The sequence below is a fragment of the Lysobacter sp. Soil_N_51 genome, from assembly GCF_057655755.1.
Map to the genome: position 1 here is coordinate 226,889 of NZ_JBDGLR010000003.1, position 57,671 is coordinate 284,559.

Annotated in this window: 40 protein-coding genes (2 of these 40 running past the window's edge); 22 read left to right on the top strand and 18 right to left on the bottom strand. The window is 67.0% G+C overall.

What is annotated here, in order from left to right; genetic code table 11:
• Nucleotides 1-97: the start of an inositol monophosphatase family protein gene (locus AC3A4T_RS06465; RefSeq protein WP_036102003.1), read on the bottom strand. Its footprint begins 722 nt before the window's first position; the window shows 97 of its 819 coding nt (coding positions 1-97); the start codon lies at nt 95-97; its stop codon lies off the left edge, out of view.
• 96 nt (nt 98-193) lie between these two features.
• Between AC3A4T_RS06465 and AC3A4T_RS06470 the strand changes: the two genes are divergently transcribed.
• The 3 genes from AC3A4T_RS06470 (at nt 194) to AC3A4T_RS06480 (ending at nt 4,288) form a co-directional block, all read left to right on the top strand.
• The gene (locus AC3A4T_RS06470; protein ID WP_487674637.1) at nt 194-1,063 is read left to right on the top strand and encodes an RNA methyltransferase; all 870 of its coding nucleotides are present in this window, start codon (nt 194-196) and stop codon (nt 1,061-1,063) included.
• Nucleotides 1,064-1,280: 217 nt separating this feature from the next.
• Nucleotides 1,281-2,159: a phosphate/phosphite/phosphonate ABC transporter substrate-binding protein gene (locus tag AC3A4T_RS06475; RefSeq protein WP_487674638.1), complete on the top strand. Its 879-nt coding sequence runs from the start codon at nt 1,281-1,283 to the stop codon at nt 2,157-2,159.
• Nucleotides 2,156-4,288: a putative bifunctional diguanylate cyclase/phosphodiesterase gene (locus AC3A4T_RS06480; RefSeq protein ID WP_487674639.1), complete on the top strand. Its 2,133-nt coding sequence runs from the start codon at nt 2,156-2,158 to the stop codon at nt 4,286-4,288. The genes AC3A4T_RS06475 and AC3A4T_RS06480 overlap by 4 nt, the downstream gene beginning before the upstream one ends.
• 136 nt (nt 4,289-4,424) lie before the next feature.
• Here AC3A4T_RS06480 and AC3A4T_RS06485 read toward each other — a convergent pair whose 3' ends face one another.
• Both AC3A4T_RS06485 and AC3A4T_RS06490 read right to left on the bottom strand, forming a co-directional pair.
• Nucleotides 4,425-5,120, bottom strand: coding sequence for an exopolysaccharide biosynthesis protein (locus AC3A4T_RS06485; protein WP_487674640.1), 696 nt, complete (start codon nt 5,118-5,120; stop codon nt 4,425-4,427).
• The gene (locus tag AC3A4T_RS06490) at nt 5,104-6,444 is read right to left on the bottom strand and encodes a hemolysin family protein (RefSeq protein ID WP_487674641.1); all 1,341 of its coding nucleotides are present in this window, start codon (nt 6,442-6,444) and stop codon (nt 5,104-5,106) included. Before AC3A4T_RS06490 ends, AC3A4T_RS06485 begins: the two co-directional genes overlap by 17 nt.
• Nucleotides 6,445-6,842: 398 nt before the next feature.
• On the opposite strand from AC3A4T_RS06490, the gene AC3A4T_RS06495 reads away from it, so the two are divergent.
• Both AC3A4T_RS06495 and AC3A4T_RS06500 read left to right on the top strand, forming a co-directional pair.
• Nucleotides 6,843-7,469 carry a DUF47 domain-containing protein gene (locus AC3A4T_RS06495; RefSeq protein ID WP_036102012.1) on the top strand — a complete coding sequence of 209 codons (627 nt, stop codon included), beginning with the start codon at nt 6,843-6,845 and terminating at the stop codon, nt 7,467-7,469.
• Nucleotides 7,470-7,479: 10 nt separating this feature from the next.
• Nucleotides 7,480-8,607, top strand: a complete 1,128-nt coding sequence (locus AC3A4T_RS06500) for an anion permease (protein WP_487674642.1) — start codon at nt 7,480-7,482, stop codon at nt 8,605-8,607.
• Nucleotides 8,608-9,214: 607 nt separating this feature from the next.
• Here the strand turns inward: AC3A4T_RS06500 and AC3A4T_RS06505 are convergent.
• The gene (locus AC3A4T_RS06505; RefSeq protein WP_046656072.1) at nt 9,215-9,622 is read right to left on the bottom strand and encodes a hypothetical protein; all 408 of its coding nucleotides are present in this window, start codon (nt 9,620-9,622) and stop codon (nt 9,215-9,217) included.
• Between the two features lie 40 nt (nt 9,623-9,662).
• Here AC3A4T_RS06505 and AC3A4T_RS06510 point away from each other — a divergent pair, with 40 nt between their 5' ends.
• Nucleotides 9,663-10,001 carry an MGMT family protein gene (locus AC3A4T_RS06510; RefSeq protein WP_487674643.1) on the top strand — a complete coding sequence of 113 codons (339 nt, stop codon included), beginning with the start codon at nt 9,663-9,665 and terminating at the stop codon, nt 9,999-10,001.
• A 92-nt stretch (nt 10,002-10,093) separates the two neighbouring features.
• Complete coding sequence (locus AC3A4T_RS06515) at nt 10,094-10,822, top strand: rhomboid family intramembrane serine protease (RefSeq protein ID WP_487674644.1); 729 nt, start codon at nt 10,094-10,096, stop codon at nt 10,820-10,822.
• Nucleotides 10,823-10,960: 138 nt separating this feature from the next.
• Here the strand turns inward: AC3A4T_RS06515 and AC3A4T_RS06520 are convergent, their stop codons facing one another.
• Genes AC3A4T_RS06520 through AC3A4T_RS06530 form a run of 3 tightly spaced genes read right to left on the bottom strand, consistent with a single transcriptional unit; the run spans nt 10,961 to nt 13,727 of the window.
• Nucleotides 10,961-11,887, bottom strand: a complete 927-nt coding sequence (locus AC3A4T_RS06520; protein ID WP_487674645.1) for a tetratricopeptide repeat protein — start codon at nt 11,885-11,887, stop codon at nt 10,961-10,963.
• Nucleotides 11,884-12,360 (bottom strand): hypothetical protein, encoded by a 477-nt coding sequence (locus tag AC3A4T_RS06525; protein ID WP_487674646.1) that lies wholly within the window; start codon nt 12,358-12,360, stop codon nt 11,884-11,886. Before AC3A4T_RS06525 ends, AC3A4T_RS06520 begins: the two co-directional genes overlap by 4 nt.
• Nucleotides 12,360-13,727, bottom strand: a complete 1,368-nt coding sequence (locus AC3A4T_RS06530; protein WP_487674647.1) for an ATP-binding protein — start codon at nt 13,725-13,727, stop codon at nt 12,360-12,362. The genes AC3A4T_RS06525 and AC3A4T_RS06530 overlap by 1 nt, the downstream gene beginning before the upstream one ends.
• Before the next feature lie 262 nt (nt 13,728-13,989).
• Between AC3A4T_RS06530 and AC3A4T_RS06535 the strand changes: the two genes are divergently transcribed.
• From AC3A4T_RS06535 to AC3A4T_RS06550, 4 genes are read left to right on the top strand one after another with little or no spacing between them, the layout of a single operon-like run.
• Nucleotides 13,990-15,132, top strand: a complete 1,143-nt coding sequence (locus AC3A4T_RS06535; protein WP_487674648.1) for an AAA family ATPase — start codon at nt 13,990-13,992, stop codon at nt 15,130-15,132.
• Entirely contained in the window at nt 15,129-15,545 is a 417-nt protein-coding gene (locus tag AC3A4T_RS06540) for a bpX5 domain-containing protein (protein WP_487674649.1), read from the top strand. The genes AC3A4T_RS06535 and AC3A4T_RS06540 overlap by 4 nt, the downstream gene beginning before the upstream one ends.
• A gap of 3 nt (nt 15,546-15,548) precedes the next feature.
• The gene (locus tag AC3A4T_RS06545) at nt 15,549-17,402 is read left to right on the top strand and encodes a hypothetical protein (RefSeq protein WP_487674650.1); all 1,854 of its coding nucleotides are present in this window, start codon (nt 15,549-15,551) and stop codon (nt 17,400-17,402) included.
• Nucleotides 17,395-20,163: a bpX6 domain-containing protein gene (locus AC3A4T_RS06550; protein ID WP_487674651.1), complete on the top strand. Its 2,769-nt coding sequence runs from the start codon at nt 17,395-17,397 to the stop codon at nt 20,161-20,163. The genes AC3A4T_RS06545 and AC3A4T_RS06550 overlap by 8 nt, the downstream gene beginning before the upstream one ends.
• A 258-nt stretch (nt 20,164-20,421) precedes the next feature.
• Here AC3A4T_RS06550 and AC3A4T_RS06555 read toward each other — a convergent pair whose 3' ends face one another.
• Nucleotides 20,422-22,434: a M13 family metallopeptidase gene (locus AC3A4T_RS06555; RefSeq protein WP_487674652.1), complete on the bottom strand. Its 2,013-nt coding sequence runs from the start codon at nt 22,432-22,434 to the stop codon at nt 20,422-20,424.
• Between the two features lie 655 nt (nt 22,435-23,089).
• Between AC3A4T_RS06555 and AC3A4T_RS06560 the strand changes: the two genes are divergently transcribed.
• Nucleotides 23,090-23,491: a hypothetical protein gene (locus tag AC3A4T_RS06560; protein ID WP_487674653.1), complete on the top strand. Its 402-nt coding sequence runs from the start codon at nt 23,090-23,092 to the stop codon at nt 23,489-23,491.
• A 267-nt stretch (nt 23,492-23,758) separates the two neighbouring features.
• On the opposite strand, the gene AC3A4T_RS06565 is transcribed toward AC3A4T_RS06560, so the two are convergent.
• The gene (locus AC3A4T_RS06565) at nt 23,759-25,846 is read right to left on the bottom strand and encodes a M13 family metallopeptidase (RefSeq protein WP_487674859.1); all 2,088 of its coding nucleotides are present in this window, start codon (nt 25,844-25,846) and stop codon (nt 23,759-23,761) included.
• A 428-nt stretch (nt 25,847-26,274) separates the two neighbouring features.
• The gene (locus AC3A4T_RS06570; RefSeq protein ID WP_487674654.1) at nt 26,275-28,380 is read right to left on the bottom strand and encodes a M13 family metallopeptidase; all 2,106 of its coding nucleotides are present in this window, start codon (nt 28,378-28,380) and stop codon (nt 26,275-26,277) included.
• A 368-nt stretch (nt 28,381-28,748) separates the two neighbouring features.
• On the opposite strand from AC3A4T_RS06570, the gene AC3A4T_RS06575 reads away from it, so the two are divergent.
• Nucleotides 28,749-30,122, top strand: a complete 1,374-nt coding sequence (locus tag AC3A4T_RS06575; protein ID WP_487674655.1) for an MBL fold metallo-hydrolase RNA specificity domain-containing protein — start codon at nt 28,749-28,751, stop codon at nt 30,120-30,122.
• A gap of 192 nt (nt 30,123-30,314) precedes the next feature.
• Here AC3A4T_RS06575 and AC3A4T_RS06580 read toward each other — a convergent pair whose 3' ends face one another.
• The 4 genes from AC3A4T_RS06580 to AC3A4T_RS06595 form a co-directional block, all read right to left on the bottom strand.
• Nucleotides 30,315-31,859, bottom strand: a complete 1,545-nt coding sequence (locus tag AC3A4T_RS06580) for a BCCT family transporter (protein ID WP_487674656.1) — start codon at nt 31,857-31,859, stop codon at nt 30,315-30,317.
• A 589-nt stretch (nt 31,860-32,448) separates the two neighbouring features.
• Nucleotides 32,449-33,648 (bottom strand): low temperature requirement protein A, encoded by a 1,200-nt coding sequence (locus AC3A4T_RS06585; protein ID WP_487674657.1) that lies wholly within the window; start codon nt 33,646-33,648, stop codon nt 32,449-32,451.
• 14 nt (nt 33,649-33,662) lie between these two features.
• Nucleotides 33,663-33,947 (bottom strand): hypothetical protein, encoded by a 285-nt coding sequence (locus AC3A4T_RS06590; RefSeq protein WP_487674658.1) that lies wholly within the window; start codon nt 33,945-33,947, stop codon nt 33,663-33,665.
• A gap of 162 nt (nt 33,948-34,109) precedes the next feature.
• Nucleotides 34,110-34,883 (bottom strand): SDR family oxidoreductase, encoded by a 774-nt coding sequence (locus AC3A4T_RS06595; protein ID WP_487674659.1) that lies wholly within the window; start codon nt 34,881-34,883, stop codon nt 34,110-34,112.
• 103 nt (nt 34,884-34,986) lie between these two features.
• Here AC3A4T_RS06595 and AC3A4T_RS06600 point away from each other — a divergent pair, with 103 nt between their 5' ends.
• The 8 genes from AC3A4T_RS06600 (at nt 34,987) to AC3A4T_RS06635 (ending at nt 49,953) form a co-directional block, all read left to right on the top strand.
• The gene (locus AC3A4T_RS06600) at nt 34,987-35,901 is read left to right on the top strand and encodes an AraC family transcriptional regulator (protein ID WP_487674660.1); all 915 of its coding nucleotides are present in this window, start codon (nt 34,987-34,989) and stop codon (nt 35,899-35,901) included.
• Between the two features lie 324 nt (nt 35,902-36,225).
• Nucleotides 36,226-37,122, top strand: a complete 897-nt coding sequence (locus AC3A4T_RS06605) for an ABC transporter ATP-binding protein (RefSeq protein ID WP_487674661.1) — start codon at nt 36,226-36,228, stop codon at nt 37,120-37,122.
• Between the two features lie 13 nt (nt 37,123-37,135).
• A complete protein-coding gene (locus tag AC3A4T_RS06610) occupies nt 37,136-40,705 on the top strand; it encodes an ABC transporter permease/M1 family aminopeptidase (protein ID WP_487674662.1) in 3,570 nt (1,189 codons plus the stop codon).
• Between the two features lie 974 nt (nt 40,706-41,679).
• Complete coding sequence (locus tag AC3A4T_RS06615; protein ID WP_487674663.1) at nt 41,680-43,023, top strand: DEAD/DEAH box helicase; 1,344 nt, start codon at nt 41,680-41,682, stop codon at nt 43,021-43,023.
• A 259-nt stretch (nt 43,024-43,282) separates the two neighbouring features.
• Nucleotides 43,283-44,776, top strand: coding sequence for a DUF3375 domain-containing protein (locus AC3A4T_RS06620; protein WP_487674664.1), 1,494 nt, complete (start codon nt 43,283-43,285; stop codon nt 44,774-44,776).
• A gap of 2 nt (nt 44,777-44,778) precedes the next feature.
• On the top strand, nt 44,779-45,489 hold the full coding sequence (locus tag AC3A4T_RS06625; RefSeq protein WP_487674665.1) for a DUF4194 domain-containing protein: 711 nt from the start codon (nt 44,779-44,781) through the stop codon (nt 45,487-45,489).
• Nucleotides 45,486-48,806 (top strand): ATP-binding protein, encoded by a 3,321-nt coding sequence (locus tag AC3A4T_RS06630; RefSeq protein ID WP_487674666.1) that lies wholly within the window; start codon nt 45,486-45,488, stop codon nt 48,804-48,806. The genes AC3A4T_RS06625 and AC3A4T_RS06630 overlap by 4 nt, the downstream gene beginning before the upstream one ends.
• Nucleotides 48,807-48,816: 10 nt before the next feature.
• Nucleotides 48,817-49,953, top strand: coding sequence for a DUF3322 domain-containing protein (locus AC3A4T_RS06635; protein ID WP_487674860.1), 1,137 nt, complete (start codon nt 48,817-48,819; stop codon nt 49,951-49,953).
• A 9-nt stretch (nt 49,954-49,962) separates the two neighbouring features.
• Here the strand turns inward: AC3A4T_RS06635 and AC3A4T_RS06640 are convergent, their stop codons facing one another.
• The 4 genes from AC3A4T_RS06640 to AC3A4T_RS06655 form a co-directional block, all read right to left on the bottom strand.
• The gene (locus AC3A4T_RS06640) at nt 49,963-51,621 is read right to left on the bottom strand and encodes a CHASE2 domain-containing protein (protein WP_487674667.1); all 1,659 of its coding nucleotides are present in this window, start codon (nt 51,619-51,621) and stop codon (nt 49,963-49,965) included.
• Complete coding sequence (locus tag AC3A4T_RS06645; RefSeq protein ID WP_487674668.1) at nt 51,618-53,324, bottom strand: FecR domain-containing protein; 1,707 nt, start codon at nt 53,322-53,324, stop codon at nt 51,618-51,620. Before AC3A4T_RS06645 ends, AC3A4T_RS06640 begins: the two co-directional genes overlap by 4 nt.
• Before the next feature lie 498 nt (nt 53,325-53,822).
• The gene (locus AC3A4T_RS06650; protein ID WP_487674669.1) at nt 53,823-55,688 is read right to left on the bottom strand and encodes a DUF885 domain-containing protein; all 1,866 of its coding nucleotides are present in this window, start codon (nt 55,686-55,688) and stop codon (nt 53,823-53,825) included.
• A gap of 303 nt (nt 55,689-55,991) precedes the next feature.
• The gene (locus AC3A4T_RS06655) at nt 55,992-56,906 is read right to left on the bottom strand and encodes a TolB family protein (RefSeq protein WP_487674670.1); all 915 of its coding nucleotides are present in this window, start codon (nt 56,904-56,906) and stop codon (nt 55,992-55,994) included.
• Nucleotides 56,907-57,048: 142 nt separating this feature from the next.
• Here AC3A4T_RS06655 and AC3A4T_RS06660 point away from each other — a divergent pair, with 142 nt between their 5' ends.
• Nucleotides 57,049-57,671, top strand: the 5' portion of a protein-coding gene (locus tag AC3A4T_RS06660; RefSeq protein WP_487674671.1) for a sensor histidine kinase. The gene runs 451 nt beyond the window's last position; 623 of the gene's 1,074 nt are visible here — the first part of the coding sequence; it begins with the start codon at nt 57,049-57,051; its stop codon lies off the right edge, out of view.

A 57,671-nucleotide genomic window follows, 5' to 3' on the forward strand; every position in this document is an offset into this window, starting at 1 on the left:
CGATGTTCAGCGCATCCAGGCGGTGCATGTGGCGCAGCAGCACGTTGCCGGCGGAGCGAGCGGCCTTGACCATGAGGGTGACGGCGGGTTTCTGCATGGTTTACGGCCTCGAACGGGTGAGGTGGGGCAGGACTGACGGGGATAAAGAGCGGGCCGGCGCGTATGGCCGGGGCGGGGAGTTTACCATTTGCGCATGAACTCCGATCCTCGCGAAACCACGCCGCCGCCCGAGCGGCCCGAAATTGCCAACTCCGCCGCGGCCCAGGGCGACCCCGCCGCCGCGCCCGGCGCGGCCCAACCCACCCCCGCGCCGGACCCCGCCGCCGCCCGCATCCGTATCGTCCTGGTCGGCACCCAGCACCCGGGCAACATCGGCTCGGCGGCCCGGGCGATGAAGACCATGGGCCTGTCGCGGCTGGTCCTGGTCGCGCCCGAGAAGCCGCTCGACCGCGACGCCTATGCAATGGCCGCCGGCGCCGACGATGTGCTGGAGGCCGCGCCGATCCTGCCCGACCTGGCCGCGGCGATCGCCGATTGCCACTGGGTCCTGGGCTGCACCGCGCGCAGCCGCCGGATCGCGCTGGAGGAACTCGCGCCGCGCTTCGCCGCCGAGCGCGTCGACGCCCGCGCCCGCGAGGGTGCCCAGGTCGCGCTGGTGTTCGGGCGCGAGCGCACCGGCCTGAACAACGACGAATTGCAGCTGTGCCATGCCGCGGTCCATATCCCGGCCAATCCCGATTACAGCTCGCTCAACCTCGGGGCGGCCGTGCAGGTGCTCAGTTACGAGCTGCGCATCGCCGCGCTGGCCGCGGCCGCCGCCGATCCGGCCGGCGATCATCGGGACCCGCCGGCCTCGCACGCGCAACTGGAAGGCTTCTTCGGCCAGCTCGGCGAGGCGCTCGACGCGATCGACTTCCACAAGGGCCGCGCGCCCGAATCGGCGATGCGCAAGCTGCGCCGGCTGTTCCTGCGCGCCGACCTGGACGAGCGCGAAGTGCGCCTGCTGCGCGGGGTGCTCGCCGATGTCGAGCGCATGGCGATGCTGGCCGGTCAGCGTCGCTGAGCCGCTGGGCACGGGCGGGTCGTCGCCCGGCGCGCGCGCGTGCCGCCGAGCCGTTGCGGGGGCGCAACGCGGGCGTATCGGCGCGGCGGCGGTTCGATTACGCTGCGCTGGCAATCCGACCGGGTGACTTGAGTTGATCGCTAGCGCGCGGGTTCTGAGAGTGCTGTGGGGGCTCGTCCTGGCCGGGGCGTCGGCCTGCGTCGCGGCGTCGCCCGATATGCACGACGCGCGCGGCGGCCACCCGGAAGACACCGATGCGCATGTGCTGGTGTTCGGCCGGATCAGCGACGATCCCAAGGCCCATTACAAACAGCTCAAGCCGCTGCTGGACTACGTCGTCCCGCGCATGGCCGAGGTCGGCATCCGCGAGGGCCGCATCCTGATGGCCAAGGACGTGCAGCAGATGGCCAGCTATCTGCGTCGCGGCCGGGTCGACTGGGTCAGCGAGACCGCCGGCACCGCGATGCTGCTGCGGCAGCGCGCCGACGCGCGGCCATTGCTGCTGACCGAGCGCGACGGGGTCAGCCACTACCACAGCGTGTTCTTCGCCCGTCGCGACAGCGGGCTGCGCTCGCTCGAAGACCTCAGCGGCCACAACGTCGCGTTTCAACGGCCGACCTCGACCAGCGCCTATTTCGTCCCGGCCGCGACCTTGCTCGAGCGCGGCCTGACTCTGGAAATCCTGCTGTCGCCGACCGACCGCATCAACCGCGGCGGGGTCGGTTATCTGTTCGCGCGCTCCGAGCTCAACATCTCGACCTGGGTGCACAAGCGCCTGGTCGATGCCGGGGTGATGAGCAACCTGGACTGGAACAACCCGCGGCGAATGCCCGAAGCCTTCCGCCGCGACCTGATCGAGATCGGCCGCAGCGAGGACTATCCGCGCGCGCTGGAAGTCGTGCGCGGCGATCTCGACCCGAAGGTCGCCGCGCGCCTGCGCGAGGTGCTGATGGATGCGGCCGGCGATCCCGATGCCGGCGAAGCACTGCTGCGCTTCTTCAAGACCACCCGCTTCATGCCGATCGACGCCGAATCGCAGCGCGCGCTGGACCATATCGGTTCGGGCGTGGCGCAGGTGCGCGCGGAGGTCGAATGAGACTGCGCGCCGGCCTGCAGGCCAAGTTCCTGTCGATCATGGCGGTGGCGTTTCTGGTCGTGGTCACGCTGATCGCGCTGTTGCTGTATCGGCAGGAACGCATTCAGGCCGAAGTGGTCGGGGTCAGCCGCGACGCGATGCGCGACAGCTTCGTCGAAAGCCTGCGCCGCCACGGCGAAGGCGAGGTGGCGCAGCTCGCCGGCTCGCTGACCAATCCGCTGTATTACTTCGACCTGGACGCGATCGGCGAACTCAGCCGCGCGGCGCTGGCCAATCCGGGCGTGCGCTACGTGATCGTCTACGACAGCGACGGCAACATCGTCCACGACGGCAGCGAGGAGATTCCCAGCTACGGCAAGCGCATGGACGATGCAATGGCCAGGCAGGTGGTCGCCGCGGGCGCGCTGCACACCCAATGGGGCGAGAACACCTTCGACGTGTCGATGCCGATCAAGATCGGCCAGCAGCGGCTCGGCGGCGTGCGCGTGGGTTACGACCTCAAGGCGATGCGCACCTATCAGGACAGCGCGCTCGATCAACTGCGGCGACGGCTGGAGGAACTGGGCCGGCGCCAGCTGCTGTGGGTCGGGCTGCTCAGCGTCGGCCTGCTCGCGCTCGGCGTGCTGATGGTGTGGCTGATCCAGCGTTGGCTGGTCAAGCCGATCCGCGAACTCGCCGACGCGGCCCAGGCGATCGAGAACGGACAGTTCGACAGCGCGCCGCCGGCCGGGCATCCCAACGACGAAGTCGGCGACCTGATGCATGCGTTCAGCCGCATGAGCCACAGCCTCGCGCGCCACGACCGCGATATCCGCCGCATGGCCTACACCGACGCGCTGACCGGGCTGGCCAACCGGCTCGCGTTTCGCGAGTGGCTGGACCAGCGCTTGCTGCATCTGCGCGGCGACGGCGGCCAGCTCGGTCTGTTGTTCGCCGACATCGACGATTTCAAGCGCGTCAACGATACCCTCGGCCACGACGCCGGCGACGATGTGCTGCTGCAGTTCGCCCAGCGCATCCAGGACACGGTGCGCCGGATCGGCGGCGAACGCGCGCTGCTGGCGCGCTTCGGCGGCGACGAGTTCGTGATCCTGGTCGAGGGCAGCCGCGAGCGCAACGGCGAGGCGCGCACCGTCGCCACGCATCTGGCCGAAGTGCTGGTGGCCGAACTCGGCCAGCCGATCGTGGTGCACGATCGTCAGGTTTTCCTGGGTACGTCGATTGGCGTGACCCTGTATCCGGAAGACGCGTCCGGCGCGACCGCGCTGATGAAGAACGGCGACATCGCCATGTACCAGGCCAAGGTCGCGGGCAAGAACTGCTATCGCTTCTACAGCCGGGCGATGGATCAGGCGGTGGAGCGCCGGGTTCACCTGGAGCACGAACTGCGCGGTGCCTGGGATCGCGGCGAACTGAGCCTGGTGTATCAACCGGTGTTCCGTCTTGCCGACGGCAAGATGGTCGGCGCCGAAGCGCTGCTGCGCTGGAAGCATCCCGAGCAGGGCCTGATCGCGCCGTCGGTATTCATCGATGTCGCCGAGCAGAGCGGCCTGATCGAAACCCTCGGGCCGCAGGTGTTGCGCGCGGCCTGCGAGGACGCGGTGTCGTGGCGCAATACGCGCATCGGCGCGGAGTCGCTGTTCGTATCGGTCAATGTTTCGCCGCGTCAGTTGCGCAGCGGCGACCTGCCCAACGTGGTCGCGGCCTGTCTGCACGAAACCGGATTGCCCGCGCAGCAGCTGCATCTGGAACTCACCGAGACCGCGGTGATCGGCGACGAGGTCCACGCCAGCAGCCTGCTGTCGCGGCTGCGCGCGAGCGGGGTGAAGGTGTGGCTGGACGACTTCGGCACCGGGTTCTCCGGCCTGAGCCATCTGCGCCGGGTGCCGGTGGACGGGGTCAAGATCGACCGCAGTTTCATCGCCGACGTGCTGCGCGACCCCGACGACCTGGCGCTGACCACCGCGATCATCGCGATGGCGCATTCGCTGGGCATCATCGTCGTCGCCGAGGGCGTGGAGAAGGAAGGCCAGTACGCGGTGTTGCGCGAGCGCGGCTGCGATCTGGCGCAGGGCTACTGGCTGGGGCATCCGGTGAATGCGCAGGAGTTTTTGCTGCTCTTGGGGTGAAGCTGGAAATGAGTGGAGAGGAGTGAGGAGTGAGTAAGGCAGGAGTGAGTGGAGAGAAGTGAGGAGTGAGTTACGGACGTTGCGCTTTTACTCACTCCTCACTCCTCTCCACTCACTCCTGTGCACTCGTCTTTTCTCAGCTTCCAAGCTTCGCCCGAGCCAACGCGATCCACTCCGCCGCCGCCTGCGCCAGGCTGCCCGACAGCACCCCGAACACCGCCACCGCGATCACCCCGGCGACCCAGGCGATGCCCATCAGCTTGCCGTCGCGTTCCAGCAGCGCGAACGCGAACAACAGCAGCAATGCGCCGAACAGGAAATTGGTGAACGGGATCGGCAGCGACAGCAGAATGCCGAGCAACACCAGCAGCAAACCGGTGAAGGCATTGGCGGCGCGATGATCGAGCAGCGCGGTCGCGCGCGGGCTGACGAAACGCTCCAGCCGGGTCAGCCATGGCGCCAGCAGGTTGCGGAACCTGGCCATCGCGCCGCGGTGCGGGCCGCGCCGGGCGATGAAGCCCGGCAGCCACGGCCGGCGCAGGCCGATCAGCAACTGCAGGCCGACCAGCACCACCAGCGGGCCGCTGACTGCGCCGCCCACGCCCGGGATCGGGATGAAGGCGGGCAAGGTGGAGACGAACAGCAGCATGCCGAACGAGCGGTTGCCCAGGCCGTTGAACACGTCGCCGAACTTGACCACCTCGTCCGGATCGCCGGCGACGATGGCGTCGAGCAAGGCGCGGGTGCCGGCCTCGTGGACGCCGCCGCGGCGCGCGCCGCGGTCGCCGCCGCGCTTGCCGTCGTCCGGCCCGCGGTCAGCCGCTGCCGTCATCGTCGGTGGACTCGGCGAGCTTGGGCAGTTGCCGGTGCAGCAGCAGCTTGTCGATGCGCGGGCCGTCCAGGTCGATCACTTCGATCCGCCAGCCGTGCCAAGCGAAATGCTCGCCCACATGCGGAATGCGGCCGAAGTGGGCGATCACCATGCCGGCCACGGTATGGAAGTCGTGCTCGTCCTCGTTCGGCAGGCGCCCGCCGCCGATCACTTCGCGCAGCTCTTCCACCGGCAGCGCGCCGTCGATCAGATACGAGCCGTCCTCGCGCTGCACCACCGGCCCGGCCTGATCGTCGGACTCGGCGGTCTGGACCCGGCCGATCACCGCGCCCATCAGATCGTTGACGGTGATCAAACCGGTCACATCGCCGTATTCGTCGACCACCAGCGCCAGCGACTGCTGTTCCTCGCGGAAGATTTCCAGCAGCTTGAGCGCGTGGGTGGATTCGGACACGAACAAGGCTTCGGTCAACTGGCCGAACAGGTCCGGCAGATTGCCCACGCCGAGGTTGCGCAGCAGCGACTTGGCCTCGAGCACGCCGAGCACGTCCTGATCGCTGCCGCGGTAGACCGGGAAGCGCGAGAACGGCGACTCGCGCATCGCCGCGAGGTTGTCCTCGATCGAAGCGCTGGCGTCGAGCCAGGTGATGCGGGTGCGCGGCGTCATCAGGCTGTCGGTGGTGCGATCGCCCAAACTCAGCACGCGATTCATCATCTTGCGTTCGTCGGCGTCGATCACGCCCTGCTCGTGGCTTTCGCTCACCAGCAGGCGAATCTCTTCTTCGCTGATCTCGCTGCGCGCGTCGTCCTTGATCCCGAGCAGACGCAGCACCAGGCGATTGATCGCGCCCAGGGTGGCGACGACCGGCTTAGCGAAGCGGGCGAGCCCGGCCAGCACGATCGCGACCGAACTTGCGATCTTTTCGGGGTTGGTCAGGGCCAGGCGCTTGGGGATCAGCTCGCCGAAGATCACGCTGGCGGCGGTGATCAGGGTGACCGCGGTGCCGATGCCGATGGTGCGCGCGTACTCGGCCGCGCCCGGGAAGATGCCGCCGATCCAGCCGGCGATCGCCAGGCCGATCGACTCACCGCCGAAGGTGCCGGTCAGCACGCCGATCGCGGTGATGCCGACCTGCACGGTCGACAGCAGGTTGTCGGGGTGTTCGGCCAGCTGCAGGGCCATGCGGGCGCCGCGGCTGGGGTGGGTCGGGTTGTCGGCCATCTGCTTCAGGCGCAGCTTGCGCGAGGTCATCAGCGCCATCTCCGACATCGCGAAGAAGGCGTTGAGGACGATCAGGGCCATGACGATCAGTAGTTCCAGCATCGGCAATGCCTCCTGTGGCCGGTGGGTTCACGGAAGGAGCGCGCATTGCGGGCGGAACGGGCCGGGACGTGCCGGCTGGGTCGCGGTTTTGGGTCGTCGTCCATGGGTTGCGGGGGAAACGGGAGGGAAAGGCGGCATGGCCGGAGCCGGACCGGGGCCGATCTTAGCAGGCATTCGCGACGGTCCTTCGTGAAAGCGACCCGGCGCCGCTGACGCCCGGTCCGATCCGCGACGGCGTTTTTGCGAAGCGCGACGCCCGTCCGGACAGGCCAAGGTGGGCGCGGCGTCTTCAAACGGTCATAATCGCGCCCGCAAACCCGTGCCGGCCCAGCCGGCGCCAGAACACCCACCGGCACGGCCGGCAAATCAGCGGCTTACCGGCCCAGAGGCTTTCCAGCATGTTTTCCCTGCAGACCATTTTCGGCCAAGGCAACCAGTTCTATACCCTGCTCGAGGAGGCCGCCATCGCCGCCCACGACAGCACCAAGGCCCTGCACGGCATGCTCAAGGCCGCCGACCGCCAGCCCGCGCTGGACGCGTTCAAGCTCGCCCGCCAGCGCGAGCGCGAGGCCTCCGACAAGATCAGCCAGGAGCTGGTCGACAGCTTCATCACCCCGATCGAGCGCGAGGACATCGAGTCGCTGAGCACCGCGCTGTACAAGATCCCCAAGCAGGTCGAGAAGTTCGCCGACCGCTATTCGCTGGCCACCCGCCACCTGGAACACATCGACTTCGCGCCGCGCGCGGCGATGCTGGAGCAGGCCGCCGAGGTCGTGGTCAAGATGGTCCACCAGCTGCGCCATCTCAAGCTGGAGCCGATGAAGGCGCTCAACGACCAGTTGCGCGCGCTGGAGAACGAGGCCGACCGCCTCATGCTGGAGCTGTACCGCGACATCTACTCCGGCCAACTCGACAACCTGCAGATGTTCTTGCTGAAGGAGTTCTTCGAGATCCTGGAAAAGGCGATCGACCGCTGCCGCGAGGCCGGCGTGGTCGCCTACCAGATCGTCCTGAAAAACTCCTGAGGCGCGCGCGATGCTTACGCTCGTCATCGTGGTAGTGCTGGCCGCGCTGATCTTCGAATACGTCAACGGTTTCCACGACACCGCCAACTCGATCGCCACCGTGGTCGCGACCAAGGTGCTGTCGCCGATGCAGGCGGTGATCCTGGCCGCCTCGACCAATCTGGTCGGCGCGCTGTGGGGTACCGCGGTGGCCAAGACCATCGCTTCGGGTCTGATCGACGCCGGCGTGGTCGAGGTCGGTTCGCAGCTGCTGCTGTGCGCGCTGCTCGGCGGCATCATCTGGAACCTGATCACCTGGTGGCTGGGCCTGCCGTCCTCGTCCTCGCACGCCCTGATCGGCGGCCTGTGCGGCGCGGCGGTCGCGGCCTCGTCGAACAACTGGCACGCGGTGGTCTGGTCGCATCCGGCCGAGCCGATCTGGAAAAGCGCCGGCGTGCTGTGGAAGGTGATCGTGCCGATGTTCACCTCGCCCGTGCTCGGTTTCGCCGCCGGTTTCCTGGTGATGGGCGTGCTGTTCGCGCTGATCTCGTTCATGGCCCGCAGCGGCGGCGTGCTGCGCCGGCTGGCGCGGCCGCGCTGGGTCAACGGCTTCTTCGGCAAGGCGCAGCTGCTCAGCGCCGCCGGCATGGGCTTCGCCCACGGCATGAACGATGCGCAAAAGACCATGGGCATCATCGCCCTGGCCCTGATCAGCGCGCAGGCCGCCGGCACCCTGGACAACCTGCCGGCGTGGCTGGCGTTCCTGCACCCTTCGCCCGAAGCGATCGCCAACAACGACATCGACACCTGGATCAAGCTGACCTGCGCGGTGGTGATGGCCGCCGGCACCGCCGCGGGCGGCTGGCGCATCATCAAGACCCTGGGTCACAAGCTGGTCAAGCTGCACCCGATCCACGGCTTCGCCGCCGAGACCAGCGCCGCGACGGTGATCATGCTCGCCTCCTCGCTAGGCATCCCGGTCTCGACCACCCACAACATCTCCGCCGCGATCATGGGCGTGGGCACGGCCAAGCGCTTCAACTCGATCAAGTGGACCGTGGTCGAGAAGATGATCTGGGCGTGGATCCTGACGATTCCGGCCGCGGGCGGGATCGCGTATGGGTTGTTTGAGTTGATGCGATTCTTCGGGTGGATTTGATCGTCGCGGGGAAGAGCGCGGTGCCGCGGTAAAGATAACGGCTCGTATAACTACGCAAAAGGCCCGCGCATGCGGGCCTTTTGTTTGTGGCGCGATTGGGGTTTCAACGCGATCTTCCGAGTCGTCATCCTCGCGAAGACGGGGGGCAGAGACTTCAGCCTGATTTTTCAGACCGGCATTCCCGCGAACGCGGTGATCCAGAGCCTTCAACGCGATCCTTCAAGTCGTCATTCCCGCGAACGCGGGCTCCGCTTTACTTCGGCGAAGCCGAACATCCAGTGACTTTGACGTTGGTACGAATGGTGCGTCGCTCCAGAAGGAGACGGCTAAAATCACTGGATGTTCGGCTTCGCCGAAGTAAAGCGGAGCCCGCCTTCGCGGGAATGACGGTCTGGTGGGCGCGCGGGCGTTGTCTGGATGCGCCTAGGACGATATCGCGCGGCGATGAAATACGTCGATGCAATACGCCGACGCCACGGACGATGCGACGGAACCAAGATCGCGCCGCAGCTGGAGCAAGCGCGGTCGCGGCTCGCGCCGCTCCTACAGGTAGCCCATGTAGGAGCGGCGCGAGCCGCGACCGCGAAAATCAAACCACGACGAATGCTTAAAGCAGATCCCCATTAGCCGACAACACCCGCTCCATCCGGTCGCCCACGCCGCCGATCTCCATCACCAGGCGCTGCACCTCGGCCGCGTCCAGGGTTTCCAGCGGACGGTTCTCGCACAGTTGCAGGTACGGCACGCCGTCGAGGTCGCCGATCGCCAGATAACCGACGTGGCTTTCCCAGTTGAACGCCAGCGCGCGGCGCGCGTCCAGGCCGGTGGTCGGGGCGACCGCGGTGCTTACGCGCAGGAACGCGCGGCCGTCGTCGTCCTCGATCTCGGACAGGAACAGGGCCTGATGGCGGGTGCCCTGTTCGAGCGACAGCTCGATGCAGATCACGCTCTCGTCGTGAACGGTGAGATGGAACCCGGCCCGGGTCAGTTGATGGCGGATCTGTTCGAATTGCATGGGGGCGACTCCTGCGCGTTGCAGCGCATATGCTACCGCGATGGACAGCGAAACTGCCGCCAAACGCATCCGCGCCGCGATCCGCGCCATTCCCAAGGGCGAAGTCGCCGGTTACGGCGAGGTCGCGCGCCGCGCCGGGCTGCCCGGCCGCGCGCGTCTGGTCGCGCGCCTGCTCAGCGAAAACGACGACCCCAAACTGCCCTGGCACCGGGTATTGCGCTCGGACGGCCGGATCGCGCTGCCGGAAGGCTCCAAGGGCTATCGCGAGCAGTGCCAACGGCTGCGCGCGGAAGGGGTGACGGTCGAAAGCGGCCGGGTCCGCGGCCAGCGCGCCGCGCCGACCATCGACGCGCAGATCTGGGGACCGCCGGAGGACTGAACGCCTCCTGCGCGGGCGCGCGGCTTGCACGCGGCGCTCACGTCCTCGCGGCGCGCTCGCGGCTACCATAGCGCCCGCCCCGAGGAGTCGCGATGTTTTCCAGTATCCCGTCGATCACCCGCCGACTGTTGATCGCCAATGTCGTCGTATTCGTCCTGCAATCGCTGCTGGGCCTGAGCGAGTCCACCCGCGCCTGGCCATTGTGGTTCGAGCTGTGGCCGTGGGTGCCGTCGCAGTTCGAAGTCGACGGCCCGGGCTTCATGCCGTGGCAGTTGCTGACCTCGGGTTTCATGCACGGCGGCATCGGCCATCTGGTGTTCAACATGCTCGCGCTGGTGATGTTCGGCGCGTCGCTGGAATACCACTGGGGCGCAAGACGCTATGCGATCTATTACTTCGTCTGCCTGATCGGTTCGGCGTTGCTGCAGTTGCTGTTCGCGTCGATCGCGATCTACGAGGGCCAGTTGTATCTGACCCTGGGCGCGTCGGGCGCGATCTATGGCTTGCTGCTTGCGTACGGCATGTTGTTTCCCAATCGCCGCGTCACCTTGCTGCCGTTCCCGATCGTGCTCAAGGCGCGCACCCTGGTGATCATCTACGCGCTGGCGTCGGTGTTCTACGGCGTGTTCACCACCGGCACCGGCGTGGCCCATTTCGCCCATCTGGGCGGGATGATCGTGGGCTGGGTGGTGATCCGCTATTGGCGCAAGTACCCGCCGAAGAACGGCGGCGGCGGTAACAGCGACGCCGCCCGCCGCGATGCGCGGCTGGAGGCGATTCGCCAGCGGCGGCGCGCTTCGAAGTTGCGAGTGGTGAAATAGGCGCGTCTGGTTCGTTGCATCGCGGGTAGGAGCGGCGTGAGCCGCGACCGCGAACCACGATAGCGTCGTAGCCGCGGTTTCGCGGTCGCGGCTCGCGCCGCTCCTACAGTCTGGAACGCGGCGATCTCGTTGTCGTAGTCAGAAGCCCGGCCGCAACTTCACCTGCTCAAGTTCCTTCTTGACCGACCGCCAGAACAGGCTCGGCGCGATCCAGGTATAGGCGCAGAACAGCAGCCACGCGTACGACAGCGGACCGGTCCATTGCGGCAGACCGTTCTGCGGCAGCGCGATCAAGGCGATGCGGTAGATCAGGAACATGCCGATCAGCAGCATCACCGCGCGGGTGCGCGAGCCGGCGCTGATGAAACTCTGGAAACGCCACCACAGGCCCAGCAGCCAGCTGCGCCGCGCCTTGACTGCGGCCATCAGGGTCAGCGCTTCGCCGTCCATCGGATCGATCTGCAAGGCCCACGCGGCGTGATCGCGCGCGCTGTCGGTGCGGCCGGCGGCGAGTTCGCAGTGACCGAGCACGCACAAGGCCTCGACGTGTTCGGGATGGCCGCGCAGCACGTCGCGCGCCAACGCTTCGGCGCGCGCGCGATCGCCGCGGCGCAGTTCCAGCGAGGCGAGCAGGGCCGGGTAATCGGGATCGTCCGGGTCGAGTTCGCAGGCGCGGCGCGCTTCCTCCAGCGCCTGCGCGTCGCGGCCCCAGGCCAGGTACAGGCGGGCGTAGGCGTCGGCGATCGCGGCCGAGTCGGGTTGCAGTTCGCGCGCCGAGTCCAGATGCGCCTGCGCCTGTTTCAGATTGCGCCGCGCGATCGCCGCGACCGCGGCGGCGAGGTGGGCGAACGGCGAGTCGGGTTCGAGTTCGAGCGCGCGCGCGGCTTCCAGCTCGGCCGCGTGCAGGCGCTGGCGCTTGATCAGGCACAGCGACAGAAACGCATGCGCGTCGGACTGGTCCGGGTCTTCGCCGAGCGCCTGCAGCAGCATGGCGATGGCGTCGTCGATCTGGCCGTTGGCGTAATAACGCTCGGCCATGCGGTAAAAATGATCGTGCCGGCTCATTGCAGCACCATCCGCAGCATCAGCGGCCAGCCGCTCATGTCGAGCGCGCCGCGTCCGACCACCGCGAGCAGGATCATCAGCGGCATGCCGTTGCGCGGCTCGCCGCCGTAGTGCTCGAAGATTTCGAAACAGCGTTGCTGCATCAGATACAGCGCATAGGCCACGCCGACCTTGAGCAGCAACAACGACAAGAACGCGTAGGCCTGATGCTCGGGCCGCAGCCAGCCGCTGCCCAGCAGCACGCCGATGGTGAACACCAGCGCGACGGTGCCGAACACGCTCAGCGCGACGCAGGCCCATTCGCGGCCGCGGGTCGGGCTGCCGAGCGCGGCGCTGTTGAACGCGAACCAGGCCAGGCCGAAGCCGCCGCCGGCGAGCATCAAAGTCAGCAACGGCCACAACGGGTCGACCGCGTAACGCGACAGTCCGGACGGACGCGGTTCGTCCGGCAAGCGATAGGGCAGGGTCGCCATCAGCCGCCTCCGTGGCGCTTGAGGAAATCCAGCACCTCGTCGTACTGACCGCCCTGGTTGGCGTAGCGCGCGTGATTGCGCGCGGTGGTCAGCCATTCCAGCGTGGTCGAACGCGTGTCCTTGAGCGCGGCGCGCAGGTGGGTCATGGTCAACGGGCTTTCGCGGCCTTGTTCGATCGAATCCTCGATCGCTTCGTCGATCGCGGTTTCGACCAGGTTGCGCAGGTCGGCGCCGGAGAACCCCGAGGTCAGCCGCGCCAGTTCGCCCGCGTCGATGCCCTCGCCGAGCGGGCGATCGTGCAGCAGCAGATCGACGATCGAGCGCCGCGCGGTTTCGTCGGGCGGCGGCACGAACAACACGCGGTCGAAGCGGCCGGGCCGGCGGAACGCGGCGTCGACCGCCCACGGCACGTTGGTCGCGCCGAGGATCAGCACGCCGTGGTTGTTCTGGGCGAAGCCGTCGAGTTCGGTCAGGAACTGGCTGACCAGCTTGGCCGAGGTCGCCTCGCGCGAATACTGGCGCTTGCCGCCGATCGCCTCGACTTCGTCGAAGAACACCACCGCCGGCGCGGTGCGCCGCGCGGTTTCGAAGATCGCGTGCAGCTTGCGCTCGGACTCGCCGATATACATGTCGAGCACGTCGGTGATCGCCACGTTGTAGAACTTCGCCCCGCACTCGCCGGCCGTGGCGCGCGCGAGCAGGGTCTTGCCGCAGCCGGGCGGGCCGTACAGCAGGATGCCGCCGCCGGAGCGGCGCTTGAAACGCTCGAACAGCGAGGGCTTGAGGAACGGGGTGATGATGCGGCGGCGGATCTGATGCTTGACCTCGTCGAGCCCGCCGACGTCGCCGAACGCGATCCGCGCCTGCGACGGCTGCAACAGCCGGGTCACGTCGTCGGCGTCGGTGTCGTCGTTGGACAGGCTGGTCTGCGCGCCGGGCCGCAGGCCTTCGGACTGTTGGCGCTTGGCGTTGGCGAAGGAAATCACCTTGCCGGCCAATTCGTTAGCGAGCGCGGCGTCTTCCAGCGCGGGATTGAGCGCGACCGCCTGCTGGTACAGCCCGCGCGCGTGTTCGCGATCGCCTTCGGCCAGGCGCAGGCGGGCGAGCGCGAACAGCGCGGCGGCGGAATCGTCCGGGGCGATCCGGGCGACCAGTTCGTCGCGGCCGTGTTGCAGCAGCACGCGCACCGCGGCGTCGCGCTGGGTCGGGTCGTTGAGCAGATCGTCGCCGGCCAGTTCGAGCGCGCGGGTCAGCGCGTCGGCATCGGCCTCGGCCAGGCAGGCGTTGACCACCAGCATCCGCAGGGCCGGGTTCTGCGGACTGGCCGCGAGCGCGGCGAGCAGGTCGTCGAGAGAGGTGTCGGGCATGGCGTGAGCGGGGTCCTGGCCGGTGTCGCGAAACGATAGGGTAATGAAAAATCGGTCGGCGCAGGCCGTTCATGTGTCAGCGCCGCGGCGGTCGCGACGGCGCCGCGCGCGATCCTCGCATGCCGTGGTTGCGGGACGCGCGGGCGCGCGCCTACAGTGCGCGATGTGGCGCCGGTCGCAAGCCGAACGCGCGCCGCGTCCCGTCCGCACGTCGCCGTTGTCCGCCCCGCGCGGGCCGCCAAGGATCCAGGCCGTCCACTCCATGACTCTTCCGATCGAACCCTCCGCCGCGCAGCAGGCCGCGGCCCGCGTCCGCGATGCCGTGCATTCGGCCACCGTCGGCCTGATCGAACGCGAGCAGCTCGCCGAACTGATCGTGCTCGCCGCGGTCGCGCGCGAGCATCTGCTGATCCTCGGCCCGCCCGGCACCGCCAAGAGCGCGGTCGTGCGCCGCGTCGCCAGCGCCTTGGGCGGGCGTTATTTCGAATACCTGCTGGGCCGTTTCACCGAGCCGTCGGAACTGTTCGGCCCGGTCGACCTGCGCCGGCTGCGCGAGGGCGTGGTCGAGACCGATGTCAGCGGCATGCTGCCGGAGGCCGAGGTCGCGTTCCTCGACGAAGTGTTCCTGGGTTCTACCGCGATCCTCAACACTTTGCTCGGCGTGCTCAACGAGCGCCGTTTCCGCCGCGGTCACACCCAGATCGAATGCCCGCTGCGGGTGTGCGTCGGCGCGGCCAATGCCTTGCCCGACGACGAATCGCTGGCCGCGTTCGCCGATCGTTTCCTGCTGCATCTGTTCGTCGAGCCGGTGCCGGATCATCAGCTCGAAGCCTTGCTCGAAGGCGGCTGGCAGTCCGAGCGCGCGCCGCTGGCGCATCGCACCGAATTGTCGGACATCGACGGACTCAGCCGGCGCGTGCCGCTGGTCGATCTGACCCACGCGCGCGGCTTGCTCGCCGATGCGATCCGTAAATTGCGCGGCGCCGGCCTGAGCCTGTCGGACCGCCGCATCGTCAAGGTCCAGCGCCTGATCGCCGCGGCCACCGTGCTGGCCGGCCGCGACACCGCGACCGATGCCGACCTGTGGCCGCTGTTCTACGTCATGCCGACGCGCGAGGCGCAGGCCAGCGCCCAGGACGTGTTGCGCGATTCGATGTCGGCCGCGGCCAATCCGACCCTGCGCGCCGCGGTCGAACACGCGGTGCTGCAGCCGGTGTCGCGCGCCGCGCGTCTGGTCGAAGCCGCGCGCAGCTGTCTGCAGGTCGGCGCCGACGCACCTGGCGCGGCGACCATCGCCGAAGCGTTGCTGCGCGAGATCGATGCGAATTTCGACGCGAAATCGCTGCCTTCCGAACTCGCCGCCGAACGCGCGCGGCTGATCGAACGGGTCGCGACGCCGACATGAAGTGGGGTTGGCGGAGCGAAGCCGATCCGCCGCCGCCGCAGGGCGCGGTCGGGGTCGGCGCGGCGGCGCAGGGGCTGCTGGACGCGATCGAGCGTCTGGACGAGGCCGTGCGCGAGCGCCTGATGCTGACCGCCAACGACGATGCGGTGATCGTGACCGGCGCGGCGCAATCGCTGCCGTGGAGCGAGGGCGTGGCCTATGTCGCGCCGCGCGCCGATGCGCCGGCGCTGTGGCTGTCGACGGTGGAACGTCCCGACCTGCCGTTGGACCTGTTGCATCGCGCGATCGCGCGCCGGCATCCGCAGTCGCCGTTGTTGTTGCTGCGCGAACCGGCGCAGATCGTGCCGCTGCATCGCGCCTTGCCGGCGACGGCGGCGCTGATCGCGCAGATCCGCGCCCATTGGCGGAGCTGAGCGATGCGCCTGCCCGATACGCTCAAACCGTGGCATGCCTGGCTGGGGTGGTTCGACCCGGAACTGGCCGGCGTGCTCGGCGAATTGATGCTGCGCCTGCATCCGATGCTCGGCGCGTTCCGCATGCGCGCGTTGCGCGGCGCGGTCGAGCCCGAGGGCATCGACGATCTGCGCCGGCGTGGCAGCTACGAACGCCTGTTGTTGAGCGAATGGGCGATGGCCGATGTGGTGCCGGAAGAATTCGATCGCCGCGCCGCGGCCGGCGAGCATCTGTTCCTGTCGCCGAAACTGGTCGCGCGCGAAGTCGATGCGCTGACCGTGGCGGTGTTCGACACTGGCCCCTCGCAACTGGGCGCGCCGCGTCTGGTGCATGTGGCGATGTGGATCCTGCTGGCGCAGCGCGCGCAGGCGGCCAAGGCGCGCTTCGCCTGGGGCGTGCTCGGCAAGCCGGGCGAGTTGTTCGACGCCGACAACGCCGATGCGCTCAAGCGGCTGTTGAGCGAACGCAGCTTCACCCCGGGCGGCGAAGCCGCGTGGCAGCGCGCGGCGCAGGCCGGACTGCCGCCGCCGCGCGAGGATCACGAACGCGAATGGCAGCAATGGCTGGACGCGGCGCAACCCAGCCCGGGCGAGCGCTGGTCGATCGGCTCGCATGCGCACGGCTACGGCCTGGGCCATCGCGTCGATGTGCAGCGCGCGAGCGAAAGCGAGTTGGCGATCGTGATCGCCGCGCGGCAGGCGCGGCGCGAGGGACGGCTGAATCTGCCGGATCCGAAATTGTCGTCACGCCTGTTGCGTGGGCAGTTCGCGTCGGTCTTACGCGAGGAGTCGGTGCTGTCCGGCGCCGGCAGGTTGTCGCTGAAGCAACCGCCGTTGATTTCGTTCGACGGTCACAGCGTCGCCGTGCCGCTGCTCGGGGAAAACGCCGCCAACGTCTACCGGCTGCCGCGCGCGACGATGCGAGCGCAATCGCCGCCGAAGATCACTCGCTGGGCCAAAGGCAAAACGCTGCTGGCGGCGACCTTGGTCGGCCGGCATTTCGGCGGGGTGGTGGCGCATTCGGAGCGACTCGAATTCTGGCAACTCGCGCCGCTGCGCGGCTTCGATTTGCCGCCGGTGGAGGAATTCGATCCAGCGGCCAGCCGGGCGCGGTGGTTGCCCTGCGTCGTGCTCAGGGGAACGTCGATTGCCCGCCCGCACGCACGCTTGCTGTTGCTGTCCGGCCAGGGGCGGCTGTTGTCGTGGACCCAGACTAACTTCGGCGCGCCGCGCGCGGAGTACGATATCTTCGCCGGCCGCGCTCTGGCGATCGCCCATGCCGGCAACGAACATGCCTTGCATTTGCGCCAGTTGGGCAACGAGCTGCATTGCGAGCTGCTGGGTGCACAAACCGGTCGACTCCTGGAAAAGATCACGCTGACGGGCGAAGCCCGCGCCGGCTTCCTGTGGGGGCGTTGGTTCGGCACCGGCTGGCATGGCGGCTGTTGCGTGGAACAGCCGGTGGGCGGTCATGGCGGCGAGCGCTCCAGCATCTGGCGCGTGTTCCTGCGCAGTAAGCATCGGGCCAAGTCGGCCGATCACGAGATCGTGCTGCCGGCGGACTGGAAGGTCGTGGGCTTGAGCATGAACGACGCCGACGAACTCGACCTGATCGCGTTGCGACCCGATCGCAGAGCGGTGGTCAGCATCGGTGCGCAAGGCCGCGCGACGTTGTACGAATCGCCCTATCAGATTTCGGCCATCAGCGTCGCCACCGATTGCGACGCGATCGCACTGATCGATCTGCAAGGCCGGCTGGTGGTGTTGCGCGATCGCGCCAAGAGCGTGCTGGTGTATGCCGGAGGCGGCGATGACTGAGCCGACCACCCGCGCGAACGTGCGCTACCCGATCTGGCGCGGCCGGCAGACGGTCGACGGGCTGTGGCTGGCCGCCGATTGGCTGTCGCCGGAGCAGCGCAGCGAACGCGTGCTGCGCGAATGGATGCCGGGTTGCCGCGCATGGCGGTTCGACCATGGCGACGTGCTGTGCTTCGAAGCGCCGCGCATGCTGCAGTGCGAATTCGCCGGCGGCACGCCTTTGCGCCGGGTCGGCGCGCATGGCCTGTATGCCGGTCCGCTGACCGACGAGGAACGCGCCTCGCTCGACGCGGGCGATGTGCATCTGGTGATCGGCGGACAGTTGCAGGCGCTGCAGTTCGCCAAGGCGCAGGCGCTCGATCCGTCGCTGGTGATCGACATCGACGACTACGCGTTGCACGACACCTACGACGGCCGCCGCAGCCTGGCCTTGCCCAAGGCCGGACGCTTGACCGGCAAACCCTTGCGCGAAGTATTGGGGGACAAGATTCCACCGCCGAGCCAGGAGCGCGAAGCGTTCCTGCGTGATGCGGCGGCGCGCGGCGCGGGCAGGGACGCCAGCGGAAAATCCATTGGCGAGGGATTCTCCAGCGAAAAACCGAGCCTGCGCGAACGCGCGGTCGGCACGCGCGACCGCATGGCCGACTGGTTGTTGCATCGTTTTCCCGGTTTGTCGGGCGGCGGTGCGCCAGCCGGTGGCGGTGGCGGCGCGGCGAACAACGGCCGGGGCGTGGGCACCGGCGGCGGCAGCGTTCGGCCGCGCAATCCGTCGATCGTGCCGCAACGCTGGCGCGACATGCTGGTGCGTTTCGCCATCGCCAGCCGCGCGTCGCGGCTGATCGGCATGCGTCACGGCGCGTACCTGCGCCGGCTGATGGAGCAGTTCGATCGCGGCGATCTCATCGAGGCCTTGCGCAATGCCTTGCCGATCGACGGCAGCGGCGAGTCGCTGGGGCAGGCGTTCAGTGCGCCGGGCCGGCGCGACAGCCTGAGCCTGAGCCAGGGCAACGGCGCGGCGACCTCGATCGATTTCGGCGACAGCGCGCGCGATCGCCTGCGCAAGCTGTACCGCAACGCGTTCGAACAACTCGATCGCCAGGGCAAGATCGACGAAGCGGTGTTCGTGCTCGCCGAATTGCTGAGCGCGCGCAACGAAGCGCTGGACTATCTGGTCAAGCACGAGCGTTTCGCCCAGGCCGCCGAACTGGCGTTGAGCTGGGACATGGCGCCGGACCTCATCATCCGCCTGCTGATGCTGGCCGGCGACCGCGAGCGCGCGGTGCTGGTCGCGCGTCGCGACAATGCGTTCGCCGCGGCGGTCGCGCTGCTTGAAAACGGCCATCCGCAGCAGGCGCGGCAACTGCGCGGCGAGTGGGGCCAGGCGCTGGCCGAGCAGGGCCTGTGGCTGGCCGCGGTCGACGCGGTGTGGCCCGATCCGCAGGCGCGCGAGCAAGCCGGGCGCTGGCTGTTGGCGGCCGAAGCGGCCGGCGCCGAATTGTCCGCGCGCGCGCTGGTGCAACGCGCGAGTCTGTTGCCCGATACCGTGCAGCACTACGCCGAACGCATCGCGCGCCTGGCCGATCCGGCCTCGCCTGCGGCGCCGCGCGAAGCCTTGGGCCGCGACCTTGCCGAGGTCAAGCAAACCAATCCCGCGCTGCGCGCGCTCGCGGCCCAGGTGTTGCCCGCACTGGCCGCCGATCGCGCGGCGTGCGCGAACGATATCGAGCGCGGGCAGCTCGAACGCTTGCGCAAGTTGGCCGACGATCCGTGGCTCAGCGCCGATCTGCCCGGATGGTCGCTGCCGACGCCGCCGGGCCGGCGCCGTTTGTGGGAGACGACGGGGGCGTTGAACGCGAGCGCGCCGGAGGCGCCGGGCCTGCAATCGCCGCACGACGTGGCCGCGCTCGGCGACGGCCGCTATCTGGTGGCGTTGGGCGAGGCCGGCGCCGCGGTGGTCGATCGCAGCGGCCGGCGCGTGCGCAGTTATGCGGTGCCCGCGTACCGGTTCGTGATGAGCCACAGCGGCCAGATCGCGTTGGCGATCGCGCAACGCGATTCGGTGTCGCGGATCGCGCGGCTGGATCTGGCCCATCACGAGATCACCGACCTGGGCGCGATGCCGCTGCAGTTCTTCGCCTATCGTTTCGACGGCATCGCCTGGTCGGTGGTGTCAGGCGAGCGGATCATGGTGGTGGACGCGGCGCGCGCGTCGCTGGACGTGCTGTGGAGCGTGGGTGATCTGGGCGGCCCGGTGATCGCGGCGGAATTCTTCCCGATCGAGGAATCGTTCCTGGTGCGCGGCGATCGCGAGCAGGTGCTGTGGCGTTATCGCAACGCGCCGCAGCGGCGCTTGCTGTCGCGCGATCCGATTGTCGAGGACGGACGTTTCCGTCAATTGCATCCGGCGATGGGCGTGTTGCCGCTGCAACTGACCCAGGACGACGATGGCGCTGTCCGCTTCGCTTACACCTGGGGCACGCGCGATTTCCAGATGCGGCTGTCGCCGCCGCCGGGCGAGCTCGGCGGGCACGGTGTGATCCCGCTGACCCAGGGTTGCCTGGTGTGGTTGCGCGGCGAACGTGCGATGCGATTGCATCTGGTGCGGCCGTCGCAGGCGGATGTGGCGGCGAGCATCGATTGGCCGTTGGCGGCGTTGCGCACGCGCGAGTACGAGGGCGGGGTATTGCTGTTCGATCATCAGGGGCGGGTGATGGATATCGCCAGTGAGACCTCGAAGGTGCGGACGCTTACGTTGCTTTGATTCGTGCGCGTTGCCTGGCGTCGCGCATGCGGGTGCATCGCTGCGATGAGGTCTGCGCGGAAGGTGATGGTTCGCGGTCGCGGCTCACGCCGCTCCTACAGGGTGATACGTCAGTTACGTTTCAAACTGTAGGAGTGGCGTGAGCCGCGACCGCGACACCCCGACTACGACGAATCACCATCGCCCAACAAAAAGCCCGGCGTGCGCCGGGCTTTTCGCGTCATCGCATTCGCGGCGCATCGCCGCGCCGCCCACCAATCAGAAAATCTTGATCTGCTGATCGGCCTTGCGCTGCATCGCGGTGCCGGCCTTGCAGCCGAAGGCTTCGCCGAACGCCGGCAGGTTGGACAGCGGCACGTTGGTGCGCGCCGGACCCGGCGCGTGGATGCCGGTGGCGGCGCGCTGAGCGGCGACTTCCGGGCTCAGCTGCTGCGCCCACAGGCCGGCCCAGGCGCGGAAGAACGCCTGGTTGGCGTCCTTGCTGGCCGAAGGCTGGGCGGCGTGCAGGGCCGACCAGGCGAGTTCGACGCCGGCCTGATCGGCGATCGCCACTTCGCGCACCTGTCCGCCGTTGATCTTGGTCGCGGTCAGGCCCGGATACGGTTCGGCGCTGTACTGCGCGGCGACGCGGCTGCCGAGCGCTTCCCAGGCGGCGACTTCGGCCGGGGTCCACCAGTCGCGCACTTCCTGCTTGGCGTTGACGTAGCGGCCGCGGCCGTCGATGCCGTGGGTCAGTTCGGCGCCGACCAGCGCGCCGTAGGAACCGTACTGCGCGGCTTCGGGCTTGCTCATGTCGAGCACCGGCGCCTGCAGCATCGCGGCGGTGACGATCAGGCGGTTCTGGGCGATGTCGTAGGCCAGCGACGGCTCCTGCGGCAGCACGTCCCAGCGGCGGTCGGCGTTGCCGCGGCCGATCCGCTTCATTTCCTCGCGATGGCGCCAGGTCGAGGCGATCAGCATGTTGCTGCCGAAGCTGCCGCGGCCCATCGGCTGCACGGTGTAGTCCAGGTCGCGCTTGGGCGTGCCGACTTCGATCTTGAGCTTGGCCAGCTTGGCCTTGGCTTCGTTCTTGACCGCCTCGCTGAAGCGGGTGTCGGCGTCGACGTTCTTGCCCAAAGCTTCGCGCACCTGCGAGGCGATCTGCTCGGCGCGCGCGTCGGTGGCGGCCGGCAGGTAACGCGCGGCGTATTCGTGGCCGACCATCGGGCCGGCGGCGAGGGTGATCGCGTCGAGCACAGCCTGCTGGCGCGCGGGCTGTTCGCGCTGGCCGCGCAGGACCTTGCCGCGGAAATCGAATTCGGCCTCGCGGAACGGCTTGGCCAGGTACGGCGCCATCGAATCGCCGACGCGCCAGCGCAGGTAGGTCTTCCACTGGTCGGGCTTGAGGCTGCCCAGCAGCTTGTCGAGTTCGGCGAACAGCTGCGGGTTGGCCAGTGAGACGCTGTCGTCGCTGACGCCCTGGGCCTTGAGGAAGTCGGCCAGCTGCAGGCCCTTGTAGGTCTTGGCCAGGGTGGCGACCTGCACCGGCGCGTAGTTGGCGCGCGGATCGCGCAGGTCCGGCAGCGCCTTGGACGCGCGCGCGATGCGGGTTTCCAGATCGATCACCTGCTGCGACTCGGCCGCGAGCTTTTCCTTCGGCGTGCCGGTCAGGGTGAGGATCTTCTGCACGTAGTTGTTGTAGTGGCCCAGCAACTGGCGGGTGTCGGCGTCGCTGCGGGTGTAATAGGCCGGGTCGGGCAGGCCGAGGCCGCCCTGGCTGAAGTAGCCGATGTGGCGGTCGAGGTCCTGCAGGTCGATGTCGGCGCCGAAGTTGAACAGCACCGGGATGCCGACCTGATGCAGCGCGGCGATCGAGGCCGGGATTTCCTTGGCCTTCTTGATCGCGTTGATGCGGCCGAGCAGCGGCGCGATCGGCTGCGAGCCGTCGCGTTCGACCGCCGCTTCGTCCAGGCCGCTGGCCCAGAAGTCGCCGAGCAGCTTCTGCACGTTGCCCTGCGGCGCGGTCATCGCGCTGTTGAGCAGTTCCAGCTGCTGGCGGCGCGCGTTGGCGGCCAGGGTTTCCAGCGAGGACACCGAAGCGGCGCCCGACAGCGGGTTGGCGCGCAGCCAGTCGGCGTTGGCGCTGGCGTAGAAATCGCTGCAGGCGTTGGCGGCGGCCGGCGCCTTCGGCTTGGCGGCGGCCTTCTTCTTGGCGGCATCGGCGGCGGGCGAGGCCAGGCCGGCGATCAGGCTCAGGGCGAGGGCACAGGCAAGCGGGCGTAGGGTCGACATCGCGTATTCCATCCTGGGGATGCGGGAGTTTAACAACTGGGGCGGGTGAGGCGATGAACGGGTTTGGCGGTTGGGGCGGGGTGTTGCGATTGTGGTGGGACGGTGCATTCGGTCCTTCCTCCCGCAACGCGGGAGCAGGTGCCCGAAGGGCGGATGAGGTGCGCGGGATGTGAAGTGTCGTTGCTTGAGGCGGGCCCTCACCCCAGCCCTCTCCCGCACGCGGGAGAGGGAGCATGGTCGTTGCACGGCCGGTGATTGGCAGGTCGCAGCTTCGACGGTGCGTTGTCCTTCTCCCGCAACGCGGGAGAAGGTGCCCGAAGGGCGGATGAGGGTGCGCGGGATGTGAAGTGTCGCTGCTTGAGGCGGGCCCTCACCCCAGCCCTCTCCCGCAAGCGGGAGAGGGAGCATGGTCGTCGCACGGCCGGTGATTAGCAGGCCGCAGCTTCGACGTGCGCGGTCCTTCTCCCGCAATGCGGGAGAAGGTGCCCGCAGGGCGGATGAGGGTGCGCGGGATGTGAAGTGTCGCTGCTTGAGGCGCGGCCCTCACCCCAGCCCTCTCCCGCAAGCGGGAGAGGGCGCTTGAACAGGACGTTTGGACAGGACGGGCAGTCGATCGAAGTAGACTCGGCGACGCGTTGCGTACATCCGGATACCCATGACCCCAGACTACAAAACCGGCGAGCACGCGCTCGACGCGGCCATCCGGGCCTACCCGTGGATGGACTTCCATCTGGTCGCGTACGACGAGGTCAGCCTGATCGTCCGCGGCACCCTGGACGTGAGCTGCGGCTACCAGCTGCAGATCGAGTTCGGCGATGTGGGCTACCTCGATTGCCCGATGACCTGGCGCACCGCTACCGACGCGCAGGTGGTTTCGAAAGTCGATCCAGCCACCTTGCCGGACGAGATGCGCGAGCGCTTTTTCGACGGCAACGGCGGCGAGGTCTTCCGCTTCGCGGTCGAAGGCGTCCATCGCCCGTGGTTCGCCCACATCGTCGCGGCGCGGATGCGGTTTTTCGCCGCCGCGCAGGGCGAGTATTTGAGCTGGAGCGACTAGACCGGCGCTTTCGATTCCCGCTGCCGGGCTTGGCGGGAAGGGTGAATCGAGTGGTCGAGTATTCGGGTCGTCTGATCGAAAGGCGTCGGGCCTGAAGGCCCTCCCACAAAAGACCTCGCGGCGGCCAGGGCGTTTGGGTGAGGCCTTCAGGCCCGGTGCAAGGTGACGCAATCTCGTCCGATCTCCACGGCCAGAAAAGCGAAGGCCCGGGAATCCCGGGCCTTCGTTGGCTACGTCAGATTGAGCGCGAGAACCGCGCCGATCCGATTACCAGATCACCACCTGCTTGTCGCCTTCGCGCACCATCGGCTGACCCGGCTTGCACGAGAACGCCGCGGCGAACGCCGGCAGGTTCGACGGCGCGCCGATCGCGCGGAAGTTGGCCGGCGCGTGCTCGTCGGTCTGCAGACGCACCTTCAGCTCTTCCGGGGTGAAGTTGCGGCGCCACACGGTGCCCCAGTTGAGGAAGAAGCGCTGCTCGCGGGTGAAACCGTCGGTCTTCGGGTCCGGGGTATCGCCGGCGGCCTTCTTCATCGCGTCGTATGCGGTGGCCAGACCGCCCAGGTCGGCGATGTTCTCGCCCAGGGTGTGCTTGCCGCTGACGTGCGCGCCCGGCGCGGCTTCATAGCCGTCGAACTGCTTGATCAGCTTGTCGGTCAGGCCCGAGAACGCCTTCGCGTCCGACGGCGCCCACCAAACTTCCATGTTGCCGGTCGGTCCGAAACGCGAGCCCTGGTCGTCGTAACCGTGGGTCATTTCGTGGCCGATCACCGCGCCGATGCCGCCGTAGTTGGTGGCGTCGTCGGCCTTGGGATCGAAGAACGGCGGCTGCAGGATCGCGGCCGGGAACACGATCTCGTTCTGCAACGGGTTGTAGTAGGCGTTGACCATCTGCGGCGGCATGCCCCATTCGGTCTTGTCGACCGGCTTGCCGATCTTGCTCAGGTTCCACTTGTAGTTGAATTCGTTGGCCGCCTTGACGTTGGCGTAGTAGCTGTCGCGGCTGGTGCTCAGGCCGCTCCAGTCGCGCCACTTGTCCGGGTAGCCGATCTTCGGGGTGAAGCTCGCCCACTTCTCCAGCGCCTTCTTCTTGGTGTCCGCGCTCATCCAGGCCAGGTTCTCGATGCGCGCCTTGAGGGCCTCGCTGAGGTTCTTGACCAGCGCCTGCATGCGCTCCTTGGACTCAGGAGTGAAGGCGACCTTGACGTACAACTGACCCATCGCTTCGCCGGTCTGGCCTTCGATGGTGTCGAGCACGCGCTTGCCGCGCTCCTTGAGTTCCTTCTGGCCGCGCAGGGTCTTGTTGTAGAAGTTGAAACTTTCGTTGACGAAGGCTTCCGACAGGTACGGCGAGGCGCCGTCGATCGCGTGGAAGCGCAGGTAGGCCTGCCACTGCGCGGCCGGCAGTTCGCCGATCATCTTGCTGACCTCCTGGTGGAACGACGGCACCGCGAGCGAGAACTTCTCAGGCAGCGCGACCTTCTGCGATTCGAAGAACTTGGTCCAGGAGAAGTTCGGGGTCAGTTCGTCGGCCTGCGCCGGGCTGACCGGGTTGTAGTACAGCGAGACGTCGCGCGAGAGCTGTTCGCGCGACTTCGAGGCCTTGGCCAGGCGGGTTTCGAACGCGATCACGTCCTTGGCCTGCTTGGCGGCGTCTTCGGGCTTGGCGCCGCCCAGTTCCAGCACCTTGGCGACGTGGACTTCGTACGCGGCGAGCTTGTCCTTGTGCTTGGCGTCGGTGTAGTAGGTGGTGTCCGGCAGGCCCAGGCCGCCCTGCGAGGCGTAGGCGATGTTGTTGGCCGAATCCTTGAAGTCGGCTTCGGCGCCGAAGCCGAACAGGTTGTTGTCGCCGGTCGCGGCGGCATCGCGCAGGTAGGCGGCGATCTTTTCCGGGCTGTCGATCGCGTCGATCTTGGCCAGGTCGGCCTTCAGCGGCTCCAGGCCCTGGGCGTTGACCTTGGCCACGTCCATGCCGGTGGCCCACAGGTCGCCGACGATCTTCTCCACGCCGGTGGCCTTGGTGTCGGCGGCGGCCTGCTCGGCGAGCTGGCGCTGCACGGCGTTGGAACGCTCATCGAGCATTTCGAACGCGCCCCACGAGGTGCGGTCGTTCGGGATGGTGTTGGCGGCGAGCCACTTGCCGTTGACGTAGCCGCCGAAGTCGGTGCAGGCGTCCTTGGTGGTGTCCAGGTCGGTCGCCAGGAAGCGGTTGACCGGCGGCAGCTTGCTTTCGTCGAGCTTGAGGGTGGCCTCGGCGGGCGTGGCGGCGGCGGTGTCGGCCGGGGCGGCCGGCGCGGGGGCTTCGGTCTTGCCGCAGGCGGCCACGACCGTGGCGATGGCGAGGGACAACAGCAGGACTTGCGGTTTCTTGAAGGTCACAGCGGGCTCCAGCCGGGAAGGCATAGGCGAGAAACGAATCGGGAATTGTCGCGGATTTCCGACCACGGGTGAGGTCGTAGCCAGGACACGGGCGGACGATAGTCCCGTTCCGCTCGTGAGAAGGGTGTCGAAGGTCATGTGGGGTGGGGCGGGGGCTGTTCAGTTTTGCCCCGTCTGGCGGGAAGCGAGGAACGAGTTGAGAGGAGTGAGGAGTGAGGAGTGAGGAGTGAGGAGTGAGGAGTGAGTAAAGGCGGCTCCTCGCCGCTCACTCACTCCTCACTCCTCTCCACTCGTTCCTGCCCCATCCGGGAGGGCCGAGAAACGAGAAAGAGGAGTGAGAAACGAGTGAGCCGCTGCGCGCTTCCCACTCACTCCTCACTCCTCTCCACTGTTTTTTCAACATCTCACCAGATCACGACCTGCTCACCAGCCCCGCGCACCATCGGCTGGCCGGGCTTGCACGAGAACGCCGCGGCGAACGCCGGCAGGTTCGACGGCGCGCCGATCGCGCGGAAATCGCTCGGCGCGTGCGGGTCGGAATTGACCAGCACCTTGAGCATGTCCGGCGTATAGCGATCGCGCCAGCTGGTAGCGAAGCTGTAGAAGAAACGTTGGTCGCGGCTGAGGCCGTCGGTCTTCGGATCGGGCGTGTCGCCGACCGCCAGTCGCATCGCATCGTAGGCAGTAGCGATGCCGCCGAGGTCGGCGATGTTCTCGCCGAGGGTCAGCTTGCCGTTGACCTTCAGCCCGGGCGCGGCCTGGTAGCCGTCGAACTGCTGCACCAGCTTTTCGCTGCGCGCGGCGAAACCCTTGGCGTCGGCCGGCGTCCACCAGTTGTTGAAATTGCCGTCGGGGCCGAAACGCGAACCCTGGTCGTCGTAACCATGGGTCATCTCATGACCGATCACCGCGCCGATGCCGCCGTAGTTGGTGGCCTCGTCAGCCTTGGGATCGAAGAACGGCGGTTGCAGAATCGCCGCCGGGAACACGATCTCGTTCTGCAGCGGGTTGTAGTAGGCGTTGACCGTCTGCGGCGACATGCCCCATTCGGTCTTGTCGACCGGCTTGCCGATCTTGCTCAGGTTCCACTGGTAATTGAAGCGATTGGCGGCCTGGGCGTTGGCGTAGTAACTGTCGCGGTCGGTCTTCAGCCCGGACCAGTCGCGCCACTTGTCCGGATAGCCGATCTTGGGCGTGAAGCTGGCCCATTTTTCCAGGGCTTTTTTCTTGGTTTCCTCGCTCATCCAGCTCAGATTCTCGATCCTCGCCTTGAGCGCTGTGCGCAGGCCCTGCACCAGCGTTTCCATCTGCGCCTTGGACTCCCGCGGGAACGCGACCTTGACGTACAACTGGCCCATCGCTTCGCCGGCCTGATCGTCGATGTCGCCGAGCACGCGCTTCCAGCGCGCCTTGGGTTCTTTCTGTCCGCGCATGGTCTTGTTGTGGAACTCGTAATGCTCGGCGACGAAATTGTCGGCCAGGTACGGCGAAGCGTCGTCGACGGTGTGATAGCGCAGATACGCCTGCCAGGTCGCCGCCGGCGTGTCGGCGATCATCTTGCTGACCTCCTTGTGGAAGTCGGGCATCGCCAGCGAGAACTGCGCCGGCGTGGCCACGCCCTGCGCTTCGAAGAACTTGGTCCAAGAGAAATTCGGCGTGAGTTCGTTGGCCGCGGCGACGCTGATCGGCTGGTAGTACAGCGCCACGTCGCGCTGCAGCTGTTCGCTCGACAGCGACGCGCGCGCCAGGCGGGTTTCGAAATCGACCACCGCCTTGGCCTGCTGCACGGCATCGGCCGCGGCGACGCCCGACAGCGCCAGCACCTTGGCGATGTGCTGCTGGTACGCGGCGAGCTTGTCGTGCTTGTCCTTGTCGAAGTAGTAGCCCTTGTCGGGCAGGCCCAGGCCGCCTTGCGTGGCGAAGGCGATGTTCATCGAGGAATTCTTGAAATCGGCCTCGGCGCCGAAATCGAACACCACGTTGTGGCCTTGCGCGGCGCTGCTGCGCAGGTAGGCGGCGATCTTGTCCGGGCTGTCGAGCGCGGCGATCGCGGCCAGGTCGGCCTGCACCGGCGTGAGGCCCTGAGCGTTGATCCTGGCTTCGTCCATGCCGGTCGACCACAGATCGCCGATCAGCTTTTCCACGCCGCTGGCCTTGGGATCGGCGGCGGCCTGCTGCGCGAGTTGGTGCTGCACCGCCAGCGAGCGTTCGGCCAGCACGTCGGACACGCCCCAGGACGAACGATCGCCCGGGATCGGATTGGCGGCGAACCAGCGGCCGTTGACGTACTCGCCGAGGTTGTCGCAGGCGTTCTTGGTTGGATCGAGATCGCCGACGGCGAAGCGCACCGGCTGCGGCAGCTGGCTTTCGTCGATCGTGAGCGCGGTGGCTTCGGCGGGCTTCGCGGCGGGCGCGCTCGCGGCCGGAGCCGGGGTTTGGGGCTTGCTGCAGGCCGCGAGCGCGGCGGCGATCGCCAGCGACAGCAGCAGGGGGGACGACTTCATGGGCATCACTGGAACTCCGGGCCGACGGGCGTGGGAAGGATCTGACGTGGCGCAGATCGGGGTTGTGAACGAAACGCCGGCGTGGCGGCGGCCACGATGCAGCGGCGACGGCGCGAACGCCCGCGGCTGCGACGCCTGCGTGACTGGCGATGGCTCCCGATGCGGCCCGTCGTCGTCGGCCCTCAACGTGATCGGCCGACGATAAACCCGTTCGCGCGCGGGGAAGGGTGTCGTCAGTCATGTGGGTGAGCGGGATCGGAGGGTTTCACCCCCGGACCTAGGGCGCGACCTCGCCCGCATCGCCTGCATGCTAAGTTCCAGACCCACACTGCGGCCGCGCCCGGCCGCCGCACTCAGCGAAGGAGTCGATTGCAATGCGCGTCCACTTTCACGGCGCCGCCGGCGAAGTCACCGGTTCCCTGCACGAAGTCGAAGCCGCCGGCCATCGCATCCTGCTCGACTGCGGCATGATCCAGGGCAGCCCCGAGGCCGAACTGCGCAATCTCGATCCGTTCGCGTTCGATGCGGCGACGCTCGATGCGTTGGTGATCAGCCACGCTCATATCGATCACATCGGCCGGGTGCCGCTGCTGGTCAAGCGCGGTTTTCGCGGGCCGATCTTCGCCCAGGCCGCGACCGCCGACCTGATGCGGATCATGCTGCTGGACTCGGCCTCGATCGCCGCAAGCGAAGCCGAGCGCGGCAACCGCAGACGCGCGCACGGCGAGGCCGAACTGCTGCCGCTGTACACCCGCGACGATGTCGAAGCGACCATGCAACGGGTGCAGCCGCTGCCCTACGACACGCGCCGCGAGATCCTGTCGGGCGTGACGGTGCAGTTCCGCGAGGCCGGGCACATCCTGGGTTCGTCGGTGGTCGAGCTGTTCGCCGATGGCCGCAAGCTGGTGTTCTCCGGCGACCTGGGGCCGAAAGGCACGCCGATCCTGCGCGACCCCGCGCCGATCGACAGCGCCGATCTGGTGCTGATGGAATCGACCTACGGCGATCGCCTGCACAAGGACCGCGCCGAAACCATCCTCGAACTCGGCCGCATTTTAGACGCGGCCTGGAACGACGGCGGCAATGTGCTGATCCCGGCGTTCGCGGTCGGCCGCAGCCAGGAACTGCTGTACTGGTTCGCCAAATACTGGGACGAGTGGAACGTCGGCCGTTTCAAGATCTTTCTCGACAGCCCGATGGCGAGCAAGGTGGTCGGCGTGTACGACCGCCATGTCGAACTGTTCGACGAAGACGCGCTGCGGGTGTGGAAAGACAAGCCCGATCCGTTTCATCTGCCGAACCTGCGGCTGACCGAATCGGCGCAGGAGTCGATGGCGATCAACCAGATCGAACGCGGCGCGATCGTCATCGCCGGCTCGGGCATGGCCAACGCTGGCCGCATCCTGCATCACTTCAAGCACAACCTCGGCAAGCCGCAGACCCATGTGGTGTTCGTCGGTTACCAGGCCGAGGGCACGATCGGGCGGCGTCTGGTCGAAGGCGCCAAGTGGGTACGCATCCACGGCCGCGACACCCGCGCCGAAGCGCAGCGCCACACCATCGGCGGCTTGTCGGCGCACACCGATCAGAACGGTTTGATCGAGTGGTACGGCCATATCGAAGGCCATCCGCCGCTGGTGCTGGTGCATGGCGAAGACAAGGCGCGCGAAGCGCTGGCCGGGGAAATCGGCGAACGCTTCGGCACCGAGGTGACGTTGGCGCGGCCGGGAATGACGCTGGAGGTGTAAGCGCACGCGCCCAGTCGCCCGATCGCGCAACCTCCCGGCCGGCACCGTCGCCGCCCGATCGTCCGCCGCCGATTGCGCCGTCGCAAGCCGCCATCGCTCAGGCCGGCGTTGCGCCGGCTTTCGCGCGCAGCCGCCCGCACGCAGCGCGGCACACGCGCTCGGCCGCGTGCGGGCCGGGCGATCTGCGCGCCGCTAGGCCGGCGCGACAACGTCCTTCTCGCGCGCCAGCCAGCGCTGCATCGCATGCCGGAAGCGCGCGGCCTCGCGTTGTTTGTGCAGGTAGTCCTGATCCAGCACCCGATACAGCGACCACATGATCAGCATCAGCAGCAGCGCGAACGGCAATGCGGCGACGATGATCACGCCCTGCAACGCATCCAGGCCACCGGCCAGCAGCAACGCGACCGCGATCAGCACCTGGATCACGCCCCAGGTCGCGCGCCGCGACATCGGCGGATCGGCGCGGTCGTCGCTGGACATGCTGGCCAGCACCAGGGTCGCCGAGTCGGCCGAGGTCACGAAGAACAGCATCAACAAGGCGATCGCCGCGGCGGTCAACAATGGCGCCCACGGCAGGCTTTCGAGCACAGCGAACAGCACCTGCTCGTAACCCTGGCTCAAGGCGCCGGCCAGATCGACGCCGCCGAACATCTGCGCCCACAGCGCGCTGCCGCCGAATGCGGCGAACCACACGAAGCTCATCAGCGAAGGCACCAGCACCACGCCGAACACGAATTCGCGCACGCGCCGGCCGCGCGAGATGCGGGCGATGAAGCTGCCCACGAACGGCGCCCAGGCGATCCACCACGCCCAGTAGAAGATCGTCCATTCGCCGACCCAGGGATCGCGTGAGAACGGCGCCATGCGCAGGCTCATGTTAGGCAGTTGATTGATATAACTGCCGAGCGTGGTGGTGAAGGTCTCGAAGATGAAACTGGTCGGCCCGGCCACCAGCACGAACGCCAGCAACAACGCGGCCAGGGCGAGGTTGAGATTGCTCAGCCATTTGATCCCGCGGTGCAGGCCGGTCAGGCTCGAAGCCATGTACAGCGCGAACGCCACCGCGACCACGCACAGTTGCAGCGCCGGGGTCACGCTCAGGCCGAACACCCGCGCCAGCCCGGCGCTGATCTGCACGGTGCCGAAGCCCAGCGTGGTCGCCACGCCGATCGCGGTGGCGACGACCGCGGCGACATCGATCAACTGGCCCGGCCAGCGCCGGTGCCAACGGCCGATCACCGGTTGCAGCAAATCGCTGATCTGGCCGCGGCCGTTGCGGTTGAACTGGAACCAGGCCATCGCCAGCCCGACCAGTGCGTACACCGCCCACGGATGCAGGCCCCAGTGGAAGAACACGTAGCGCATCGACGCGCGCGCGGCCGGCATGCTCTGCGCCGTCAGCCCTTCGGGCGGATGCAGATAATGCGACACCGGCTCGGCCGCGCCCCAGAACACCAGGCCGATGCCCATGCCGGCGGCGAACAGCATCGACAGCCAGCTCAGGCGCGAGAATTCCGGCTCGGCGTCGTCGCCGCCGATGCGCAGGTCGGCGAAGCGACCGAGCGAGAGATACAGCAGGAACAGCAGCGAGGCGAACACGATCAACAGGTACAGCCAGCCGGCCCGCGCCACCGTGAGCGACAGCGCGTGCTGGATCGTTTCGTTGAACGATTGCGGGGCCAGCACGCCGGCGGCGACCAGCGCGGCGAGCAGGACGATTGAAAGTCGAAAAACCAAAATCCACTCCAGACAGGCGCGCGAATGCATCGCGCGCGTGAGGCGTGCCGGACGCGCGCGGCGCGTTGACAGGCATGAGGCACAGCCGCGCCGATGCGCGCATGAAGCACGCGCGATCACCGCTGCATCCAGCGGGTGATTCGACGCAAGGCTGACAACCGACAAGTTGCGATCCGCGCTGCGAGCCATGGCCGTAGCGGTGACGGCGCAAGCGGACGTATGAGTCCGGTGCGGTGCGCGGAGCGGAGCGATTTTAACAGACTCGCGGTTTTGGGCCTTCACGCCGCCGCGATAAGCGCGATGTGCCGGGGGAAACCGCTACAAACAAGGGTTCTGATCGACGCCCCAAGCAAGAGGAATGCACCGAGGTCTTTTGTGGGAGGGGCTTGAGCCCCGACGCTTTCCGCTCAGATCGCGAACATCCACCGCTTCGGATCGAACCGCGTCGGGGCTCAAGCCCCTCTCACAAAAGTCTTCGTGGACTCGTCGCGCAGGGTTTGGTCAATCACTTGGTGAATTACTTGATAAATCGCGTGATAAATCGCGGTGGCAACCTGTAAGCAAATCGTCGGAACGAAAAACCACAGGCTCAGTGCGCCGCGGTCTCCGCTCCGCGCCGCAACGCCGCCGTCTCCCATCCCGCCACGATCACGAACACCAGCGTCGTGCCCGCGCCGAGCATCAACGCCGACAAGTGCAGCGGCGAGCTTGCGAACCACAGCGCCGCCAGCATCAGCAACCCGGCGCAGTGCGAAATCGGCGGGAACCGGCGGGTGTTGGTCACCCATTTGAACAAGGCGCAACCCAGCAGATACAGCGCCGGGCCGCCGACGATCGCGGCGATGCCGGCGGCGTCGGCGTGATCGGGGTGGACCAGCACCAGCTCGTCCGCAACCGCGCACACGATGATGCCGCCGACGATCAGCAGATGCATGTAGGTGTAGGCCAAACGCGCCAGGCGCGCGCGATGGACGACGTCGTCGCCATGGGCGATGCGGTGTTCGCCGCGCGCCGCGCCGCTGTCGAAATAGATCCACCACATCGCCACGCTGCCGAGGAAGGCGATGCAGAACGCGGCGACCGTGGTCGGGTTCCAGTCGAGCTTGGCGAAGGTCGCGCCGGTGATCAGGATCGATTCGCCGAGCGCGATGATGATGAACAAGCCGCAGCGTTCCGACAGATGGCCGCCTTCCACGTCCCAGTCCGACAGGGTCGAGCGGCCTAACCCGGGTACGCGGAAGAACGCGATCGGCCCGAGGTATTCGATCGCAACCGCGATCAGCCACCAGCCGACCCGCGCCTCCGGTTCGGCCAGGCCGCCGCCGATCCAGAACGCCGCCGATACCAGCAGCCATAACGTGATGCGGATGAAGTTGCGGAAATTGCCGGGGCTGCGCCCGCCGCGCAACGCCCACAGCATGAACGCGCTGCGGCCGACCTGCATGCTGGCGAACACCGCGCCATAGATCAGCCCGCGTTCGCCGAACGCATCGGGCAGCGACGACGACAGCAGCAGGCCGCCGAGCATCAGCGCGAAGATCATGATCCGCACCGGCACTTTCTCAGGATCGAGCCAGTTGGTGACCCAGGAGGTATAGATCCACAGCCACCACACACCGAGGAACAACAGGCCGGTGCGCAGCGCGCCGACCGGGTTGAGGTGTTCGAGCAGGGTGTGCGACAGCTGGGTCACCGCGAACACGAACACCAGGTCGAAGAACAGTTCGGCGTAGCCGACCTTGGCGTGGCCTTCGCGGCTGCGCAGCAGGGTGGGGCGTAAGTCGGTCATGGCGCGGCCTTGGGCTAGGGCGTGGATCGGGTTCGCGACAGTATCCACCCAAGCAGCAGCGCGACCGCGGCCGGCACGGCGAAGATCAGCAGGAAGATCGGCAGTTCCTCGGCCACGCTGTAACCGGCATGGATCACGCCGACCGCCATGTTGATGCCCGCGCCGATCAGCCACAGCGGCAGGAAGATACTGATCGCGCTGCGCAGCGGCGCCGTGCCGGGGCCGACCAACACGCGCGCGGCCAGCAGGCACAACGCCAGCAGGGCGAAACCGCCGAGTATCACCAGTACCGTGTGCATGCCGATCCCCTGTGTCGATGGCGTTTGGGTCGTTGTCACGTTGCCGCGGTTGTCGGCGCCTCGTGCGCAGCCAACCATTCACCGCGCTCATGGTTGGCCGCGGCGCGTGCATGCGGCGTGCACGCACGCGTCGCCGGTCTTACCGCCTCAGCGTTTGCGGCCTCAACGAGTGGTGTACCCGCCGTTGGCAAAAATGGTCTGGCCGGTGATCCACCAGCCGTCGCTGACCAGGAACTTGATCAGCGGCGCGATGTCGGCGATCTCGGTCAGCCCGCTCTTGGTGCGGCTGCTCAGCGCCGCGGCGGTGGCGTGATACGCGGCCGATTCCTTCGATTCGGCCGGATAGAAGAACGGCGTGTCCATCGGCCCCGGGCCGACCGCGTTGACCGAGATGCCGCGTTCGCCGAATTCCTTGGACGCGGCGCGGGTGAAGTGCTCGATCGGCGCCTTGCTGCCGGGGTAGACCGCATAGAACGGCGTGTACGCGGCCAGCAGCGAGCTGACGATGGTGCAGATGTTGCCGTCGTCGGCGAGCTGCTTGCCGGCTTGCTGGATGAAGAAGAACGCGGCCTTGGAATTGACCGCGAACATACGGTCGTATTCGTCCTCGGTCACCTCGATCAGCGGTTTCTTGATCACCATACCGGTGGTGTTGATGGCGATGTCGAGCTTGCCGAACCGCGCCTTGGCCGCGTCGAACAGGGCCGCGACCTCGCTGGGCCGGGTCAGGTCGCCCTGGTGGGCGAAGGCGTCGGCGCCGGCCGCGCGCACCGCGGCGACGGTCTCTTCGGCCGCGGCGCGGGTGGCGTCGCTGTTGTAATGCACGGCGATCGCGCCGGCGCCGCCGGCGGCGAGCTCGCGCGAAATCAGGCCGCCGAGGTTCTTGGCGCCGCCGCCGATGACGACGGCCTTGCCGGTGAGGGAACGGTTGGGCATGGGGTGCTCCGGTAGGGGGTTGTGGACTCCGGCCACTCGCCGCGTTGACGCGCATGTGACCGAAGTCGTGTTTACATCGGCCTGGGTCCCCGGTGCTTTCACGATGTCCGACGCGCTGTCAGTTTCTCCGCCGCCGCCGGCGATTCCGGTCGTCTCCGGGCCCGGTGCGGGCCAGCGCGAGTTGATGCGCCGCGAGCTGAGCCTGGGCCACGGCGTGCAGTTCGCCTTCGCCACCGAACGCATCGCCGAGCCGACCCAGTGGAGCGTGCATCACGACCGCCATACCCTGATCGTGCATCTCGACGGCGCGATGCGGCGGCTCGAAACCCGCATCGACGGCGTTGGCCGCCTGCGCGCGCCGGCCGCCGTGGGCGACCTGTGGCTGATTCCGGCCGGCCGGCGTTACCAGGGCGAGGCCCGCGGCGGCGCGATCGCCTACGCCGAACTGAGCATCGACCCGGCCCGCTACCCCGGCCTGCGCGATACCCCGGCCGGCGGCACCGACCTGGCCGCGCGCATGAAGCATCACGACCCGCTGGTGCATGCGCTGGCCGCGCGGCTCGCCCAGCTGAGCGGCGAATCCGACGACCTGGCAGCGATGCTGTGCGAGGCGTTGAGCCAGAGCCTGTGCCTGCATCTGCTGCGCGAGCACGGCGCCGCCACGCCGCCGCGGCCGTTGCGCGAACCGTCGCCGCGGCTGAGCGAGCCCCAGCGGCAACGGGTCGAGGATTACATCCAGGCGCATCTGGACCAGCCCATCCGTCTGGCCGCATTGGCGGCGCTGACCGGCCTGAGCACCCATCGCCTGCTGATCGCGTTCCGCGCCAGCTTTGGCGCGACCCCGATCCAGTACGTGCTCGCGCAACGCCTGCAACGCGTCTGCGCGCGCCTGCGCCGCGGCGACGACGACATCACCACGATCGCGATCGGCAGCGGTTTTTCCAGTCACAGCCATCTGTCGGCGGTGTTCAAGCGGCGCTACGGCATCAGCCCGAGCGAGTACCGCCAGCGCGGCTGAGCGTGGACGCGCGCGTGCCGGTCCGTGAGCGCCGCGACCAGGGTCGCCAACGCAAATCGGCCGGCGCTCCCTACCCATGCGCGGCGATCCCTGCCGTCGGTCACGCTGACCATTCGGACATGGCGCGGGCGCGTCCGCGCCCTAGCATGATCGCGTCCACGATCGCGTCCGTCGCAAGTACGGCGCGGCCCTGCCATCGGTCATGCCGACCAGGCGCCCATGGCCGGGTCACGTTTTCTGGCTAGGATCGTCTCAATAACATCGTCTCACTCTGTACCGACCGTGCGCTCGCCGCGTCCGCGTCCCTTGCCTGGAGCCCGCCGCATGCTGACCATTCGCGACCTCACCAAGACCTATGCCAACGGCGTGCGCGCGCTCGACGGCATTTCGCTGGACATTCCGCGCGGCATGTTCGGCCTGCTCGGGCCCAACGGCGCCGGCAAGTCGTCGCTGATGCGGACCCTGGCGACCTTGCAGGAGGCCGACGCCGGCAGCGCGATCCTCGACAACGGCGACGGCCCGGCCATCGACGTGCTGCGCGACAAGGACGCGGTGCGCCGGCAACTGGGCTACCTGCCGCAGGATTTCGGCGTGTACCCGAAGGTCAGCGCGCTCGACCTGCTCGAACATTTCGCCGTGCTCAAAGGCCTGACCAATCGCAAGCAGCGCCGCGATGTGGTCGACGGCCTGCTGCATCAGGTCAACCTGTGGAACGTGCGCAAGCAGAAACTCGGCGGCTTCTCAGGCGGCATGCGCCAGCGCTTCGGCATCGCCCAGGCCCTGCTCGGCGATCCGCGCCTGGTGATCGTCGACGAGCCCACCGCCGGCCTCGACCCGGAAGAGCGCAACCGCTTCCTCAACCTGCTGGCCGAGATCGGCGAGAACGTCGCGGTGATCCTGTCGACCCACATCGTCGAGGACGTCACCGACCTGTGCCCGAGCATGGCCATCATCAACAAGGGCAAGGTGCTGCTCAGCGGCGAGCCGAACGCGGCGATCGCCGCGCTCAGCGATCAGGTCTGGCGCAAGCAGGTCAGCAAGACCACCTTGTCGAGCTACGAAACCCGTTTCACCGTGCTGTCGACCCGACTGGTCGGCGGCCAGCCGGTGATCCACGTGTTCAGTCCGGACTCGCCCGAGGAGGGCTTCGAACGCGTCGCGCCCGATCTGGAAGACGTGTACTTCCAGCGCCTGCGCCAGCACGCGCGCGTCGCGGCCTGAGCGGAGCATCCCGATGATCCTTGAATTCTTCCGCTTCGAGCTGCGCCAGCAGCTGCGCTCGCCGTTGCTATGGCTGTTCGCGATGCTGTTCGGCCTGATGGCCTTCGGCGCCGCCTCCAGCGACGCGATCCAGATCGGCGGCGGCGTCGGCAACGTCAACCGCAATGCGCCCGCCACGATCGCCACGTTCTACTGCATGTTCAGCCTGCTCGGGTTGCTGGTGATCGCGGTGTTCGTGTCCGGCGCGCTGTTGCGCGATTTCGAACTGGGCACCGCCGACCTGTTCTTTTCCAGCCCGATGCGCAAGCGCGACTTCCTGATCGGCCGCTTCGCCGGCGCGCTGGCGGCGAGCCTGCTGGTGTTCGTGATGATCACCGTCGGCCTGCTGATCGCGCCGTACATGCCCTGGGTCGATCCCGAGCGGGTCGGCGCGTTCTCTGTGCAGCCGTACCTGTGGAGTTTCGCGGTGTTCGTGCTGCCCAACCTGATCTTCATCGGCGCCTTGCTGGCGCTGCTGGCGGTCACCGGGCGCAGCCTGCTGATCGTGTATCTGGGCGTGATCGGCTTCTTCGTGTTGCGCGGCGTGGCCAACAGCCTGCTCGCCGATCTCGACAACGAGTGGCTGGCGACGATGATGGACCCGTTCGGACTGACCGCGTTCCGGCGCACGATCCGGTACTGGTCGGCGCCCGAACTCAACACCCGGCTGCCGGCGATCACGGGCTATCTGCTGGTCAACCGCGTGCTGTGGATAGGGGTCGGCGTGACGATGATCGCCGCCGCGTTCGCCCTGTTCAAGCCGCAGCGCACCGGCACCGGCAAGGCCTGGTTCCGGCGTAAGCGCAAGACCGCGGGGATCGACACGCAAAGCGCCGGCAAGCCGGCGCCGAAAGTGCAGCCGGTGTTCTCGGCCGCGACCGCGCGCGCCCAGTTCCTGCACACGCTGCGCTTCGACACCGTCGGCGTGCTCAAGAGCGTTCCGTTCCTGATCATGCTCGCCTTCGCCGTGAGCGGCTTTCTGGCCAGCGCCGGCTCGATCCAGAGCATGTTCGGCACCAAGACCTACCCGACCACCTCGCTGATGCTGACCGCGCTGCAAGGCAGCTACAGCTTCATGCTGATCTTCGTGGTGATGTTCTACGCCGGCGAACTGGTGTTCAAGGAACGCGGAGTCAAACTGGCCGAAGTCAGCGACGCGATGCCGGTGCCCAACTGGCTGCCGTTGCTGAGCAAGTTCATCGCCCTGATCGCGGTGGTGCTGGTGTTCCAGGCAATCGGCGGCGTGGCCTCGATGGTCATGCAGTTGTTCAAGGGCTACAGCACCCTGGAGCCGCTGCTGTACGTCAAGCAGTTGCTGCTCGACGCGATTCCGTTCGTGCTGATGGGCGGACTGGCGCTGGTGCTGCAGGTGCTGACCAACAACAAGTTCATCGGCTACGGCCTGTTGATCGTGGTGGTGATCCTGCAGGCCACGCTCGGCCTGATGCACTTCGAACACAACCTCTACAACTACGCCAACGCACCGCGCGCGCCGTATTCGGACATGAACGGCTACGGCCAGTTCCTCGGCGCGCGGTTGTGGTTCCAGACCTATTGGAGCCTGCTGCTGCTGGCGCTGATGCTGCTGGCCGCGGCATTCTGGGTGCGCGGCGTGGCGCCGAGCCTGCGCGAACGCATCAAGCTGGCGCGTTCGCGCCTGCGCGGCGGCCGCGGCGTCGCCCTGGCGGTCGCGGTGCTGGCCTGGGTCGCGGCCGGCGGCTGGATCTTCTGGAACACCAACGTGCTCAACCGCTACGTGCCGTCGGACGTGGCGATGGACGAGCAGGCGCGTTACGAGAAGGACTACCGCAAGTACCACAACCTGCCGCAGCCGCGCATCGTCGCGGTCGAGAACGAGGTCGACCTGCGTCCGGAAACCCTCAGCGTGCGCACCCGCGGCCGTTACGAGATCGTCAACCAGCATGCCGAGCCGATCGCCGAGTTCCATATCGCGGTCGATCCGGAGGCGACGGTCGAGAAGCTCGAATTCGGCGGCGCCAAACTCATTCACGACGATGCGCGCGTGGGCTATCGCATTTACCGCCTCGACCAGCCGATGCAGCCGGGCGAACACCGCCAGCTGAACTTCGTCCAGTCCTATGCCCAGCGCGGTTTCTCCAACGAGCCGGGCAATACCCAGATCGTCGCGAACGGCAGCTTCTTCAACTCGTCGGTGTTCCCGAGCTTCGGCTACAGCGAAGGCCGCCAGCTCAGCGACCGCAACGAACGCCGCAAGCGCGGCCTGGGCGAAGCTCCGCGCATGCCCAAGCTGGAGGACCAGGCCGCGCGCGCGAACCATTACATCGCCGCCGATGCCGACTGGATCGACTTCAAGACCACGGTGTGCACCGCGCCGGACCAGATCGCGTTGTCGCCGGGCTATCTCAAGCGCGAGTTCCGTCGCGACGGCCGCCGTTGCTTCGACTACGCGATGGACCGGCCGATGCTGCCGTTCTACTCGTACCTGTCGGCGCGCTGGGACGTGCGCCGCGCCGAGCACGCCGGCATTCCGATCGAGGTGTACTACGATCCCAAGCACGCCTACAACGTCGATCGCATGATCGACGGGGTCAAGAAGTCGCTGGATTATTTCCAGGGCAACTTCACCCCGTACCAGCACCGGCAGGTGCGCATCCTGGAGTTCCCCGGCTACGCGAGCTTCGCCCAGAGCTTCGCCAACACCATCCCGTTCTCCGAGTCGATCGGCTTCGTCGCCGATCTGCGCGACCCCGATGCGGTCGACTACGTGTTCTACGTGACCGCGCACGAAGTCGCGCACCAGTGGTGGGCGCACCAGGTGATCGGCGCCAATGTGCAGGGCGCGACCGTGCTGACGGAATCGCTGTCGCAGTACTCGGCGCTGATGGTGATGGAAAAGGAATACGGCCGGGCCAAGATGCGCCGCTTCCTCAAGTACGAACTGGACCGTTACCTGTCCGAGCGCGGCGGCGAGCGTCTGGAGGAATTGCCGCTGTATCGGGTCGAGAACCAGCAGTACATCCACTACCGCAAGGGCTCGCTGGTGTTCTACCGCCTGCGCGAGGAACTGGGCGAGGCGACGGTCAATCGCGCGCTCAAGCGGTTCCTGGAGGACAAGGGTTACCAGAACCCGCCGTACACCACCTCGGCCGAACTGCTGGAGTACCTGCGCGCGGAAGCCAAGCCCGAGCAGCAGCAACTGATCACCGACCTGTTCGAGAAGATCAGCTTTTACGACAACCGGGTGGTCGAGGCGAGTTCGAAGAAACGTCCCGACGGCAAGTACGAGGTCACTTTGAATCTGCACGCGGCCAAGCTGTACGCCGACGGCAAAGGCAAGGAAACCGCAGCGCCGCTGGACGACTGGATCGAGATCGGCGTGTTCGCGCGCGGGCCGTCGGGCAAGGAGGGCGACGAGAAGGTGTTGTCGCTGGAGCGCCGCCACGTCACCCAGAACGATCAGACGGTGACGGTGGTGGTCGACCAGGCGCCGTACGAGGTCGGGTTCGATCCGTACAACAAGTTGATCGATCGGGTGCCGGCGGATAATCGCAAGAAGTTGTGATTGGGCTGGTACGGATAGAAGGCCGGGATCGGACTGTTCTCGCGCGGTGAACCGCATGCCCCCCTATGCAAAAAGGGGGCGGACGTTCGGCGTCGCAGCGATGTGGAAAGCAAATCCCCCGTGCGCGGGGGATTTGCTTTTTTGCGCTTTGCACCTTTGTTGTTCTGTCTGGGCTACGTATCCGGCTCGCGACGCGGTATCGCAACCTGCGCAGCAGTCGGGTTTTCGCGGTCGCGGCTTGCGCCGCTCCTACAGGGAGGCCATGCACTTTCGCCTTGAGCTTGAAGTCGCGCGTTCCATTCAAGCCGCATCGATGCTAGGAAGCACCCCTGTAGGAGCTGCGTGAGCTGCGACCGCGAATCCGCATCCACCGCGCAACCCGCAACGCGATCGGCCACATGGCGGTCGCAGCTTGCGCAGTTCCCACAGGAGGCAGCCCGGCGGGCGTCGGACCGGGTAGGGCCGCTGACAACCACGAGACCCATTACAGCGGCATCGCCATGCAATTTCGGGTGTTTGTTTTTGCGATAAGCAACCGCAACAAGCGATTCCAGTCGCGCACGACCACCCAAACACGTGACGCCTATTCAGGCAAGCAACCCCGGCCCGCCAGCGTCCCGCCCCAATTCGCCACCATATGACCGTCCGCTAACGCCTCCAACCGCGCAAAACTGGCGGTTTGGTCCGGTTTCGCGTACAGTTCGCGCCGTTCAGCGCACGGCTGCCTCCCCGCAAGGGTACGTTTCCCAGGTTGCCTGTCGCCCCGCACCGAGTTCTCGGATTCGCCGGCGCGACTTTTTATCCCGCACGTCTTTCGTAGCGCAGACACGGCCCGGAGCTTCCGGCGTCGTCAAATTTAGATACTCGCAGCGCGGTTCAAGGGAACGCTGGGGTCATCACGCGATCGTCTCGTTCGCGCGTCCGTTCCGTCGGGCGCGTCGGGTGCGCGCATCGCGAACCACTGGAGTTCCAACATGACGTTTGAATCGCTTGGGCTTGCGCCCGCGCTGCTGCGCGCGCTGTCCGAACAGAACTACATCAACCCCACCCCGATCCAGGCCGAAGCGATCCCGCTGGCCCTGGCCGGGCACGACCTGCTCGGCGGCGCCCAGACCGGCACCGGCAAGACCGCTGCGTTCGGCCTGCCGCTGCTGCACCGTCTGGCCACCACCCCGGGCAACAGCCAGCGCAAGCCGCGCGTGCTGATCCTGGCCCCGACCCGCGAGCTCGCGCTGCAAGTCAGCGACAGCCTGCGCGGTTACGCCAAGTACCTGCGTCTGAACGTGCACGCCATCTTCGGCGGCGCCGGCATGGGCCCGCAGCTCGACGCGCTGCGTCGCGGCGTCGACGTGCTGGTCGCCACCCCGGGCCGCCTGATCGATCACCTCGAGCGCGGCAGCGCCAAGCTCGACGCGGTCGAAGTGCTGGTCATGGACGAAGCCGACCGCATGCTCGACATGGGCTTCCTGCCCGCGATCAAGCGCGTCCTCGGCCGCCTGCCGCCGCAGCGTCAGACCCTGCTGTTCTCGGCGACGTTCGAGGCGCAGATCAAGCAGCTGGCGCTGGAGTTCATGCGCAACCCGCAGCAGGTGCAGATCGCCTCCAACAGTGTGGTCGCCGACGCGATCACCCACCGCGTGCATCCGGTCGACGGCGGCCGCAAGCGCGACCTGCTGATCCAGATCCTGGCGTCGCGCCCGAACGACCAGGTGATCGTGTTCGGCCGCACCAAGCACGGCTGCAACCGCTTGTCCGAGCAGCTCGAGGAAGCCGGCCTGAAGTCGGTCGCGATCCACGGCAACAAGAGCCAGGCGCAGCGCCAGAAAGCCCTGCGCGATTTCAAGGCGAACAAGGCCCGCGTGCTGGTCGCCACCGACGTCGCCGCGCGCGGCCTGGACATTCCGAGCCTGCCGCTGGTGATCAACTTCGATCTGCCGATGGTCGCCGAGGATTACGTTCACCGCATCGGCCGTACCGGCCGCAACGGTCTGACCGGTGAGGCGCTGTCGCTGGTGTCGCCGGACGAGGGCGGTCTGCTGCGTCAGATCCAGCGCATCCTCAAGGACGACATCGAGATGGTGACGGTCGCCGGCTTCGAGCCGTCGCGTCCGATCCGCATGGGTTCGGACGCTCCGGGCGCGCGTCGTCCCGGCGCTCCGGGCGGCAACCGCGCCGGCGCCAACGCGCCGCGCAAGCCGGCGCATCGTCCGCACGGCAAGCCGCCGGTGCGTCATGCGCACGCGGGCCCGAAGCAGCACCGCGGTGGCGGCGCCGGCGCGGGTCAGCCGGGTCAGCGGCGCGATCGCAATGCGGGTTGAGTGATCGCCCGCCAGGATGAATTGAAAAAAAGGCCGGCTTTGCCGGCCTTTTCTTTTGGGCGAGTAGGCACGGTTTACACGCAGGGATGGTCCGCCGGATCGGCGGGTTCCCGCATTCGGCACTAGCGTTTGCCGAACACGGCGTGGACTTAGTAGAGTCTGGTGGACGCGACGATTGAGTCTCGGCGTTATGGTTGGCTCGCCGAAGCACATTAGTCGCAAGCATCTGGGCCAAGCAGGGACTGGCTGAGTACACGACATGGATCGGACCACTCTCGATCGCACACAGTCCTACCTGCTTGCCCGCCATCAGCATCCGGCCTGGCAGTTGCTGGCTTCGCGCCGGGCGCCGTTGGTTATCAGCTGCCTGCAGACGTTGTTCGAGAAGAGCCACGACGGGGTAAGCCTGGAAGATGCATTGCAATCGCTCGCCGGCCTGCTCAGCGAGCATGCCGGTCAGCTCGAACGCGATGGAGAGGAAAACGATCCGCTCGCCGCCGCTCGCAAGGAGTTGCGCGGCTGGATCAAGCGCCAGTTGATCGTAGAGCGCGACAATCGCCTGTATGCGACCGACGCATTGGATGCCGCGCTGCGCTTCGTCGAGGATTTGGGCGGACGAATCATGACCTCCACCGCTTCGCGTCTGTCGGTGGTGCAGCGAGAAATCGAAGATCTGGCGGCCAGGCTCAATCCCGATCCGGCCAGCCGCGCGGATCGGATCCGCAACAAGATTGCGGGTCTGGAACGGGAGCTTGCCGACGCGTTGGCCGGTCGCGTGGACACGCCGAACGAGCAACAGATCGGTGAAGGCATCCGCGAGCTCTATGTCCTGGCGTCGGGGCTGCGCGCGGACTTTCGCCGGGTCGAGGATTCGTGGCGACAGGCCGATCGCGAACTGCGCACCTGGATCGTCAACGAACAGCATCATCGCGGCGACATCGTCGACTCTCTGCTCGACGGCCATGATCGCCTGCTGGAAACCGCCGAAGGGCGCGTGTTTCAAGGCTTCCAGCAACAGCTCAGCCAGGAGGTCGAGCTCGATCAGATGAAGCGGCGGCTGCGTACGATCCTGCGTCATCCCGGGACGGCGACCGCGCTCAATCGCGTCCAGCAAGCGGATCTGCGCTGGTTGGTGATGCGTCTGGTGATGGAGTCGGGCTCGGTCATACGGGCGCGGGCGCGCAGCGAGAGCGACGTGAAGAGCTTTCTCAAGACCGGGTTGGCGGCGGAGCATCATCGGGTTGGCGCCTTGCTCAACGAGGTGTTCAGCGTGGCGCTCGAACTGAACTGGACGCCCTCGCTTCGACGTAAAGCATCGCCGCTTCCGGTGTTGGCGCCGGCCAATTCCAATTTGTCGGTGATCGAGCGCCTGCGGTTCAAATCAGCGGACTCGACGGTCAAGCAGGAGCTTGAGCTCAAGCGTCAGAGCAGCGATTTGAATCGGGTGGAAGAGGATTTTTGGGCGTCGTTCGACAGTCTCGATCGCGAGGCCTTGATGCAGGAGACCTTGAAGATCATCGTTGAAAGCGAGAAACCGCTAAGCACGGGCGAACTGGCGCAGCGGCTTCCACCCTCGCACGATCTGGAAACCCTGGCGTTATGGATCGGCATGGCCAGGGAAGCCGGCAGTCCGGTCACCGAGCCAGGCGAATCAGTGCAGGTCGCCGACCGGCATGACGGCATGCTGCGTTTTCACGTGCCGAGCATCGAGTTCTCCGCGTCGCATTTCGAAGACTTCAAATGGGAGCCGTAGACATGCCACAGATCGATGCGTCCGATGAGGAACCCGAAGACACATCACCCGCCGTTGCGGCTCAGGACGACGGTGCCGCTGCCGACGGGCCGCAGACGGTGCGTGCGCCCGATTCGGTCAAGGCGGCGTTGCTGGAGTTGATGAAGTACGGGCTGTTGGAAGAATCCCGCAAGCCTAATCTCTATCGCACGGCACTGACGAATAGCGTGCAGATCGGTGCGATTCTAGACGCGCTCGATCTGGTGATGCGGGTGGACGACATCCGTGGGCTCGCGTTCATCGCGGTGTCGCAGGCCTATCGCGATGCGGAGGACGAGTGGTCGCATCCGCTGGTGCGGCGGCAACGCCTGAATCTGGAACAGTCCTTGCTGGTGGCCATTTTGCGGCATTACTACGTCGCCCATGAGGTCAATGCCGGACTGGGCGCGGCGGATGCGCAGATTCCGTTGGATGACCTGCTGCCGCAACTGCAGGTGTATCTGGGCGATATGGGAAGTGATGCTCAGGAAAAGAAACGGCTGTTGCAATTGCTCGAGCAACTCAAGGTGCATGGCCTGGTGTCGGATGTGGATCAGCACGAGCGGGTGACGATTCGCCCCATCATCGTGCATCTGGCCAATCCCGAAAGCCTGGAGGGGTTGCTGCATGTACTTCGTATCGAAGGGGCCGCCGGGAGGGGCGGTCAGCAGGCCACGCAAGAGGATGCGCCGTGATCAAGACTCTCCCCATGTTCGTGGATGAATCCTCGCTCAAGCGCAGCTATGTGTTGACTCATCTGGACGTTTACAACTGGGGCGCGTTCGGCGGCTCCCATGCCGCCGAGTTCGACCTGCAGGGAACCGCCATCATCGGCCCTACCGGCAGCGGGAAAACCACCCTGGTCGATGCCCTGATGACCTTGCTGACGGCCAACCCGCGCTACAACCTGGCGTCCACTGGCGGCCACGAAAGCGACCGCGATCTGGTGTCTTATGTTCGCGGTGTGTCCGGCGCCGGCAACGACAGCGGGCTCAATGAACATGTGGTCCGACCCGCCGCGGTTCTCACCGGTTTATGCGCTCGGCTCAGCGACGGCGTTTCGGTAGTCAGGATCGGCGCGTTGTTCTGGTTCGACGGCAGCAGCTCGGCGCCCAGCGACTTGAAAAGACGCTGGTTCTTTTCCAAGGCGGATCAGCCTGGGCTGGACGAATGGCTCGAAGCTGCGAACAGCGGCGGTGTGCGTGCGTTGAAGGAGATGGAGCGCATACACGAAGGCCTGAAGATGTACGAGTCGAAGACGGCCTATCTGGCGAGGATGCGTGAATTCTTCGAGATCGGCGAAAACGCGTTCAATCTGCTCAACCGTGCGGCGGGACTCAAGCAACTCGACAGCATCGATACCGTGTTCCGCGAGTTGGTGTTGGACGACAAGGCGGTGTTCAGCCAGGCCAAGAGTGTCGCCGAAGAGTTCGACACCCTGGCCAGTATTCGCAGCGAGCTCGAAACGGCTCGGGTACAGCGCGATTTGCTCAGGCCGATTGAGAAGACCTGGGCCGCGCGCAGGGAGCTGCTTGATGAACTCGAATGGCGGACGAGGCTGCACCGAAGCCTGCCGGTATGGTTCGCCGATGGCGCGATGGTGTTGTGGGATGTGCGGGTTGGTGAGTTGCTGGCGCGCGAGCGGGATCTGTCCATCGACTTGGAGTCGCTGGAGACGCAGGTCAGGTCTGCGACCCAGCGCGCATTGGAATTTCAGTCGGCGTATCTGAGCGCCGGCGGCGGGACACTGCAGGAGCTCGAATCGAGAGCCGAGATTCAGACCAGTCTGGTGAATGAGCGCATGCGGCGTGCGTCCGCCTATCAGTCCATCTGCGGTGCGCTGGGGCTTGACCAGACCTTGTCGACGCAGGCTCTGCAGAGCAACAAACGGCACGCCGCATCGCTCAAGGTGGATGGAACCGCAGGTCACGAGAAACTCAAGGACGCTGCTTGGCGGGCTGGCTCGCTGGTGTCGGAGCTGGAAGAAAAGATGGCCGCGGTCGACAAGGACCTACAGGAGACCCGATCGCGTCCGGGCTCCAATATTCCGACCGAACATCAGCGATTTCGTTCCCTGCTCGCCGGGCATCTTGCGGTTGAGGATTCGCAGTTGCCGTTCTTGGCCGAGTTGGTGGAGGTCAAGCCTGATCAGCGGCGTTGGCGCGGTGCGATCGAGCGCGCCATCGGGGCGCATCGGCTACGGATCATGATTTCTCCGGTTTTGACCGGGCCGGCGATGAAGTGGATAAATCAGCGAGACAACAAGCTGCATGTCATGTTGCGCGAGGTGCAGGCCGATTCGCACCAGCCCTCGTTCTTCGAGGACGGCTACGCCCGGAAACTTAGCTTCAAGGCCCATCCTCACCGCGACGCGGTCAAGCAGTTGCTGGGCAAGTTCGATCGCCACTGCGTGGATACCGTCGAGCAATTGCGTGTTACTCAACATGCCATGACCGATCAGGGAATGATGTCGGGAGGTGCCGGATTTTTCGACAAGCAGGATCAGCGGCGCCTTGGCGACGACTGGTTCACCGGTTTTGACAATCAGGATCGTTTGCTCAGCCTGCAGGCTGAGTTGCAGGGTTTGGAAGATTCGCTGCGAGAAGCGCAGGCGAAATTCCGCTCGGCGCGGGTCGAGGCGGAGGGAAAGCAAAAGGAATTATCCCAGCTCGAACAGATAGAGAGTACGCATTTCGTCGATATCGACTTGCCGGACGCGCAGGCTCGGTTACAGGACATTACGGAGGAGATTCGACGCTTGAAGGAGCCGGGGTCCGATCTGGAGTCGGCACGCAAGAGATGGGAAGAGCATGAAAAGAAAGCCGGCCTGGCACGTGAGCAGGCTGTGCAATGCAAGGTGGATCTGGGCGTTCTGCGAGAATCGACCAAGAACTCCGCGACACAATTGGAGCGTTTTCGCCGCAGGCGCGGCGATGGGCTCGATGAGCAAGCCATGTTGCTAGCCCGGCAGCATTTGCCGGAGGTTACCGAGGCCCAACTGGATCAGCTGGACGATCTGGAGCGCAACCAGACCCAGTCCTCGCAGGCAACGATCGATGGCTTGTTGAACCGGCAGCGCAAGATCGAGGGACAACTGGTACGCGAGATGGAGCACGCGAAGAAGGTCGATACCGGCGCATTGGCAGAAACCGGCACCCTCATCGACGACGTGCCCGACTACCTCGCTCAGCTTCGGGTGCTGGTGGAGGAGGCCTTGCCAGAAAAAATGCAGCGTTTTCTGGCGTATCTAAATCAGTCTTCAGATCAAGGCGTGACCCAACTGCTGAGCAGCATCGACAACGAGGTGTCGGTCATCGAGGAACGCATCGATGAGCTCAATGCCACCTTGCGACGGGTCGACTATCAGCCCGGCCGGTATTTGCAATTGGAACCGCAGCGGGTCGAGCACGAAAGTCTGCGCACGCTTCAGTTGGCGCGCGCTCATTTGCGTTCGGCCCAGCTGAAGGACGATCATGGCGAGAGCCACTATCAGGCGCTGAAGCATCTGATCGACCTGTTGAGGGAGGCGTCGGACCGACGTAAGACCTTGGCATCGCTCGCCCTGCTGGATCCGCGCTATCGGCTCAGTTTCAGCGTGCTGGTGATCGATCGCGTCAGCGGCGCCACCATCGAGAAGCGGACCAGTTCGCAGGGCGGAAGCGGCGGCGAGAAGGAGATAATCGCCAGCTACGTCTTGACCGCGTCATTGAGCTATGCGTTGTGCCCGGCCCAGAGCGAGCGGCCTTTGTTCGCCACGATCGTGCTTGATGAGGCGTTCTCGAAGAGTTCGCAGGCCGTCGCCGGACGTATCATCCGGGCACTGGAGGAGTTTGGCCTGCATCCCTTGTTCGTGACCCCCAACAAAGAGCTCAGGTTGTTGCGGACCCATACGCGGTCGGCGATCCTGATTCATCGTCGAGGCAGCGAGGCGACGATGACTTCGATAAGTTGGGAGGCGTTGGCCGAACACGCGCGCGGTCGTGGGGCGAGTGCGAATGAAGTCGCCGGCTGACTTGGCCAAGGTGCTCGCGCGCGAATGGGATAACGCCGATCACCGTGAGCAACGCCTGCTCGATACCGGGGCATGGCCAATCTCCAAGGTCATCGGTAAACCGACCGCGCGCAGCGTCAGCGACGCTACGTCCGCGGTTCGCGAGCATCTGCGGCGTTGGCGCGCGGTCGGCTTTGGTGAGGTGGAGTGGGAGGAGGTTTCCTTCCGCAGTGCCGCGGAGTCTGTGCTTGTCCCGATTACGTGGCTATTGCACGAGCCCGCGCAATGGGTTGCGGCGACAGGCGATGCGTCAGTCTCGCTGGAGTATGCGCGGCTGCGACATTTCATGGCGCATTGCGATCCCATATTTCACCGCCTGCTACTGCGCAGCCGATCGCTGTGGCGCAATCGATCCGATGCGGATGTCGTGCATGCGGCCGAGGCCGCCTTGAGATTAAGTCCGGGTTGTGCGGCAGGACGACCGTTGAGGTCGCTGGCGATCGCCGAAGTCGATACGAAATTTTTCGAACGTAATCGTTCGCTGGTGGTCGCGTTTTTGGACGTCAGATTCGATGGCGCGGCGTCGCAGATGGGGCTGGAGGCGTTTGTGGGCGCGCTCGACGAGGGCGATCACTGGCTTTTGGTGGCGCCGCTGGAGTCTGGATTGTTGCCGTTCGCGCAGCAGCGCGTGCGTGCGCGAGAGTTGATGGAGCGGCCTTTGCCGGGTGAGACGCTGTTGGTGGTCGAAAACGAGCGCTGCTTGTATCAACTGCCGCCGTTGCGTGGAACGGTCGCGATATTGGGCGCGGGCTTGAATCTGGGCTGGATGCGCGCCGTCTGGCTGGTGGACAAGCGCATTGGTTATTGGGGCGACATGGATACCTGGGGCCTGCTCATGTTGGCCAGGGCGCGAAGATGTCAGGCGCATGTGGAGACGGTGCTGATGCACTCGGCGTTGTTCGATGCGTATGCCGGGCAGCTGGCGGTGGCCGAGCCGGTGATCGCCGGGGCTTGCCCGGCAGAAGGATTGAGCGAGGAGGAGGAGCTCTTCTACTTGGCCCTGAGCGAACTGGCGAAGGGGCGTCTGGAGCAGGAGTTCATACCGAAGCTGACGGTGGTCGACGAACTGCAACGATGGTTCTCCACAGTCGGCCCAGATGCTCGCTAGCCGGTTGCCTCAAACCTCGCCCAACCGCCCCGCCTCACGCCGATCGCGCCCGTTCTCCTTGGCGCGATACAAGGCCGCATCGGCCCCGTCGAACAAGGTCCGCACATGCGTGTGGACGCCCGGGACGCAGGTGTATAGGCCGATGCTCAGGCTGACTCGCTGGTCGGCGGCGCCTTCGCCGTATCGCGCGTCCAGACTGCGCATGTCGGCGAGGATCGCGTCGGCGACGCGGGCGGCGCCTTCGACGTGGGTGTCGGGCAGGATCACCGCGAACTCGTCGCCGCCGAAACGCGCGGCGAGGTCGCGCGGGCGGCGCGCGTGCGAGGCGATGATCTGGGCGATCTGGCGCAGCAGTTTGTCGCCGGCGCGGTGGCCTTCGGAATCGTTGTAGGCCTTGAAGAAATCCACGTCGATCAAGGCCAGCGACATCGGCGCGCGGGTGCGCCGCGCGCTCGACAGTTCGCGCTGCAACACGTGATCGAAACGGCGGCGGTTGCCGAGTTGGGTCAGGGTGTCGACGTTGGCTTCGCGCCGCCAATGGCGCAGGTGGCCGATCAGCCAGGCCAGATAGGCCAGCGCGATCATCACGATCGTCGACGCCGGCGGAAACCACACGTCGCCCAGGCGCAGCAGCAGCACGCTGCCGGCCGCGGTCGCGAGCGCGGTCGCGCCTAGGGTCAGCAACGGGCGCTGGAAACGCGGATGCAGCATCAGCAGGACCACGGCGAACAGCATCGCCGCGGCCAGCAAGGCCTGCCACAGCGGCCGCAACGGCACGATCGCGCGATCGTGCAGCAGCATCTCGATCACGTTGGCCTGGTACTCGGCGCCGTGCATGCGCAGATCGTCGGACATCGGGGTGAGGTAGCTCGGCACCAGGCCGGTCGCGGTCACGCCGATCACCACCCAGCGCCCGCGCAGCAGGTCGGCCGGGACTTCGCCGTTCAATACGTCCGAATACGAGACCTGGCCGAAGGTGCCCGGCGGTCCGGCGAAGCGGATGCGCACGTAGTTATCGCGCGTCCATTGGTACGGCGAGCCGTGTGCGTCGGCGGGACGGCGCAGGCCCGGCAGCGGATCGGGCACGCTGGCCGGTTCCAGCCCGATCAGGGCCAGGCCGAGCGCGGGCCAGCGCGATTCGCCGAGGCCGGCCTTGAGGTACATGCCGCGGGTGGTGCCTTCGGCGTCGAGTTCGATGTCGGTGTGGCCCAGGGTGGTCGCGGCGGTCGCGATCACCGGGGTCGGCAGCACTTCCACCGGCGGCGCGTTCTGGCGCAGCGGCGCGGTGGTCACCGGCAGGGCGACGCGGCCGAGCCGGCGCATCGCGGTGGCGAGCACACGGTCGTGTTCGTCGCCGCTGCGGTCGGCTTCGGCCAGCACCAGATCGAGCGCGACGCCGCGCACGCCGGCGTAGCCGAGACGATCGAGCATCTGCGCGTGGATGTCGCGCGGCCACGGCCATTGGCCGATGTCGTTGAGGCTGCGGTCGTCGATGGCGACGATCACCACGTCGTCGTCGGGCGCATAGGTCCACTGCGACAGATGCAGGTCGTAGAGAAAATCGTCGAGCCGCCAGGTCGCGCCGCTGACGGTCAGCAACGCGGCCAGGCCACCGGCCAGCAGAGCGGCACCGCCACGCATCAGCCTGGACAGCGCGCTTGGGGTCATAAGGCCAGCAGCAACAAGGCCGCGCCGGCGGCGCCGGCGCCGTAGCACAGGCGACACGGCAGGCGGATCTGCTGGGCGGGGCCGTACGGCGCGGCGTAGCCGTCGTCCTCGATCGTCTGCACGCGCACGTACCACGTCCCGCCGCCGGGACGCTTGAGTTCCACTTGCGGCACGTCGACTTCTTGTTCGAGCAGCAGCTTGGCGAAGTCGGGTTTGCGCGCGATCTGCACGCGGTAGCGCTGGCCGGGTTCGCCTTTCTGCCAGCGCAGGGTCAGCTGGCCCTTGGCCGCCTGCGGCGATTCCAGTCCCGGATCGACCGGCGCGTCGCTGACGGTGAACGGCAACGCGTTGCCGAAGCGACCGGTGCGGCCGGTGGCGTCGCGCGAGGCGACTCGCCAGAAGTAGTTGCCGGGCGGCAGCGCATCGTCGGGGCGATAGCGTTGGCCCTTGAGTTCGGTATCGACCAGCGGTTTTTCGAAGCGATCGTCGCGCGCCAGTTGCAGGCGGGTGCGTTCGGCGTCGGCGGCGTGCGCCCATTCGAACCGCGGCCGCGGCACGCTTACGGTCTGGCCGTCGAGCGGGCTGATCGTCAGCGGCGGCAGCGGATGATCGTTGACGGTGAACACGCGTTCGCTGTCGCGGCCGCTCAGGCCGTTGCCGGCGATCGCGCGCACCAGCAGGCGCTGGCGTCCGGCCGGCAGATCGTCGATGCGCACTTGGGTTGTGTCGACGCGGCTTTCGTACAGCAACACTTCCGGTGCGTCGTCGCGGACCACTTCGACTCGGTAGCCGATCGCGCCTTGTACCGGCGTCCACGCCACATTGGCCGGCAGTTGATCGAGGCGCGTGTTCGCGTCGAGCAGGCTTGGCGCCGGCAGCAGCGCGATCGCGGCGGCGGGCGCGGCGCCGGCCGCGGCGACCGTGCCGAAACCGGGCAACACCAGCACCTGGCCACGCTGCGCGCCGACCTGGACCTTGCCTTCGAGCACTTCGGTCGCATCCGCCGCGCCGCCGTCGCCGGCGCTGACGCGGAAGTGGGTGCCGCGCACGCTGGAGGTCGCCGACGGGGTTTCGATGATGTAGCGCGAGGCCGGGCCCTTGGCCGGGATCACCCGATTGCTGGTGCGGCCGCGCTGCAGGCGCATGCGCGTGTCGACCATGCCGGTGCTGCCGTAGCTGCTGAGTTCGTCGAACACGATGCGGCTGTTGTCTTGCACCATCAAGCGCGAGCCGTCGGCGAATTCCAGGGTCGCGCTGGCGCCGGGGCCGGTTTCCAGGCGATTGCCGATGCCGATGCGCATGCCTTCGCTGACCAAGCGGGCTGGCGCGGTGTCGGAGGCCAGCACGTTGACCGCGCCGCGCACCGCGACGACCTTGGCCTTCGCCGGTTCGATCCTCAGCCAGCCGATCGGGAACGCCATGCGCGTGCCCGGCGGCAGGTGATAGGGGTTGGCGATGCGGTTGTGTTCCTGCAGGCGGCGCCAGTTGATGCCGGCCTTGAGGTGCTTGGCGCCGAGGTCCCACAAGGTGTCGCCGGGACGCACCCGATAGCTCCAGTCCTGGGCCTGGGCCATACCGCAGCCGGCCAGCAGCAGCGCCGACACGGCGAGGCAACGACCCAGGCGCTGGCGCAGGGCGGCGGCCGGCGCGCGCCGGCGGGCGGGCGTCGCGTCAAGGGGCGAGGGCGCAGGTATCGAAGACATCCGTATTCCGGGCTGAGTGAGACGACGTGTGCCAGCAGAAGCCGGCAGGAGGCACAGCAACCTGCAATTATGCGGCTTCGGTCACGTTTTTTCCGCCATCTGCCTGGCCGAACGTGGCCTGGGGCGGACGGAGGGTGTCGGCCAGTACCTCGATTGCGTATGTCTCCAAAGTGGATGCGACGATTCGGCCGGCGTCATGCCGGCTGACTCAGTGCGTACTTCGGGAGGATCGTAGCGCCGATGCGGGCCACTTTGGGGGCGGCGGCAGGCACGAGGGTTCGGGCGCCGCGGTTGGATCGGCCGGTGGCGGCGGAGCGGACCGGAAGCGGCCGCCGTTCGGGTTCGGCCGGCGCGTGGCGCGGCTTGTCCGGGTGAGGCTTCGCGGCGGTTCGGCGCTCGTGCGCCGCTCGCACGGGCGCTTCGCGATGCCCGCGGCTCGCCGCGACGACGCCGAGGCTCGCCGGTTCGCACCGGCGCGCGCCCGCGCCGTCGCGCGACTCAGCCCTTCTTCGCCGCGATCCAGCGATCGATCTTGCCGTCCAGCACGTCCAGCGGCACCGAGCCGTCCTTGAGCACTTCGGCGTGGAACTCGCGAATGTCGAAACGCGCGCCCAGGGCTTTCTCCGCGCGCTTGCGCAGTTCCATGATCTTGAGTTCGCCGATCTTGTACGCCAGCGCCTGGCCAGGAATGGCCATGTAGCGTTCGGCTTCGGCGGTCGCCTGGGTTTCGCTTTCGGCCGAGTTGGCCAGCATGTAGGCGATCACCTGTTCGCGGGTCCAGCCCTTGCTGTGCAGGCCGGTGTCGACGACCAGACGGATCGCGCGCCACAACTCGTTCTGCAGATAACCGAAGCGGTCGTACGGGGTTTCGTACACGCCCAGCGCGGTGCCGAGCGATTCGGCGTACAGGCCCCAGCCTTCGCTGAAAGCGGTCTCGCCGCCGAAGCGGCGGAACTTCGGCAGATCGGTGAGTTCCTGCTGCAAGGCCAGCTGGAAGTGATGGCCCGGGATCGCTTCGTGCAGGTACAGGTCTTCGGCGTCCCAGGTCTTGCGCGTGGGCAGGTCGAAGGTGTTGACGTAGAAGATGCCCGGACGGCTGCCGTCTTCGCTGGGCCGCATGTACGAGCCGCCCGCGGCCGATTGCGCGCGATACGCCTCGACCGGACGAATCTCGAACGGCGCCTTAGGGGTCAGCGAGAACAGTTGCGGGACCTTCTTGTTGATCTTCGCTTCCAGGCCGCGGTAATGCGCGAGCAGCGCCGGTTCGTCCTTGAAGGTGAAGCGCGGGTCGGTCTGCATGAACTTGAAGAAGTCCTGCAGCGTGCCCTTGAACTTCAGCTCGACCAGGATCGAATTCATCTCGCCGTGGATGCGCGCGACTTCGTCCAGGCCGATCTGGTGAATCTGTGCCGGGGTCATCGACGTGGTGGTGGAACGGCGCGCGTTGAACGCGTACCACGCCTCACCGTTCGGCAATGCGCTCATGCCGGCGCTATCGCGGGTGTGCGGCAGGTAATCGTCGCGGACGAAATCGCGCAGGCGTCGGTAAGCCGGCATCAGCTGAGTCTCGATCATGCGACGGTAATCGTCGTTGAGCCGGGTCTTGTCGGCCTGCGAAAACGACGCCGGCAGATTCGCGATGGGCTTCCAGAACAGGCTGTCTTCGGGCTTGTCCTTGACCAGCGCATCGAGCTGCGACACCACCTTGACCATCAGCGGCTTGGGCTGGACCACACCGCGCTTGATGCCTTCGCGGCTGTTGGCGATGAGCTGGTCGAACACCACCGGCACCAGCCCGCCGCGCTTGAGCCAGTTGTCGTAGTCGGCGACGGTCTTGAACGGTTGCGAACCGGTGCCCGAACCGAGCTGGGCGACGCTGGAGGCGAAATTGCCGAACTGGTTGATCGGTTGCAGCCAGGTCGGGTAGCGATCGGATTCCAGATCCATCTTCGCGTTGCGCACGAAGATTTCGTAGCTCAGCAGATCCTGCGCGGACAGGCCTTGCGGGCCGACCGCTTCGATGGTCTTGAGCCAGCGCTGGGTGAATTCGCGGCCTTGCTTGCGGAATTGCGCGCTGGCGATGTTGGGCAGCTGATCGTTGTAGCGCGGATCGCCTTGCGCGGTGGCGCGCAGCGGATTGAGCTTGAGTTGTTCTTCCCAATACTGCTCGTACAGGCGCTTGAGTTTGTCGGCCTTGGTCTGCACGGTGACCGCGGGCGCGGCCGACGCGGCCGGGGTGGATTGGGCGAACGCGGGCAGGGCCAGGCACAGCGTGCCGGCCAGGGCGAGCGACACGGCCGCGCGCAAGGCGAGCGCGGGCGCGCGGCGGGGCGTGCTGGAACGACGGAACGGGGACGGGCGCATGCGGCATCGATCCGGACGGATGGAATGGCAGACTCGCGCGCGCCGTGCGCGAGGGCATGAGCCGAAGGTCATGCGAGATGGTGCGCGGGGGCGATGTCGGTCGCGTTTGGCGATGTGCGCCGCGAATGTGGGTTTCGCACTGTAGGAGCGGCGCAAGCCGCGACCGCGTAGCCGCACGGTCGCGGCGAACCTGCGAGGACGCGGTCGCGGCTCGCGCCGCTCCTACAGGGGGTCGACCCACTCGCGTTGCGACCGGATTTTGTGTCTACCGCGAGCGTGTCGCTCGCGGTAGACACACGGCGCTCAATCGTCCAGATCCGGCAAGCGCAGGCGGGTGCTGTAAAAGTCGCTCGGCTGGCCGATGTCGCGCGCGAAGAACAGCAGGCCGCGGTCCCACAGCACGGTCGGATGGAATTCGTCCCAGGCGGAGTTGACGCAGGGGCCGAGGTTCTTCGGCGTGCCGAAGCTGCCGTCGCGCTGCTGCCGCGCCGCGTACAGATCGCCCCAGCCGTAGCCCAGGTCGGGCAGCGGATCGCCGGGGAAATCCAGGCGGGTGAACAGCAGGATGCGGCCGTCGGGCGAGATCTCCGGGTTGAATTCCCAGCGCTGCGCGCTGTTGACCGCGCCGGCGATTTTTTCCGCCGGTGCGTACTGGCCGTCGTGTTGGCGCCGGCTGCGGTAGATGTCGAATTCGCCGTCGCGGTCGCTGGCGAAATACACCGTGCCGCGCAGGTCCATGCTCGGATACAACTCATCGCCGCCGCTGTTGACCGACGCGCCCAGGTTCCGCGGTTCGCCCCATCCGCGCGGGCCGCGGCGAGCGATCCACACGTCCATCTTCGCCGCCACGCCGTCGGCGCGCGGCCGTTCGGAGGAGAACACCAGATAGCGACCGTCGGGCGATACGAACGGGTCCATGTCGCTGTGGATGCCGGAGAACGGCGCGACCTGCGGTGTGCTCCAGCCCGATGGCTGCCGCTGCGAGGTCATGATGGTCGCGCGTTCGCGCGTGCCCGGCCACCAGCCGGTGGTGGTCGCCCAATAGGCGCGCAGCCGGGTCGGGGTGAAACTCAGTCGCCATTCCCAGCGCGGCGTGGAGATGGTGCCTTCTTCGAATTTGCGCACCGGCGGGCACGATTCGGCGGCATGGGCGGGCATCACGGTAATGGCGAGCACGCAGGCGCTGACAGCGACGGCAAGATGCGAGCGAAGCGACATGGCGGCATTCCTGTGGGAAGTGGCCGCAGCCTGCGCCGGCGAATTCGGGATGGGCATATCGCTGGGACGAATACTCGGATCGCCGGGACCAACGCCGCTTCCGCGATTGCCAGCGCGGCGATGCCGGTCCAGCATGGCCGGCATGCGCAATCGACTGTCGCTGCTGCTGGTGGTGCTGGGCTGGTGGACCCTCAATGGCCTGATCTGGGTCGGCCAGGTCGCGACCATGCGCGAAGCCGCCGGACAGGCGCCGCAATGGGCCGATACGCTGCGCCAGCAAATGGCCAGCGCTTGGCTGTGGGTGCCGATCACCTTGTTCCTGCTGCGGGTGGTACGCCGCTATCCGTTCGAACGCGGCCGGCATGCGCGCGCGGCGCTGGCGCAGGCCGCTGCGGTGGCGCTGGTGATCGTGTCGCGCGCGCTGGCGGTGATCGGCTTGAACGCTTGGATCGGTTGGTATGCGGTGCTGCCGCCGTTGGGCGAGGTGCTGATCGCCAGCGTACTCAACAATCTGTTGATGAGCTGGATGATCGTCGGCGTCGCGCATGCGCTGGTCTACGCGCGCCGCGCGCGCCGTCGCGAGCGCCAGGCGATGCAGCTGGAAGCGCGGCTGGCGCGCGCGCGGCTGGATGCGCTGACCGCGCAGCTCAACCCGCATTTCCTGTTCAATGCTTTGAATTCGATCGCCGAGATGGTGCATCGCGATCCCGACGGCGCCGATCGGATGCTGGTCGATCTGGGCGCGCTGTTGCGCCACAGCCTGGA

Bases quoted from the DNA above. Each gene is read 5' to 3' on its own strand.
- AC3A4T_RS06535 (WP_487674648.1), top strand. From the start codon at position 13,990: ATGACTCTTCCGATCGAACCCTCCGCCGCGCAGCAGGCCGCGGCCCGC.
- AC3A4T_RS06475 (WP_487674638.1), top strand. From the start codon at position 1,281: ATGCACGACGCGCGCGGCGGCCACCCGGAAGACACCGATGCGCATGTG.
- AC3A4T_RS06560 (WP_487674653.1), top strand. From the start codon at position 23,090: ATGACCCCAGACTACAAAACCGGCGAGCACGCGCTCGACGCGGCCATC.
- AC3A4T_RS06515 (WP_487674644.1), top strand. From the start codon at position 10,094: ATGTTTTCCAGTATCCCGTCGATCACCCGCCGACTGTTGATCGCCAAT.
- AC3A4T_RS06575 (WP_487674655.1), top strand. From the start codon at position 28,749: ATGCGCGTCCACTTTCACGGCGCCGCCGGCGAAGTCACCGGTTCCCTG.
- AC3A4T_RS06490 (WP_487674641.1), bottom strand. From the start codon at position 6,444: ATGCTGGAACTACTGATCGTCATGGCCCTGATCGTCCTCAACGCCTTC.
- AC3A4T_RS06470 (WP_487674637.1), top strand. From the start codon at position 194: ATGAACTCCGATCCTCGCGAAACCACGCCGCCGCCCGAGCGGCCCGAA.
- AC3A4T_RS06530 (WP_487674647.1), bottom strand. From the start codon at position 13,727: ATGCCCGACACCTCTCTCGACGACCTGCTCGCCGCGCTCGCGGCCAGT.
- AC3A4T_RS06505 (WP_046656072.1), bottom strand. From the start codon at position 9,622: ATGCAATTCGAACAGATCCGCCATCAACTGACCCGGGCCGGGTTCCAT.
- AC3A4T_RS06600 (WP_487674660.1), top strand. From the start codon at position 34,987: ATGTCCGACGCGCTGTCAGTTTCTCCGCCGCCGCCGGCGATTCCGGTC.
- AC3A4T_RS06585 (WP_487674657.1), bottom strand. From the start codon at position 33,648: ATGACCGACTTACGCCCCACCCTGCTGCGCAGCCGCGAAGGCCACGCC.
- AC3A4T_RS06605 (WP_487674661.1), top strand. From the start codon at position 36,226: ATGCTGACCATTCGCGACCTCACCAAGACCTATGCCAACGGCGTGCGC.
- AC3A4T_RS06620 (WP_487674664.1), top strand. From the start codon at position 43,283: ATGGATCGGACCACTCTCGATCGCACACAGTCCTACCTGCTTGCCCGC.
- AC3A4T_RS06615 (WP_487674663.1), top strand. From the start codon at position 41,680: ATGACGTTTGAATCGCTTGGGCTTGCGCCCGCGCTGCTGCGCGCGCTG.
- AC3A4T_RS06510 (WP_487674643.1), top strand. From the start codon at position 9,663: ATGGACAGCGAAACTGCCGCCAAACGCATCCGCGCCGCGATCCGCGCC.
- AC3A4T_RS06540 (WP_487674649.1), top strand. From the start codon at position 15,129: ATGAAGTGGGGTTGGCGGAGCGAAGCCGATCCGCCGCCGCCGCAGGGC.
- AC3A4T_RS06520 (WP_487674645.1), bottom strand. From the start codon at position 11,887: ATGAGCCGGCACGATCATTTTTACCGCATGGCCGAGCGTTATTACGCC.
- AC3A4T_RS06525 (WP_487674646.1), bottom strand. From the start codon at position 12,360: ATGGCGACCCTGCCCTATCGCTTGCCGGACGAACCGCGTCCGTCCGGA.
- AC3A4T_RS06570 (WP_487674654.1), bottom strand. From the start codon at position 28,380: ATGCCCATGAAGTCGTCCCCCCTGCTGCTGTCGCTGGCGATCGCCGCC.
- AC3A4T_RS06655 (WP_487674670.1), bottom strand. From the start codon at position 56,906: ATGTCGCTTCGCTCGCATCTTGCCGTCGCTGTCAGCGCCTGCGTGCTC.
- AC3A4T_RS06590 (WP_487674658.1), bottom strand. From the start codon at position 33,947: ATGCACACGGTACTGGTGATACTCGGCGGTTTCGCCCTGCTGGCGTTG.
- AC3A4T_RS06625 (WP_487674665.1), top strand. From the start codon at position 44,779: ATGCCACAGATCGATGCGTCCGATGAGGAACCCGAAGACACATCACCC.
- AC3A4T_RS06555 (WP_487674652.1), bottom strand. From the start codon at position 22,434: ATGTCGACCCTACGCCCGCTTGCCTGTGCCCTCGCCCTGAGCCTGATC.
- AC3A4T_RS06545 (WP_487674650.1), top strand. From the start codon at position 15,549: ATGCGCCTGCCCGATACGCTCAAACCGTGGCATGCCTGGCTGGGGTGG.
- AC3A4T_RS06650 (WP_487674669.1), bottom strand. From the start codon at position 55,688: ATGCGCCCGTCCCCGTTCCGTCGTTCCAGCACGCCCCGCCGCGCGCCC.
- AC3A4T_RS06485 (WP_487674640.1), bottom strand. From the start codon at position 5,120: ATGACGGCAGCGGCTGACCGCGGGCCGGACGACGGCAAGCGCGGCGGC.
- AC3A4T_RS06640 (WP_487674667.1), bottom strand. From the start codon at position 51,621: ATGACCCCAAGCGCGCTGTCCAGGCTGATGCGTGGCGGTGCCGCTCTG.
- AC3A4T_RS06595 (WP_487674659.1), bottom strand. From the start codon at position 34,883: ATGCCCAACCGTTCCCTCACCGGCAAGGCCGTCGTCATCGGCGGCGGC.
- AC3A4T_RS06550 (WP_487674651.1), top strand. From the start codon at position 17,395: ATGACTGAGCCGACCACCCGCGCGAACGTGCGCTACCCGATCTGGCGC.
- AC3A4T_RS06480 (WP_487674639.1), top strand. From the start codon at position 2,156: ATGAGACTGCGCGCCGGCCTGCAGGCCAAGTTCCTGTCGATCATGGCG.
- AC3A4T_RS06495 (WP_036102012.1), top strand. From the start codon at position 6,843: ATGTTTTCCCTGCAGACCATTTTCGGCCAAGGCAACCAGTTCTATACC.
- AC3A4T_RS06645 (WP_487674668.1), bottom strand. From the start codon at position 53,324: ATGTCTTCGATACCTGCGCCCTCGCCCCTTGACGCGACGCCCGCCCGC.
- AC3A4T_RS06500 (WP_487674642.1), top strand. From the start codon at position 7,480: ATGCTTACGCTCGTCATCGTGGTAGTGCTGGCCGCGCTGATCTTCGAA.
- AC3A4T_RS06610 (WP_487674662.1), top strand. From the start codon at position 37,136: ATGATCCTTGAATTCTTCCGCTTCGAGCTGCGCCAGCAGCTGCGCTCG.